General features: G+C 72.5%; 57 protein-coding genes (2 of these 57 cut by a window edge). 38 read left to right on the top strand and 19 right to left on the bottom strand.

The window, feature by feature from the left end; all coding sequences use genetic code 11:
* From ACIRG9_RS18460 to ACIRG9_RS18435, 6 genes are all read left to right on the top strand, one after another.
* Window positions 1-769, top strand: partial view of a hypothetical protein gene (locus ACIRG9_RS18460; RefSeq protein ID WP_402856989.1) — the 3' portion only. It extends 284 nt beyond the left edge of the window; only the last 769 of its 1053 coding nucleotides appear in the window; its start codon lies off the left edge, out of view; its stop codon occupies window positions 767-769.
* An 83-nt stretch (window positions 770-852) separates the two neighbouring features.
* On the top strand, window positions 853-1638 hold the full coding sequence (locus tag ACIRG9_RS18455; protein WP_402856987.1) for a DUF2993 domain-containing protein: 786 nt from the start codon (window positions 853-855) through the stop codon (window positions 1636-1638).
* Window positions 1639-1776: 138 nt separating this feature from the next.
* On the top strand, window positions 1777-1854 hold the full coding sequence (locus tag ACIRG9_RS18450; protein WP_311202345.1) for an Ms5788A family Cys-rich leader peptide: 78 nt from the start codon (window positions 1777-1779) through the stop codon (window positions 1852-1854).
* A 206-nt stretch (window positions 1855-2060) separates the two neighbouring features.
* On the top strand, window positions 2061-2936 hold the full coding sequence (locus ACIRG9_RS18445; protein ID WP_402856985.1) for a sulfurtransferase: 876 nt from the start codon (window positions 2061-2063) through the stop codon (window positions 2934-2936).
* A 5-nt stretch (window positions 2937-2941) separates the two neighbouring features.
* Window positions 2942-3265 (top strand): DUF1416 domain-containing protein, encoded by a 324-nt coding sequence (locus ACIRG9_RS18440; protein WP_402856983.1) that lies wholly within the window; start codon window positions 2942-2944, stop codon window positions 3263-3265.
* A 232-nt stretch (window positions 3266-3497) separates the two neighbouring features.
* On the top strand, window positions 3498-4286 hold the full coding sequence (locus ACIRG9_RS18435; protein ID WP_402857129.1) for a hypothetical protein: 789 nt from the start codon (window positions 3498-3500) through the stop codon (window positions 4284-4286).
* Window positions 4287-4353: 67 nt separating this feature from the next.
* Here the strand turns inward: ACIRG9_RS18435 and ACIRG9_RS18430 are convergent, their stop codons facing one another.
* On the bottom strand, window positions 4354-4716 hold the full coding sequence (locus ACIRG9_RS18430; RefSeq protein WP_402856981.1) for a DsrE family protein: 363 nt from the start codon (window positions 4714-4716) through the stop codon (window positions 4354-4356).
* Between the two features lie 23 nt (window positions 4717-4739).
* On the opposite strand from ACIRG9_RS18430, the gene mtfM reads away from it, so the two are divergent.
* Together mtfM and ACIRG9_RS18420 are read left to right on the top strand one after the other, a co-directional pair.
* A complete protein-coding gene (gene mtfM, locus ACIRG9_RS18425; RefSeq protein ID WP_402856979.1) occupies window positions 4740-4844 on the top strand; it encodes a small membrane protein MtfM in 105 nt (34 codons plus the stop codon).
* Window positions 4838-5428, top strand: a complete 591-nt coding sequence (locus ACIRG9_RS18420) for an FABP family protein (protein WP_402856977.1) — start codon at window positions 4838-4840, stop codon at window positions 5426-5428. Before mtfM ends, ACIRG9_RS18420 begins: the two co-directional genes overlap by 7 nt.
* A gap of 97 nt (window positions 5429-5525) precedes the next feature.
* Here the strand turns inward: ACIRG9_RS18420 and ACIRG9_RS18415 are convergent, their stop codons facing one another.
* Entirely contained in the window at window positions 5526-6380 is an 855-nt protein-coding gene (locus tag ACIRG9_RS18415) for an aminotransferase class IV (RefSeq protein ID WP_402856975.1), read from the bottom strand.
* A gap of 69 nt (window positions 6381-6449) precedes the next feature.
* Here ACIRG9_RS18415 and ACIRG9_RS18410 point away from each other — a divergent pair, with 69 nt between their 5' ends.
* From ACIRG9_RS18410 to ACIRG9_RS18390, 5 genes are all read left to right on the top strand, one after another.
* Window positions 6450-6878: a Fur family transcriptional regulator gene (locus ACIRG9_RS18410; RefSeq protein WP_402856973.1), complete on the top strand. Its 429-nt coding sequence runs from the start codon at window positions 6450-6452 to the stop codon at window positions 6876-6878.
* Complete coding sequence (locus tag ACIRG9_RS18405) at window positions 6875-7987, top strand: YgfZ/GcvT domain-containing protein (RefSeq protein ID WP_402856971.1); 1113 nt, start codon at window positions 6875-6877, stop codon at window positions 7985-7987. The genes ACIRG9_RS18410 and ACIRG9_RS18405 overlap by 4 nt, the downstream gene beginning before the upstream one ends.
* A 137-nt stretch (window positions 7988-8124) precedes the next feature.
* Entirely contained in the window at window positions 8125-8505 is a 381-nt protein-coding gene (locus ACIRG9_RS18400) for a GtrA family protein (RefSeq protein WP_402856969.1), read from the top strand.
* Window positions 8506-8549: 44 nt separating this feature from the next.
* The gene (locus ACIRG9_RS18395) at window positions 8550-9377 is read left to right on the top strand and encodes a 3-keto-5-aminohexanoate cleavage protein (protein ID WP_402856967.1); all 828 of its coding nucleotides are present in this window, start codon (window positions 8550-8552) and stop codon (window positions 9375-9377) included.
* 93 nt (window positions 9378-9470) lie between these two features.
* Complete coding sequence (locus ACIRG9_RS18390; protein ID WP_402856965.1) at window positions 9471-10430, top strand: asparaginase; 960 nt, start codon at window positions 9471-9473, stop codon at window positions 10428-10430.
* Window positions 10431-10500: 70 nt separating this feature from the next.
* Here ACIRG9_RS18390 and ACIRG9_RS18385 read toward each other — a convergent pair whose 3' ends face one another.
* On the bottom strand, window positions 10501-11298 hold the full coding sequence (locus tag ACIRG9_RS18385) for an alpha/beta fold hydrolase (protein WP_402856963.1): 798 nt from the start codon (window positions 11296-11298) through the stop codon (window positions 10501-10503).
* Window positions 11299-11409: 111 nt separating this feature from the next.
* Between ACIRG9_RS18385 and ACIRG9_RS18380 the strand changes: the two genes are divergently transcribed.
* From ACIRG9_RS18380 to ACIRG9_RS18360, 5 genes are all read left to right on the top strand, one after another.
* Window positions 11410-12084 (top strand): helix-turn-helix domain-containing protein, encoded by a 675-nt coding sequence (locus tag ACIRG9_RS18380; RefSeq protein ID WP_402856962.1) that lies wholly within the window; start codon window positions 11410-11412, stop codon window positions 12082-12084.
* Complete coding sequence (locus ACIRG9_RS18375) at window positions 12081-12884, top strand: hypothetical protein (protein ID WP_402856960.1); 804 nt, start codon at window positions 12081-12083, stop codon at window positions 12882-12884. The genes ACIRG9_RS18380 and ACIRG9_RS18375 overlap by 4 nt, the downstream gene beginning before the upstream one ends.
* A 72-nt stretch (window positions 12885-12956) precedes the next feature.
* Complete coding sequence (locus tag ACIRG9_RS18370) at window positions 12957-13277, top strand: DUF2516 family protein (RefSeq protein ID WP_402856958.1); 321 nt, start codon at window positions 12957-12959, stop codon at window positions 13275-13277.
* Window positions 13274-14161 carry an alpha/beta fold hydrolase gene (locus tag ACIRG9_RS18365; RefSeq protein WP_402856956.1) on the top strand — a complete coding sequence of 296 codons (888 nt, stop codon included), beginning with the start codon at window positions 13274-13276 and terminating at the stop codon, window positions 14159-14161. Before ACIRG9_RS18370 ends, ACIRG9_RS18365 begins: the two co-directional genes overlap by 4 nt.
* Before the next feature lie 11 nt (window positions 14162-14172).
* The gene (locus ACIRG9_RS18360; RefSeq protein ID WP_402856954.1) at window positions 14173-14910 is read left to right on the top strand and encodes an alanyl-tRNA editing protein; all 738 of its coding nucleotides are present in this window, start codon (window positions 14173-14175) and stop codon (window positions 14908-14910) included.
* A gap of 55 nt (window positions 14911-14965) precedes the next feature.
* On the opposite strand, the gene ACIRG9_RS18355 is transcribed toward ACIRG9_RS18360, so the two are convergent.
* Entirely contained in the window at window positions 14966-15652 is a 687-nt protein-coding gene (locus ACIRG9_RS18355; protein WP_402856952.1) for a DNA polymerase beta superfamily protein, read from the bottom strand.
* Window positions 15653-15728: 76 nt separating this feature from the next.
* On the opposite strand from ACIRG9_RS18355, the gene ACIRG9_RS18350 reads away from it, so the two are divergent.
* Window positions 15729-16643, top strand: coding sequence for an SDR family oxidoreductase (locus ACIRG9_RS18350; RefSeq protein ID WP_402856950.1), 915 nt, complete (start codon window positions 15729-15731; stop codon window positions 16641-16643).
* On the opposite strand, the gene ACIRG9_RS18345 is transcribed toward ACIRG9_RS18350, so the two are convergent.
* The 5 genes from ACIRG9_RS18345 to ACIRG9_RS18325 are packed head-to-tail and all read right to left on the bottom strand — an operon-like array spanning window position 16634 to window position 21218.
* Window positions 16634-17623, bottom strand: a complete 990-nt coding sequence (locus ACIRG9_RS18345; protein WP_402856948.1) for a helix-turn-helix transcriptional regulator — start codon at window positions 17621-17623, stop codon at window positions 16634-16636. The genes ACIRG9_RS18350 and ACIRG9_RS18345 overlap by 10 nt on opposite strands.
* Window positions 17624-17647: 24 nt before the next feature.
* On the bottom strand, window positions 17648-18289 hold the full coding sequence (locus tag ACIRG9_RS18340) for a response regulator (protein ID WP_402856946.1): 642 nt from the start codon (window positions 18287-18289) through the stop codon (window positions 17648-17650).
* Entirely contained in the window at window positions 18286-19551 is a 1266-nt protein-coding gene (locus ACIRG9_RS18335; protein ID WP_402856944.1) for a sensor histidine kinase, read from the bottom strand. The genes ACIRG9_RS18340 and ACIRG9_RS18335 overlap by 4 nt, the downstream gene beginning before the upstream one ends.
* Before the next feature lie 10 nt (window positions 19552-19561).
* Window positions 19562-20296 carry an ABC transporter permease gene (locus ACIRG9_RS18330; protein WP_402856942.1) on the bottom strand — a complete coding sequence of 245 codons (735 nt, stop codon included), beginning with the start codon at window positions 20294-20296 and terminating at the stop codon, window positions 19562-19564.
* A 13-nt stretch (window positions 20297-20309) separates the two neighbouring features.
* A complete protein-coding gene (locus tag ACIRG9_RS18325) occupies window positions 20310-21218 on the bottom strand; it encodes an ABC transporter ATP-binding protein (RefSeq protein WP_402856940.1) in 909 nt (302 codons plus the stop codon).
* Window positions 21219-21400: 182 nt separating this feature from the next.
* On the opposite strand from ACIRG9_RS18325, the gene ACIRG9_RS18320 reads away from it, so the two are divergent.
* The 3 genes from ACIRG9_RS18320 to ACIRG9_RS18310 all read left to right on the top strand — a co-directional run bounded on the left by ACIRG9_RS18320 (window position 21401) and on the right by ACIRG9_RS18310 (window position 28510).
* Window positions 21401-22165, top strand: coding sequence for an EI24 domain-containing protein (locus ACIRG9_RS18320; protein WP_402857128.1), 765 nt, complete (start codon window positions 21401-21403; stop codon window positions 22163-22165).
* 1 nt (window position 22166) lies between these two features.
* Window positions 22167-22685: an O-acetyl-ADP-ribose deacetylase gene (locus ACIRG9_RS18315; RefSeq protein WP_402856938.1), complete on the top strand. Its 519-nt coding sequence runs from the start codon at window positions 22167-22169 to the stop codon at window positions 22683-22685.
* Between the two features lie 173 nt (window positions 22686-22858).
* A complete protein-coding gene (locus tag ACIRG9_RS18310; RefSeq protein WP_402856936.1) occupies window positions 22859-28510 on the top strand; it encodes a ThuA domain-containing protein in 5652 nt (1883 codons plus the stop codon).
* Between the two features lie 73 nt (window positions 28511-28583).
* Here the strand turns inward: ACIRG9_RS18310 and ACIRG9_RS18305 are convergent, their stop codons facing one another.
* A complete protein-coding gene (locus tag ACIRG9_RS18305; RefSeq protein WP_402856934.1) occupies window positions 28584-29591 on the bottom strand; it encodes a LacI family DNA-binding transcriptional regulator in 1008 nt (335 codons plus the stop codon).
* 114 nt (window positions 29592-29705) lie between these two features.
* Window positions 29706-30461: a maleylpyruvate isomerase family mycothiol-dependent enzyme gene (locus ACIRG9_RS18300; RefSeq protein WP_402856932.1), complete on the bottom strand. Its 756-nt coding sequence runs from the start codon at window positions 30459-30461 to the stop codon at window positions 29706-29708.
* A gap of 70 nt (window positions 30462-30531) precedes the next feature.
* Here ACIRG9_RS18300 and ACIRG9_RS18295 point away from each other — a divergent pair, with 70 nt between their 5' ends.
* Window positions 30532-31623, top strand: coding sequence for a UDP-N-acetylmuramate dehydrogenase (locus ACIRG9_RS18295; RefSeq protein ID WP_402856930.1), 1092 nt, complete (start codon window positions 30532-30534; stop codon window positions 31621-31623).
* Between the two features lie 94 nt (window positions 31624-31717).
* Here ACIRG9_RS18295 and ACIRG9_RS18290 read toward each other — a convergent pair whose 3' ends face one another.
* Together ACIRG9_RS18290 and ACIRG9_RS18285 are read right to left on the bottom strand one after the other, a co-directional pair.
* Window positions 31718-32503 (bottom strand): class I SAM-dependent methyltransferase, encoded by a 786-nt coding sequence (locus tag ACIRG9_RS18290; protein WP_402856928.1) that lies wholly within the window; start codon window positions 32501-32503, stop codon window positions 31718-31720.
* Between the two features lie 62 nt (window positions 32504-32565).
* Window positions 32566-33327 (bottom strand): SDR family oxidoreductase, encoded by a 762-nt coding sequence (locus tag ACIRG9_RS18285; protein ID WP_402856926.1) that lies wholly within the window; start codon window positions 33325-33327, stop codon window positions 32566-32568.
* A 94-nt stretch (window positions 33328-33421) separates the two neighbouring features.
* Between ACIRG9_RS18285 and mshA the strand changes: the two genes are divergently transcribed.
* The 3 genes from mshA to ACIRG9_RS18270 all read left to right on the top strand — a co-directional run bounded on the left by mshA (window position 33422) and on the right by ACIRG9_RS18270 (window position 36650).
* Entirely contained in the window at window positions 33422-34861 is a 1440-nt protein-coding gene (gene mshA / locus ACIRG9_RS18280) for a D-inositol-3-phosphate glycosyltransferase (protein ID WP_402856924.1), read from the top strand.
* Between the two features lie 48 nt (window positions 34862-34909).
* The gene (locus ACIRG9_RS18275; protein WP_402856922.1) at window positions 34910-35443 is read left to right on the top strand and encodes a YbjN domain-containing protein; all 534 of its coding nucleotides are present in this window, start codon (window positions 34910-34912) and stop codon (window positions 35441-35443) included.
* Window positions 35444-35966: 523 nt separating this feature from the next.
* The gene (locus ACIRG9_RS18270) at window positions 35967-36650 is read left to right on the top strand and encodes a hypothetical protein (protein ID WP_402857126.1); all 684 of its coding nucleotides are present in this window, start codon (window positions 35967-35969) and stop codon (window positions 36648-36650) included.
* 368 nt (window positions 36651-37018) lie between these two features.
* On the opposite strand, the gene ACIRG9_RS18265 is transcribed toward ACIRG9_RS18270, so the two are convergent.
* Together ACIRG9_RS18265 and ACIRG9_RS18260 are read right to left on the bottom strand one after the other, a co-directional pair.
* Complete coding sequence (locus ACIRG9_RS18265; RefSeq protein WP_402856920.1) at window positions 37019-38290, bottom strand: MFS transporter; 1272 nt, start codon at window positions 38288-38290, stop codon at window positions 37019-37021.
* A 114-nt stretch (window positions 38291-38404) separates the two neighbouring features.
* Entirely contained in the window at window positions 38405-39709 is a 1305-nt protein-coding gene (locus ACIRG9_RS18260; RefSeq protein ID WP_402856918.1) for an MDR family MFS transporter, read from the bottom strand.
* Between the two features lie 151 nt (window positions 39710-39860).
* On the opposite strand from ACIRG9_RS18260, the gene ACIRG9_RS18255 reads away from it, so the two are divergent.
* Complete coding sequence (locus ACIRG9_RS18255) at window positions 39861-40628, top strand: phosphoglyceromutase (protein ID WP_402856916.1); 768 nt, start codon at window positions 39861-39863, stop codon at window positions 40626-40628.
* 44 nt (window positions 40629-40672) lie between these two features.
* Here ACIRG9_RS18255 and phoU read toward each other — a convergent pair whose 3' ends face one another.
* The gene (gene phoU / locus ACIRG9_RS18250) at window positions 40673-41320 is read right to left on the bottom strand and encodes a phosphate signaling complex protein PhoU (RefSeq protein ID WP_402856914.1); all 648 of its coding nucleotides are present in this window, start codon (window positions 41318-41320) and stop codon (window positions 40673-40675) included.
* A 209-nt stretch (window positions 41321-41529) separates the two neighbouring features.
* Between phoU and ACIRG9_RS18245 the strand changes: the two genes are divergently transcribed.
* The 3 genes from ACIRG9_RS18245 to ACIRG9_RS18235 all read left to right on the top strand — a co-directional run bounded on the left by ACIRG9_RS18245 (window position 41530) and on the right by ACIRG9_RS18235 (window position 44912).
* The gene (locus ACIRG9_RS18245; protein ID WP_402856912.1) at window positions 41530-42813 is read left to right on the top strand and encodes a sensor histidine kinase; all 1284 of its coding nucleotides are present in this window, start codon (window positions 41530-41532) and stop codon (window positions 42811-42813) included.
* A 29-nt stretch (window positions 42814-42842) separates the two neighbouring features.
* Window positions 42843-43526: a response regulator transcription factor gene (locus ACIRG9_RS18240; RefSeq protein ID WP_091125548.1), complete on the top strand. Its 684-nt coding sequence runs from the start codon at window positions 42843-42845 to the stop codon at window positions 43524-43526.
* Window positions 43527-44318: 792 nt separating this feature from the next.
* The gene (locus ACIRG9_RS18235) at window positions 44319-44912 is read left to right on the top strand and encodes a hypothetical protein (protein ID WP_402856909.1); all 594 of its coding nucleotides are present in this window, start codon (window positions 44319-44321) and stop codon (window positions 44910-44912) included.
* A gap of 61 nt (window positions 44913-44973) precedes the next feature.
* Here ACIRG9_RS18235 and ACIRG9_RS18230 read toward each other — a convergent pair whose 3' ends face one another.
* A complete protein-coding gene (locus tag ACIRG9_RS18230; protein ID WP_402856907.1) occupies window positions 44974-45648 on the bottom strand; it encodes a response regulator in 675 nt (224 codons plus the stop codon).
* Entirely contained in the window at window positions 45645-47291 is a 1647-nt protein-coding gene (locus ACIRG9_RS18225; RefSeq protein ID WP_402856905.1) for an ATP-binding protein, read from the bottom strand. The genes ACIRG9_RS18230 and ACIRG9_RS18225 overlap by 4 nt, the downstream gene beginning before the upstream one ends.
* 99 nt (window positions 47292-47390) lie before the next feature.
* Between ACIRG9_RS18225 and ACIRG9_RS18220 the strand changes: the two genes are divergently transcribed.
* Genes ACIRG9_RS18220 through rraA form a run of 6 tightly spaced genes read left to right on the top strand, consistent with a single transcriptional unit; the run spans window position 47391 to window position 52697 of the window.
* Window positions 47391-48398, top strand: a complete 1008-nt coding sequence (locus tag ACIRG9_RS18220) for a Bug family tripartite tricarboxylate transporter substrate binding protein (protein ID WP_402856903.1) — start codon at window positions 47391-47393, stop codon at window positions 48396-48398.
* Window positions 48395-49120 carry a tripartite tricarboxylate transporter TctB family protein gene (locus tag ACIRG9_RS18215; RefSeq protein ID WP_402856901.1) on the top strand — a complete coding sequence of 242 codons (726 nt, stop codon included), beginning with the start codon at window positions 48395-48397 and terminating at the stop codon, window positions 49118-49120. Before ACIRG9_RS18220 ends, ACIRG9_RS18215 begins: the two co-directional genes overlap by 4 nt.
* Window positions 49120-50622, top strand: coding sequence for a tripartite tricarboxylate transporter permease (locus ACIRG9_RS18210; RefSeq protein WP_402856899.1), 1503 nt, complete (start codon window positions 49120-49122; stop codon window positions 50620-50622). The genes ACIRG9_RS18215 and ACIRG9_RS18210 overlap by 1 nt, the downstream gene beginning before the upstream one ends.
* Window positions 50619-51011: a universal stress protein gene (locus ACIRG9_RS18205; RefSeq protein ID WP_402856897.1), complete on the top strand. Its 393-nt coding sequence runs from the start codon at window positions 50619-50621 to the stop codon at window positions 51009-51011. The genes ACIRG9_RS18210 and ACIRG9_RS18205 overlap by 4 nt, the downstream gene beginning before the upstream one ends.
* Window positions 51012-52196 (top strand): MFS transporter, encoded by a 1185-nt coding sequence (locus ACIRG9_RS18200; protein ID WP_402856895.1) that lies wholly within the window; start codon window positions 51012-51014, stop codon window positions 52194-52196.
* A 15-nt stretch (window positions 52197-52211) separates the two neighbouring features.
* Window positions 52212-52697, top strand: coding sequence for a ribonuclease E activity regulator RraA (gene rraA, locus ACIRG9_RS18195; protein WP_402856893.1), 486 nt, complete (start codon window positions 52212-52214; stop codon window positions 52695-52697).
* A gap of 2 nt (window positions 52698-52699) precedes the next feature.
* Here the strand turns inward: rraA and ACIRG9_RS18190 are convergent, their stop codons facing one another.
* On the bottom strand, window positions 52700-53509 hold the full coding sequence (locus ACIRG9_RS18190) for a hypothetical protein (protein ID WP_402856891.1): 810 nt from the start codon (window positions 53507-53509) through the stop codon (window positions 52700-52702).
* 73 nt (window positions 53510-53582) lie between these two features.
* Between ACIRG9_RS18190 and ACIRG9_RS18185 the strand changes: the two genes are divergently transcribed.
* Window positions 53583-54527, top strand: a complete 945-nt coding sequence (locus tag ACIRG9_RS18185) for a Ppx/GppA phosphatase family protein (protein ID WP_402856889.1) — start codon at window positions 53583-53585, stop codon at window positions 54525-54527.
* A gap of 76 nt (window positions 54528-54603) precedes the next feature.
* On the top strand, window positions 54604-55234 hold the 5' portion of the coding sequence (locus ACIRG9_RS18180) for a sugar phosphate isomerase/epimerase family protein (RefSeq protein WP_402856887.1). Its footprint extends 176 nt past the window's final position; only the first 631 of its 807 coding nucleotides appear in the window; its start codon is at window positions 54604-54606; its stop codon lies beyond the right edge, outside the window.

The following is a 55234-nucleotide window of genomic DNA, read 5'->3' as shown; positions in this document are numbered from 1 at the left end:
CGGCGTCGGCCTGGTGCTCGGCGCGCAGACCACCGGCCCGGGGCACCGGCTGCCGTTCGCGTTCATCGTCTTCGGCGTGCAACTGCTCTTCGTGCTCGCCTGGACGATGGCCATGCGCCCGCCGGCGCTGCTGGTGGTCGCGCTGGTCAGCACCGGGGCGGCCGCCATCGCCGACATCGCGGCGGTGCAGTCCGAGATCGCCGGTCTGGCCCCGCTCGGGTACGCCGCGGCCGCTGGCTTCGTGCTCGGCGTACTCGGCCAACTCGTCCGCCGGGTGGACCGGGTCCGGGTGACCGATTCGCTCGGCAGCACCCTGCTGATCGTGGTGGGGGTGGTCGCGTTCGCCAGCCTGATCGTGCTCGGCCGGATCCCGAAGGGCACCCAGGCGATCACCGTCTGCCTCGCCGCCACCGGCGTCGCGCTGCTCGTGGCCCGGGTCACCGACGCGATCGCGCCCTGGCCCCGGCTCGCCCCGCAGGTGCCCCGCGGCGCCGCCGGCGTGGTTGCGGGCGCCATGCTCGGCACCCTGACCAGCGCGGTGCTCGGCAGCTACCTGGTCGGCTTCACCCCGACCAGCGCCGCCCTGGTCGGGCTGGTCACCGCGGCCACCGCGGTGCTGGCCGATCTCGCCGTCGGGTACGCCGAGGCGGGCCGGCTGATGGCCGGCGAGCCCCCGACCATGTGGATCGCCCGGCACATGCAGGGGCCGCTGGGCGGCTTCGCGCTCGCCGCGCCGGCCGCGTACGCCATGTGCGTGCTCTTCCTCTGAGCGGACGGTTGGGGATTTCGCGCCTCGGGTAAGTACCGTTGCGCCGCGAGACGGACGGCAACGGACGGCGAGGAGGAGGCGGCGTGGCGGAGGCGCACGGGGCGTACGGGGACCGGCCGCGGCGACGTGGCCGAAAGGTCCTGATCGGGTTCGTCGTCCTGCTGCTGGTGCTCGGCGGGCTGCTGGTGGTCGCCGACCGGGTCGCGGCCGGGGTGGCCGAGCGGGCCATCGCCGACCAGGTGCGGCAGGAGGTCGCCCGGCAGGACGTGCGGTCCGCGTCACCCAAGGTCGACGTGGCCGGCTTCCCGTTCCTCACCCAGGTGCTCGCCGGGCGGTACGAGCGCATCTCGATCGTGCTGACCGACGTGCAGGGCAAGGTGCAGGGCGACGCGGTCAGCATCCCGCGGCTCGACGTGGACGCCCACAACGTGCGAGCGTCGCTGGACACCCTCCGTACCCGCCGTGGCGAGGTGGTGGCCGAAAGCATCGACGGCCGCGCCACCGTCTCCTACGACAGCCTGGCCAAGCTCCTCGGCCGGCCGGGGCTCACCCTCGGCGAGCGGGACGGGAAGCTCACCGTCACCGCGCCGGCGGACATCCTCGGCAGGAAGCTCACCGTCACCGGCACCGCCGACCTGACCGTGGCCGACGGCAAGGTGGGGCTGCGGTTCAACGACCTCACCGCCGAGGGCCTGCCCAACCTGCCGCTGGCCAAGCGGCTGCTGACCAACTACGCCAACAGCATCTCGGTCAACCTGTCCCTGCCCGAGCTGCCGTTCCAGCTCACCGTCCGTAAGGCGGAACCGAGGCCGGACGGCCTGCTGGTCACCGCCGACGCGCGGAACGTGCCGATCAACGCCGGCGGCTGACCGGCCGGGACACCACTGTCCCGGCCGGCGGCAGCCCGGTTGGCGGCCCGACCATCGACGTTCTCCGGTTCCATTCCGTGTCCCGGATGCTGGTCGGGCCGGTGGCATTGGCCGGACGGGCTGGTAGTCTCCGTGACCATGGGGACGCTCCTCACCAAACGGCGCGCGGTCGACCTGTGCCGCGTGGCCACCTGCCTGTGTCGCCCCGTCATCTGACGGCGGGGCTGTCCTCGGCCGCCTAGCGGCCACCGGCACGCAGGGTTCGCGTACCCTCCGGTGTTCTCCTGATCGCCCGGCAGCGGCGCCGTCGCACGTACCCGTGATCCGTTCCTACCTCTGGGTCCCGCGCGTGGTGCGACAAACTACCGGCTTCGACATCCACGCGCTGGCTCACCATCCAATCCTCACCAGGGAGTGATCTGATGAGTCGCGACACCGCACTCGTCTCGGCCGAGTGGGCCGAGAAGAACATCGACGCCCCGGGCGTCGTCTTCGTCGAGGTCGACGAGGACACCTCGGCCTACGACACCGGCCACATCGCCGGTGCGATCAAGCTGGACTGGCGGACCGACCTGCAGGACCCGGTACGCCGGGACTTCGTCAACAAGGCCCAGTTCGAGGCGCTGCTCTCCGAGCGTGGCATCGCCAACGAGGATGCCGTGATCCTCTACGGCGGCAACAACAACTGGTTCGCCGCGTACGCGTACTGGTACTTCAAGCTCTACGGCCACCGCGACGTCAAGCTGCTCGACGGCGGCCGCAAGAAGTGGGAGCTGGACGCTCGTCCGCTGGTCACCGACGCGGTGACCCGCCCGGCGACCGAGTACGTCGCGCAGGAGCCGGACAGCTCGATCCGGGCCTTCCGCGACGAGGTGGTCGACGCGATCGGCACCAAGAACCTGGTCGACGTGCGCAGCCCCGACGAGTACGCGGGCCGCCTCCTCGCCCCCGCCCACCTGCCGCAGGAGCAGGCCCAGCGGGCCGGCCACATCCCCACCGCGATCAGCGTCCCGTGGTCGAAGGCGGCCAACGAGGACGGCACCTTCAAGTCCGACGACGAACTGCGCAAGCTCTACGCCGCCGCCGGGCTGGACGACAGCAAGGAGACCATCGCGTACTGCCGGATCGGCGAGCGCTCCTCGCACAGCTGGTTCGTGCTCCAGGAACTGCTCGGCCACCGCAACGTGAAGAACTACGACGGCTCCTGGACCGAGTACGGCTCGCTGATCGGCGTGCCGATCACGCTCGGCGACGCGCCCGGCGGAGCCGGGCCGGACAACACTGTCGGGGAGGCGTGATTCCGATGACTGCTCCCACCGCTGCCGGTTGCGCCGCACCGGACCAGGCCGCCCCGCTGCCGGCCAGCCTGGACCTGGAGAAGGAAACCGTCATCACCGGCCTGGTCAGGGCCGAGTCCGGCGAGGCCGTGCCGGGTGCCTACGTCCGGCTGCTCGACTCGACCGGCGAGTTCACCGCCGAGGTGGTGACCTCCCCGGTCGGCCAGTTCCGGTTCTTCGCCGCACCGGGTGACTGGACGCTCCGCGCGCTCTCCCGGCACGGCAACGGCGACACCGCCGTGACCGCCGCCCGCGGAATCAACGAGGTGAGCGTCACGGTCGCCGCCTGACCCGCACCCCACCGCATGGCCCGCCGTCCCACCCGGGGCGGCGGGTCCTTTTCGTCGCTCTTCGTCGATCATGGACTGGTGGCGCCTGATCCGCCCTGTTCATGGCATGCGTTCGGTGCCGCAACTCCATGATCGGGGGAGAGCGCGGGGGGTAGGGGGCGCGTGACACGATGGGTTGGTGAGTGGTGCTGTTCAGGCGGGGTACGCTCCGCCGACCCGTCCCGACCAGCCGGTGGCCGGGAGGCGCCGGCTGCGCTGGCTGGTGGCTGCGACGGTGGCGTGGGGGGTGCTGCTCGCCGGGCTGGCCTGGTGGTCGGTGCGGCACGACCCGCCGACGGTGCGGGAGCAGCGCAGCCTGAGCCAGGCGGGCCCGGTGGTGGACGGCGCGGTCGGACGCCTGGTGGCCGCCGTGGACGGCGAGGCATGGGAGCTGACCCCCGCCCAGGTGCGGCGAGGTTGCCGGCTCACCCCGCTGGCCGACGGGGCGGCGCTGACCCAGGGCCTGGACGTGCTGGTTGCCGAGGGAAGCGAGCAGGCCCTGCTGGAGCGGGTGGCGCAACGACTGCCGGCCGACTGGCGCGCCGGGGTCCGCACCGGTTCGGAAGGCCCCCGACTGCGCGCCGACGCGGGGGATTTCATCACGATCGACGGGCGGACGGTGGCCGACGGGCGGGTGCGGCTCTCCGCGATGACCGGCTGCCGTCCCGCCGATGTCGAGTACGCCGACCTGCTGCCTGAACACCCGCTCGGCGATGAGTTGGCGGCGGCGCTGCGGGCACTGGGCCGGCCGGCCCCGACAGGCGCCGACGCGGTCGTGGTGGCGCGCTGCCCGACCGGCGGGAAGGCCAGGACGATCCGCGTCGCGGCCGGCGTCGGGCCGCTGGCACCGCTGCGTCCGCTCGGCGCCGCCCTGGTCGACCGTCCCGAGGTGTACGCCTACTGGAGCGGGCCGGTGGTCGTGCTGGCCGTCGCCGGCGGTGACCAGCTCCAACTGGCCGCCTCGACCGGCTGCGCTGGCTGACCCCGTTGGACACGCCGCGGGTCAGCGTCCACGCAGGGTCGCCACCTGCCGGCCGCGCCGGGTGGCGTCAGTAGACCAGGGCCTGGGCGCCCTCGGCCATCGCCTCCTCGACGAAGACCGCCGCACCGGCGATGCGTACGCCGGGGATGACGTCGCCCTGGTCGATGTCCCGGCGGGCCGCGCACTGCGTGCAGGCGGTGACCTTGCCGGTGGCCAGGATCACGTGCAGCAACTCGGGCAGCGGCGCGGAGTGCGGCAGTTCGAAGTCCTGCGCGCGCCCGGGCAGCGCGAACCAGGTCGACTCCCCGGTCAGCCAGAGCGAGACGTCGACCCCGGCGGCTGCCGCCGTGGCGGCTACGGTGAAGGCCTGTGCGCAGCGCTCGGGGGCGTCCGCGCCGGCGGTGGCCTTGACGACGAGAGAGCGGGCCATGGGGCCAGCATAGGATGGCCGGGATGGTTACCGAGATCGGGTTCGTCAGCCTGCTGGTCGCCGGCCTGGGCGCGCTCGCCGGTGGCCTGGTCTATGTGGCCGTGAAGATCTCGAGAGGAAAATGGTGAGCGAGAACCCGTTGCAGCCGCCGTGGCTGAACGCGCCGCCCGTCGATCCGTACCCGTACGAGGAGAGCCACGACCTGCGGGTCGGGCCGAAGCTGCACCCGAGCCTGGACGGCCTGCTGCCGTACGTCGGGGTGTGGCGCGGGCGCGGCCGGGGCGGGTTCCCGACCATCGAGGACTTCGACTACGCGCAGGAGATCCGGATCAGCCACGACGGCCGGCCCTTCCTGTTCTACGAGTCCCGCGCCTGGATCCTCGACGAGGAGAGCCGCCCGGTCCGTCCGGCCGGTCGTGAGGTCGGCTGGTGGCGTCCGGTGCTGGCCGGCGACCGGGTCACCGACGAGCTGGAAGCCTTGATGACCACGCCCACCGGCGTGATGGAGCTGCACATCGGCAAGCGCCGGGGCACCCAGATCGAGTTCGCCACCGACGCGGTGGTCCGTACGGCCACGGCCAAGGAGGTCACCGCCGGTGCTCGCCTCTTCGGCATCGTCGAGGGCGCCCTGCTGTACGCCCAGGAGATGGCCGCCATGGGCCACGCGCTGAGCCCCCACCTCTCCGCCCGCCTGACCCGCGTCGCCGGCTGACCCACCCCCACCGCCACCCGCCCCGCCCCCACCCCGCCCCGGGCCGTTGATCATGAAGTTGCCGCCCGCCGTATCGGCGTGTCGGCGCACCTCATGATCAACGCTGCGGGACGGGGAAGGCGAGGAAGGCCAGGAGGGCGGGGGTTCGGGGGGAGGCGGGTCGGGGAGTTCCGTCGAGGGAGCTGACCTCCGCCAGGCCGCGGAGGGACGAGGTGAGCCAGACGCCGTCCGCGCCCGTCAGCTCGGCGGGGGTGACCAGGCGTTCCTCGGCGGTCAGGCCCAGGTCGGCGGCGTGGTCGAGCAGCCAGCGGGCGGTCACCCCGGGCAGCACGCCGGTGACCGGCGCCGGCACCGTGCACAGCGTCCTGCCGGCCAGCCAGACCACGTTCGCGCTCGGGCCCTCCAGCACGTACCCGTCGGTGGAGACCCAGAGCACGTCGTCGAATCCGGCGCGCGCCGCCCAGCGGCGGGCGGCGGTGCTCACCGCGTACGAGGTGGACTTCACGCCGACCGGCAACCAGCCCAGTTCCGGGCGCGACCGGGCGGTCACCCCGAGCGGCAGGGTGGCCACGGTCAGGCCGTCCCGCCGGGCCCGCTTCACGGCCGCCGGCACCTCGCCCAGCGTGGCGTAGACGGTCGGCGGGCCGCCGCCCTCCGGCCCCCGGGTGCAGACCAGCCGCAGCGCTCCCTCCACCTCCGGCGGCCACCCGGCGCGTACCGTGTCGAGCAGGTGGACCAGCGCGTCGGTCGGCGGCAGGTCCAGCGCGACCGCCGCCGCACCGGCCCGCAGCCGGGCCAGGTGGGCGTCGCGCAACCAGGGCTCCCCGCCGCGCAGGTGCATGGTCTCGAAGAGGCCGTCTCCGTGGAGTGCGCCCCGGTCGTCGCCGCGCAGCACCGCCTCCCCGGCCGGTACCACACCCCCGCCGAGCACGGCCACCCGCGACGTCTCCACGAGCGCCGAGGGTAGTCGCGTACGACGGCGGCGGCCGGACCGGCGCGGCGGCCGAACTATGATCGGAAGGTGTCCGAATCCTCCCTCGCCGAACTGCTCCGCTCCCGTGGGCTGCGGCTGACGGCGCAGCGGCAGCTTGTCCTGCAAGCGGTCATGGACCTGGGGCACGCGACACCGGAGCAGGTGCACACGGCGGTCCGTGAGGTGGCCGCCGGGGTCAACATCACCACGATCTACCGGACGTTGGAGCTGTTGGAACGGCTCGGCCTGGTGACGCACACCCACCTGTCGCACGGCTCGCCGACCTATCACGCGGCCGGCGAGGACCAGCACGTCCACCTGGTGTGCCGGGAGTGTGGCGCGATCGACGAGATCGAGCCCGAGCTGCTCCGGCCGCTCGCCGACCAGTTGGCCGTACAACGGGGATTTCGGGTCGACATCGGGCACGTGGCGCTCTTCGGCGTCTGCGGGCGGTGCGAGGACAGGGGAGAGAGATGATCGACATCGCGGGGGCCGTGGCCGCCGAGGCGATCGACGAGGAGACCCGGGACCAGCCCGAGCCGGCCCACCGGGCGGCCGGGGTCGGCCCGGTCGCCGCCCACTACGGCGACCCGATGCGCGAGCAGCGCACCCTGGCCACCGGAGTGGGCCTGGTGGACCGCTCGCACCGGGGCGTGGTGGCGGTGCCGGGCGAGGAGCGGATCGCCTGGCTGCACACGCTGACCAGCCAGCATCTCGCCGGGCTGCGCCCGTGGCAGGGTACGGAACTGTTGGTTCTCTCGCCGCACGGGCACGTCGAGCAGCACGCCATGGTCGTCGACGACGGCGAGACCACCTGGCTGGACACCGAGCCGGGGATGACCGACGGACTGTTGTCGTACCTGGAGCGGATGCGGTTCTTCAGCAAGGTCGAGCCGCGCGACGCCACCGCCGACCACGCCCTGCTCTCGCTGGTCGGGCCGGAGGCCACCGGCGCGCTCGATACCCTCGGGGTCACCGGTCTGGCCGCGCCCGACCTGATCGCGGTGCCGGGTCCGAAGTTCCGCGCCGGCGACGTGCCGGCCCGGCCCAGCGTGCTGTACGACGTGAAGCCGCTACCGGTCGGCGGGTGGGCCCGCCGGGTGGCGCTCGGCGTGGACCTGCTGGTGCCTCGCCCGGCCATGGCCGGGGTGGTGGCCGAGCTGCGCGGCGCCGGGGTGCCGGTGGCCGGGCTGTGGGCGTACGAGGCGGTGCGGGTGGCCGCCCGGCAGGCCCGGGTCGGGGTGGACACCGACCACCGGACCATCCCCGCCGACGTGGACCTGATCGGGTCGGCCGTGCACCTCGACAAGGGCTGCTACCGGGGACAGGAGACGGTGGCCCGGGTGCACAACATGGGCCGGCCGCCGCGTCGCCTTGTCCTGCTGCACCTGGACGGGGTGGCCACCGACCAGCCGCCGGTCGCCGGCACCCCGGTGATCCTGGACGGCCGGGCGGTCGGGTTCGTCGGCACCGCGGTGCACCACCACGAGCTGGGCCAGGTCGCCCTCGCGGTGGTCAAGCGCAACGTCCCCGACGACGCCCGGCTGACGGTGGGCGAGAGCACCGCAGCCATCGACCCGTCCTGATCGGCCGGGCCCGGACCGCGCTCGATGGTCGTAGCGATCAGCTTCTCTTCGTTGTGGGCGGGCACCGCGACGCATACTCTTTGACCGTTGTCCATGGAGAGGGCGGTCCAGCCATCAGTTCGAGCGTGGTGCTTGCGGTGCGGGACCTGTTGTCCCACAGCGCGAGCAGATTCTTGCTGGTCGGTGGCCTGAGTTATCTCTTCGACCTTGGTCTGCTGGTGGTTCTGCACGGCTTTGTGGGGATTTCCCTGCCGGTGGCGACCACTCTCGCGTTCGGTGTGACGCTTCTGCTGAACTTCGGCCTCAACCGGGCGTTCGCCTTCCGCAGCACCTCGCTGGCGGGCCCCGCCTTCCTTCGCTACCTGCTGCTGGTCGGGTTCAACTACCTGCTGACGCTGCTGATGGTGACCGGACTCGCCGGGCTGGGCGTCTCCTACGTGGTGGCCAAGACGGGCGCCACCGCCGTCATCTCGGTGCTCAACTACGTCGCCTACCGCTGGTGGGTATTTCGGGCCTGAGCTGGGGTGCCTTGCCGGTGGAGCCGGCGTCTAGGATCGCCGGCATGACGACAGGGACGTTGATCACGGTTGCCCCGACCGGCGCGGAGTCGGCCAAGGCTGAGGTTCCGGCGCTGCCGGTGACCCTTGACGAGCTGCTGCTGACCGCCAAGGAGTGCGAGGCGCTCGGCGCTTCCGTGATCCACGTCCATATCCGCGACGACGAGGCGAAGCCCACCCTTGACCAGGGCCGGCTGCGGGAGACGGTGGCGGCGCTGCGGGCGGATACCGGCCTGATCGTGCAGCTCTCCTCCGGCGGCGCGGTGACCGACCCGGAGGCCGACCGGCTGGCCGTGCTGGACGCCGGCCCGGACATGGCCTCCTGCACCATGGGCACGGTCAACTTCGGCGACGACGTCTTCATGAACCGCTGGGAGTTCATCGTCGACCTGCACACCCGGATGCAGGAGAAGGGCGTCGTCCCCGAGTACGAGATCTTCGACCTCGGCCATCTCACCGCCCTCCAGCGCCTGCTCGGCAGGTACGGGCTGCCGCACGGCGGGCACGTGCACGTCGACTTCGTGATGGGCGTGCCGGGTGGCATGCCGGGCGCCGCCGCGACCCTGGTCGCCGCCCAGCAGATGCTGCGTGACCTGCCCGAGGACACCACCTTCTCGGCGACCGGGATCGGCCGCAGCGCCATCCCGGTGATGCTGGCGTCCCTCTCGACCGGCGGTCATCTCCGGGTCGGCATGGAGGACACCGTCACCTACGCCAAGGGGCAGCCGGTCGAGTCCAACATGCAACTCGTCGCCCGCGCGGTCGGTTTCGCCCAGCTCGCCCAGCGCCCGCCGCTGACCACCGCCGAGGCCAGGCGGCTGCTCGGCCTGTAAGCGACGACCTGCCCGGCACCCCTGGCCCTGCCGGCCGCCGCCGCAGGTCACCCGGGTGTCGGGCCCGCTGGACCCGTCGGTACCGTCCACTTCGTGGGAAAGACGTACGAGGGCGGCGTGCCGCTCGCCGAGGTGGTCCGGTCCGGGTTCGTGGAGGGCGTCCACCGCGGTTCCGTGGTGGTGCTCGACGCCACCGGGGCTCCCGTCGCCGAGGCGGGGGACGCGACCGGGCCGGTCTTCCCCCGGTCGTCGAACAAGCCGATGCAGGCGGTCGGGATGCTGCGGGCCGGGTTGCCGCTGACCGACCGGGCCGACGTGGCGCTGGTCTCGGCCAGCCACGCCGGCGAGGAATTCCATGTGGAGCGGGTCACCGCCCTGCTGCGCCGCGCCGACCTGACCGAGGAGGCGCTGCACTGCCCGCCGGACCTGCCGGCCGGTGACGCGGCCCGGGAGGCGGTGCTGCGGGCCGGCGGCGGCCCGCGACGGATCCAGATGAACTGTTCCGGCAAGCACACCGGGATGCTGCTGACCTGCCTGGCCGCCGGCTGGCCGGTGAACGGCTACTGGCAGCCCGAGCATCCGCTCCAGCAGCGGCTGACCGCCGCGGTCGAGGAGCTCACCGGGGAGTCGGTGGCGGCGGTCGGGGTGGACGGCTGCGGCGCGCCCGTGCTCGCCGTCTCGCTGACCGGGCTGGCGCGGGCGTACCTGCGGCTGGTCTCCGCCGAACCCGGCACCGTCGAGCGGACCGTGGCCGACGCGATGCGGGCATATCCGGAGCTGGTCGGCGGCACCCAGGCGGACGACACCCGGCTGATGCTCGGCGTACCCGGGCTGCTGGCCAAGGTCGGCGCGGAGGGCGTGATCGCGGCGGCGGTCCCCGGGGTCGGCGCGGTCGCCCTCAAGATCGACGATGGCGCGGCGCGGGCCCGGATGCCGGTGCTGGTGTCAGCGCTGCGCCGGCTCGGGGTCGAGGCCCCGGTACTGACCGAGTACGCCGAGACGCCCCTGCTCGGCGGCGGCCTTCCGGTCGGCGCGCTCCGCCCAACCTGGTAGCCCGCCCCCGCCCCCTGCCAGCGGCAAGGGAGTCGGAGGAGGGTGAGCCCGGCAAGGGGTCGGGTGTGGGTCAGGGGAGGAAGTCGAGCAGGGCGGCGTTGACCGGTTCGGGGCGTTCCAGCGGCAGCAGATGGGCGGCATCCGGAACGTCGGGCAGGCGTACACCCTGCGGCACCTCGGCGGCGATCCGGTCGGCGAGGCGACGGAGGTCCGCGAGGTCGTCCGCGCCGGCGCCGACCAGCACCGGCATCCGCAGCTCGGCCAGCCGGTCGATCGCCGGCGGGTCGAGTTCCTCCACCTCGACCGCGCTGAGCGCCAGCTCGGCGGCGAGCGCCCGCTGGTCCATCTCCTCGGCGAACCGGATCAGCTCGGGGTCGACGTCCTCCGGCCGGCGGGTCGGGCCGACCACCCAGAACCGCACCTCGCCGGCCGCGGTCGCCACGAAGTCCTCCGGGTCCACCTCGCCGACCAGCTCGTCCCAGAGCTGTTCGGTCTCCTCGGACCATTCGTTCCCGGAGACCGGGGCGTCCAGCAGCGCCAGCGCGGAGACCCGCCCCGGGTACGCCAGCGCGGTGTCCACCGCGACCTTGCCGCCGAACGAGCAGCCCACCAGGGCGGCCTGCGTGATACCGAGGGCGTCCAGCAGTCCGACCACGTCGTCGTGGTGCGCGAACGGCGCGGGCGGCAGTTCGGAGTCGCCGTATCCGCGCAGGTCGACGTTGATCACCCGGTGTCGGGTGGCGAGCGCGGGCACCTGGGCCCGCCACATCCGCCGGTCGGCGATCCCGGCGTGCACCAGCACCACCGGGCTGCCGCTGCCGGCCTCGTCGTACGCGAGCTGGGCGCCATTGATTTCGATCTTGGCCACGTGGGCACCGTACGGACCGGACACCGGGTACGCAACCGGCCAGCCAGGGCTCCGCTAACTATGGCAAGCATTTTGCTTGCAGGAGCTAGCGGGGCGCGCTAGCGTGGAGTCATGGCCACCAGCAAGGACCTTCCCGACGTCGGCGGGTTCATTCGCGACCTGCGCCGGAACGCGAAGATCTCGTTGCGGCAGCTCGCCGAGCAGGCCGGCGTCAGCAATCCGTACCTCAGCCAGATCGAGCGCGGCCTGCGAAAACCGAGCGCGGAGGTGCTCCAGCAGCTCGCCAGCGCCCTGCGGGTCTCCACCCCGGCGATGTACCTGCGGGCCGGGCTGCTCGATGCCAAGGAGGGGCAGGGCGTGCTCGCGGCGATCGCCGTCGACCCCGAGCTGACCATGGCCCAGAAGCAGTCACTCACCCAGATCTACGAGACGTTCCGCCGGGAGAACGCCCGGCTCGCCGAGGCGACCGCCGCCGCGCAGGCCGCCACCGAGCCGGCCGAGAGTTCCGTCGAGCAGGCGGCCACCGGGCCGGTCGAGAATCCCGCCGGGCCGACCACGACGCCGGCCGTGCCGGGCGAGGCGCCACAGGCTCCGGCCACCGTCACGCCGGCCGCGACCGGCCCCACGACGCCGGGCGGCAGCCCGACCGAGGCCGTCCTCGAGTCGGTCGCCGTCACCGAGGCGGGGCCGGCCCCCGCCCCGACCGCCACTGCCGTTACCGAGGAGAAGACCGCCCGCGGGGCGGTCCGGAAGGCCGCCGGTGCGGCCGAGGAGGAAAAGTCATGACCGAGCCGAAGACCAACCGCATCCCGGCCCCGCTCTACGCCGCCGCCGGTGCCGGCGAACTCGCCCTCGAACAGTTGCGCAAGCTTCCCGCTGTGGTGGGCGAACTGGGCACCCGGGTCGTCGCCGACCTCGGCGGCAAGGCCGTCGTCACCGGCGTCGAGCTGCGCCAGAAGGCGACCGAGACGCTGAAGACGGCCAACCTCACCGCGACCGGCCTCCGGGAGCGGGCCGCCAACCTGAGCACGAGTGGTCTGCGGGAGCGGGCCGCCAACCTGAGCACGACCGGTCTGCGGGAGCGGGCCGCCGCCGAGTTCGACCTGCCCAGGCTCCGCGAGACGGCCGCCCGTAACGCCGCCGCCGTGCTGTCCGGTGCGCAGTCCGCTCAGGAGCGTGCGCGGGCCGGCGCCCAGGCCGCGCAGGCCCGGGCCGAGCGCGCCATGGCCGACGCCCAGGAGCGCGCTGTGGCGGCGTACGCCGACCTGGTCGCCCGGGGCGAGCGGGTCGTCGGCGCCGGCGTACTGGAGGCCGCCGACACGGTGAACGCCGACATCGAGGCGACCGAGGCCGACCGCACGCCGACCGCCGAGGCGGTACAGCCGGTCGCCGAGGCGGAGGCGCCGAGCCCGGCCGAGGTACCGAGCCCGGCCGAGTTGGCCGAGGTGGCCGAGGCCAAGCCCGCCACGGTGAAGCGGACCCGGGCCACCCGGTCCACCGCCGCCAAGGCCGCCAAGGCCAAGCCGGACACCCCGTCGGCGAAGTTGCCGAAGACCACCAAGCGGACCCGCCCGGCTGCCGAGTAGCTCAATCCTGGACCGAGACCCCGGACAGCGTCCTCTCGGACGTTTCCGGGGTCTCGGCATAAGCTTGCCGACATGGCCTACGCCGCGCCGATCTTCGTGTACGAAGTCCGCTATGTGATCGAGCTGATTCTGCTCGTCTTCGCCCTGGTGATCGAGGGAGTGGCGCTGGTGCACGCGATCACCCAGCGCTCCGACGCGTTCGCCGCGATCGGCACGCTGCCCAAGGGCGCCTGGATCGCGATCCTGGGGCTCTGCCTGGTCCTGACGTTGCCGGCGTTCGGCTTCGGCCCGCTGAGCATCTTCGGCCTGATCGGCATCGCGGCGGCGTTGATCTACCTGCTGGACGTCCGGGTCGGACTGCGCGACCTGCACGACGGCCGAGGCTTCTGGTGAGAGGTTTCCGCTGGCCCCCGCCGCCGGACGGCGGCCCGCGCACCTGGGGCCCCGGTCCCGGCGCGCCCCGCACCGGCCGGCCGGCACTGCCCGAGCCGGAAACCGACCTGGTCACCACCCCGCACGGCGTCCGGCTGGAGCGGTTGGTCACCGGCACCGGTGACCCGGTGACGGTGTTCGCGCACGGGCTCGGCAACGGCATCGCCACCACGCGGCCGTTCGGCAGCGCGGTCACCGGCCGCAAGATCTTCTTTCAGTTCCGCGGCCACGGCCGCTCCGACTCGCCGGCCGGGCCGTGGAGCTATCTGGACCTGGCCCGCGACCTGCGGGCGATGGCCGATCTCGGCGGTGCCACCCGGGCCTTCGGGGCGAGCCTCGGCGCGGGTGCGCTGTGCCGGCTCCTCGCCGAGAGCCCGGAACGCTTCGAGCGGCTCGTCTTCTTCCTCCCCGCCGTGCTGGACACCCCGCGCGGCGAGGTGGCCCGGGCCAGGCTGACCGACCTGCTCGACGCCGTGGCGGACGGGGATGCCTCCGCGCTCGCCGACGCGGTGTCGCTGGAGCTGCCACCGGCCGTGCGCAACACCCCAGCCGGGTGGGCGTACCTGCGGCAGCGGCTCGACCAACTGCTGCGGGACGGGCTCGCGCCGGGCCTGGCCAGCCTGCCGGAGCAGGCCCCGCTGCGGGACGCCACCACGCTCGCCGGGGTCACCGCGCCGGCGCTGGTGATCGCCTGCGCCGGCGACGACCTGCACCCGGTGGCGGTCGCCGAGCAGCTCGCCGCCGCGCTTCCGCAGGCCACCCTGCACGTGTACGACCGGCCGGGCGTGCTCTGGACGGAACGCGCCGACCTGCGGGAACGGATCTCGAGCTTCCTCAACGGGTAGCGTCCCCTGCCATGGGTGTCACACATCACGGCCGTACGCACCGTCTCGACCTCGCCGACCCCACGCTGCGCGAGTGGGCGTCCACGGTGCTGGCGGCCGATCCCGAGCAGGGCATCGTGCTGGACCGGTCGGCCTTCTACCCGGGCGGCGGCGGCCAGCCGCCGGACCACGGGGTGTTGCTCTGGCAGGGGGCGCAGACCCGGATCGTGGGCACCCGGAAGGGCGACGACCTCTGGCTGATTCCCGCCGAGGGTGACCCGGTGCCGCCGGTCGGCACCGCCGTCACCGGAGCGGTCGAGGACGCCCGGCGGACCATGCTGATGCGGACCCACTCCGGCCTGCACGTGCTCTGCGGGGTGGTGTTCCGGGACTTCGGCGCGCTGGTCACCGGCGGCAACATGGAACCCGGCGAGGCCCGGATGGACTTCAACCTCCCCGAGGTGCCGCCGGACTTCAAGTCCCGGATCGAGGAGCTGGTCAACGCCGAGGTGGCCGCCGACCGGTCGGTCGCCGTGCGGGTCCTGCCCCGGGCGGAGGCACTGGCCCTGCCGGACATCATCCGTACCCAGTCCAACCTGATCCCGCCCGACGAGCAGGAGGTCCGGATCGTCGACATCGTCGGGCTGGACGTGCAGGCCGACGGGGGCACCCACGTCGCCTCGACCGCCCAGGTCGGCAAGGTCCAGGTGGTCAAGGTGGAGAGCAAGGGCCGGGCCAACCGCCGGGTCCGCGTCCGCCTGGCGGACTAGGGTCCACCCGGCTCTGCTCCGGCGCCCACCAGCGTCCGAGCCAACCGACCCGGGTTCAGTCCCGGTACCGGGTGGGCGGCAGGTGGGCGGCTCGGACATCGAGAAGCCAGCGCTCCACGGTCTCCTCGTCGGGCCGGTCCGGCAGCGGCGTGCGGATCTGGCCGAAGTCCCGTTCGGCCGCCGCCACCAGTGCCTCCGCCTCGTCCAGCGCGCCGCCCGCGACCCGCTCGCCGAACGCCCGGAACCGTTCCGGGTCGGCCAGCCGGATCTCCAGTACCCCGGTCGCGTAGAGCACCCGCCCCTGGTGCAGGAGCCGGGCCAGGTGCCGAGCGTGCTTGGCCGAGCGGTGCCGCCCACCGACGCTGGAGTCCCGGCCGGTCAGCTTCCGGAACTGCTGGCTGGCATACCCGAGGTAGGCGTCCCGGACCCGGGGCGCGCTGAGGAACGCCGAACGGATCGCGATCAGCCGCTCGCCGAACTCCGTCCGGGTCTCGTAGCAGTCCTCCGGCAGCCACATCAGTTCGGTCGCCGTCGGGTTGCCGCTCAACGCGAGCCGGCAGTATTTCCCCGCCTCGTGCAAGGTCACGTCCGGCTCGGTCGTGACCATCGACTCCCGGGGCGGGTGCAGGCCGTGGAAGGCGACCGTCGAGGCGGCGAAGACCCCGATCCGGTCCACGTCCGAGTCGGGTCCGGCCAGCCCGTACGCGACCGAGCCGACGATCCCGGAGAGCAGCAGGCGCATGCGGCCATGATGGCGGATCGGGATCCGCCGGAAAACCGGACTTCCGCTGTCAGGTATCGCTGCCATCGTCTTTCGCATGACGAAACCGTTGACAGGGAAGATCGCGCTCGTCGCCGGGGCGACCCGGGGCGCCGGCCGGCAGATCGCCGTCCAGCTCGGCGCCGCCGGGGCCACCGTCTACGCCACCGGCCGCAGCACCCGGGAGCGCCGCTCCGAGATGGACCGGCCGGAGACCATCGAGGAGACTGCCGAGCTGGTCACCGCCGCCGGCGGCACCGGCATCGGCGTCCCGGTCGACCACCTCGACCGGGACCAGGTGCGCCGCCTGGTCGAGCGGATCGACGCCGAACAGGGCCGGTTGGACGTGCTGGTCAACGACATCTGGGGTGCCGACCCGCTGATCACCTGGGAGAAGCCGGTCTGGGAGCAACCCCTCGACGACGGCTTCCGTATGCTCCGGCTGGCCGTGGACACCCACATCATCACCAGCCACTTCGCCCTGCCGCTGCTGATCCGAAACCCGGGCGGACTGGTCGTCGAGATCGGTGACGGCACCAGGGAGTACAACGACCGCACGTACCGGCTCTCGGTCTTCTACGACCTGGCCAAGATGTCGGTGAACCGGCTCGCCTTCACCCAGGCGCACGAGCTGGCGCCGCACGGCTGCACGGCGGTGGCGCTCACCCCCGGCTGGCTGCGCTCCGAGGCGATGCTGGAGCACTTCGGCGTCACCGCGGCCAACTGGCGTGACGGCGCGGCGAAGGAGCCACACTTCGTCATGTCGGAGACGCCGGCCTTCGTCGGGCGTGCGGTGGCCGCCCTGGCCGCCGACCCGGACCGGGCCCGCTGGAACGGCCAGTCCGTGGACAGCGGCGGGCTGGCCCAGGTGTACGGCTTCACCGATCTCGACGGCACCCGCCCATACTGGGCGCGCTACCACGACGAGGTCGTGGCGACCGGCAAGCCCGCGGACGACACCGGTTACCGCTGATCCCCCGGGGCAATGCCGTAGAGGGTGGCCGAGCGGCGGGCCGCTTCGGCGAAGCGTGCCCGCAACTCGGGTGGCCCCAGCACCTCCACCTCCGGGCCGAGCGCGAGCAGCACGTCGTACGCCACCGGCACGGACTCGACGGACAGGCGCGTCACGACCCACCCCTCCTCGTCAGGCTCACCGGCTCCGGCGATGGCTTCCGCGTACGCGAAGGGGGTCTCCGCCACGTGCCGGAGCGCGCGCCGGCCGGCGGGGCTGAGCCGGACGGTGACCTCGGCCCGCAGCATCTGCCGCAGGAACGCCTCGGCCTGCTCCCGCCAGTACGTCCCGAGGTCGAAGCCGTCGTCCCGGTCGAAGGCCTCCTCGCCCACCTCGATGCCGACCACCCGGTCCACCCGGTAGGTGCGGTACCCGTCGCCGACCCGGCCGACCAGATACCAGACGCTGCTCTTCAGCACCAGCCCGTACGGCTGGACCGTGCGGCTCACCTCCCATTCCTCCCGGCGGTAGCGCAACTCGACCACCCGGTCCCGCCAGACCGCCCCGGCCAACTCGGTCAGCCACGGCGGCGGGGCGGACTCGCGGAACCAGCCCGGCACGTCGAGGTGGAACCGCTGTCCGGCCCGGGCCGGCGCGTCCCGCAGGCTTGGCGGGAGCGCGGCGAGTACCTTCAGCTCGGCCGCGGCCACCGCGTCGGCGAGCCCCATGTCGCCGGCCGGCCCGGGCAGGCCGGCCAGGAAGAGCGCCTCGGCCTCGTCCCGGGTCAGCCCGGTCAGCCGGGTCCGGTAGCCGCCGAGCAGGCGGTAGCCGCCGGTCCGGCCCCGGTCGGCGTACACCGGCACCCCGGCGGCGGAGAGCGCCAGTACGTCCCGGTAGACGGTCCGCTCCGAGACCTCCAGCTCGCGGGCCAGTTCGGTCGCGGTCATCGTCTCCCGCGCCTGCAGCAGCAGCACCAACGAGATCAACCGGGATGCCCGCACCCGCCCATCCTGCCCTGGGCCCGGTCACCGCCCGCCGGGGGTGAGCAGGCCCCGGTCGTACGCCGTGGCGACCGCCGCCGCCCGGTCGTTCACCCCGAGCTTGGCGTAGACGTGCAGCAGGTGGGTCTTGACCGTGGCCTCGCTGATGAACAGCCGGGCGGCCGCCTCCCGGTTGGACGCTCCCCGCGCCACCATGGTCAGCACCTCCAGCTCCCGCTGGCTCAGCGGTTCCTCGGCGGGGGCCCGCAGCCGCCCCATCAGCCGGCCGGCCACGCTGGGCGAGAGCACCGCCTCACCGCGGGCGGCGGCCCGTACCGCCCGGAACAGTTCCTCCCGGGGCGCGTCCTTGAGCAGGTAGCCGGTGGCGCCGGCCTCGATCGCCGGCAGCACGTCCGCGTCCGTGTCGTACGTCGTCAGCACCAGCACCCGGGAGGTGCCGCCGGAGCGGGTCAGCCGGCCGATCGCGGTCACCCCGTCCATGCCGGGCATCCGTAGGTCCATCAGCACCACATCCGGGTGCAGCGTCGCGGCTCGGGCGAGCGCCTCGGCCCCGTCCGCGGCCTCGCCGACCACCTCGAACCCCGGGTCGCCGGTGAACATGCCGCGCAGCCCGTCCCGTACCACCGGGTGGTCGTCGACGATCAGCAGCCGGATCGGGGTGGTCAAGCGGCACCTCCGTGGAGCGCGGGAACGGACGCCGACAGGGCGGTGCCACCGCCCGGTTCGGACTCCACGGCCAGCTGGCCGCCGACCCGGGCCACCCGCTGCCGCATCGCGGTCAGCCCGTACCCGCCGTCCGGCCGCCGCGGCTCGGCGGACTGCTCGGCGACGTCGAAACCCACCCCGTCGTCGCGTACGTCGAGGGTGACCACGTCCGCCATGTACGACAGGGTCAGTCCGACCCGGGACGCTCCGGCATGCCGGGCCACGTTGGCCAACGCCTCCTGGGCCGCGCGCAGCAGGGTCACCTCGATCTCCGGGTGCAGTGGGCGCGGATCGCCCGTGGTGCTCATCTCACCCCGCACGCCGTTGATCGTCGACCACCCTTCGGTCAGCTCGGCGAGCGCGTCGGGCAGCCGGGCCGTCTCCAGCGGCTCCGGGCGTAGCGCCCGCACCGAGCGCCGGGCCTCGGTGAGGCTTCCCCGGGCCAGGGCGAGCGCGTTGTCGACGTGCCGACGCCAGTCGGCCGACCGATCCCGGGTCTGCTCGGCCGCCTCCAGCTGGGTGATGATGCCGGTCAGCCCCTGGGCCAGCGTGTCGTGGATCTCCCGGGCCATCCGCTGCCGCTCGTCGAGCACGCCGGCCTCCCGGGCCTGGGTGAGCAGCTGGGCGTGCAGGCCCTCGTTCTCCCGCGCCGTCTCGGCCAGCCGGCGGTTGGCCTCGGCGAGTGCCTCGATGAGCTGTCTGCGGTTGACGGTCTGCCGTTCGGTAATCCAGCTGATCCCGCTTGCGAGGCCCATGTTGAACAGCACCAGGACGCACCAGAGCAGCCAGTGCGCCGGCGTGCTGGGCGGCCCCCCGCCCTGGGCGGTGGCGAGCAGCGCGGCGGTGACCGCCACCCCGGCGAACCGCCACCCGCCCCGCAGCACAAGAAACGCGTGCAGGAAACCGACCCAGGCGAAGAAGGCGTACCACGGGCTGGCGAGCACCAGCACGGCGGCGAACGCGAGCAGCCCGACGTAGTAGGCCGCCATCAGCCTTCGCCGCCGTATCCAGTCGGGGTGCAGGGTGACGAACCAGGCGACCCAGCATCCGGCGGCGGCGGTGACGGCCAGGGTGGGCGCGATGGGCCGGGCGCCGGGCACCGGCGCGAACACGGCCAGCAGCGTCCCGACGGCCAGCCCGCCGTACGGCAGTAGCCGGTAGAGGGTCACCTCGCGGGCCTCCCAGGCGGCCAATCGGCCGGTCTGCTCAGAGATGCTGCTCATCGGTGTCGGCTCACTCCCAGCGGAACAGTCTGGCCGCCACGCTACCTGCGACCAGCGCGACCGCCGCCATCGTCAGCAGGTGCAGCGGTCGCGGCGAGGTGCCGGTCCAGGCGTCGAGCAGCGCCTGCACGCCGGGTGGTGTGTAATCCCCGATCCGGACCAGGAAGTCCGGCAGTAGGAACCGGGGCAGGTAGACCCCGCCGAAGAACATGGTCAGCAGGAACAGCGGCACAGCCAGCGCCTGGGCCGCCTTGGTCGTCCGGGCGACCGCCGCCACCAGCAGCCCCAGCGCGAGCAGCGCCGCGGTACCCAGCACGAAGGCCGCCGCGAAACCGAACGGGTGCCGGGGTAGTGGCACCCCGAACGCGAGTCGGGCGACCAGAAGGAGCAGCACCGCGCTCGCCAGGATCGCGCCGAGGGTGATGACGAGCTGGGCGGCGAGCAGCGCCGCTGGACTGGCCGGGGTGGTGGAGAGCCGCCGCAGCACCCCGCGCTCCCGGTATGTGGCCAGCACGTTGGGCAGCACGTTTACCGCCGCCATCGCCAGCGTGACCACCAACAGTGACGGGGCGAAGTAGACGACGAAGGACTGCCCGTCGAAGAGCGGGTCCGGCTTGCGCAGCGCGGGGATCAGCCCGAGCACCACGAGGATCAGGGTCGGCACCCCGACGGTGGAGAGCAGGCTCGGCAGGTCCCGCAGGTACAGCCTCGCCTCGATCTTGAGGATCTGCCCGAAGGCGTGCATCTGTCTTTCCCTCTCAGTTGGCGGATGGGCGCCCGGTCAGTTCGACGAAGGCGTCATCGAGGGTGGACTGCTCGAGTCGGAGGTCGGCGGCGACGATCTGGTTGCGGGCGAGCACCGAGGTGACCGCGTGCAGCAGCTCGCCGGTGCCGGTCACCACCACCTGGTTGCCGGTGCGGTCCACCGAGGTCACCTCGGGCAGGTCGGTGAGGAGCCGGTCGTCCACCGGCGCGGAGGGCCGGAACCGGACCCGCTGCGTGGGTGCCACCCGCGAGACCAGGCCGCCCGGGGTGTCCAGGGCCACGACCCGGCCGCTGTCGATCACCGCCACCCGGTCGCAGAGCCGCTCGGCCTCCTCCATGAAGTGGGTGACCAGCACGATCGTCACCCCGCGGTCCCGGACCCGTTCGATGAGCCCCCAGGTCTCCCGGCGGGCCTGCGGGTCGAGCCCGGTGGTGAGCTCGTCGAGGATGGCGACCTCCGGGTTGCCGACCAGCGCCAGCGCGACCGACAGCCGCTGTTTCTGGCCGCCGGAGAGCTTCTTGTACGGGGCGTTCCGCTTGTCGCCGAGACCCAGCTCGTCGAGCAGCCGGTCCGGGTCGGCCGGCTCGCGGTAGAACGAGGCGTAGAGCTCCAGCGCCTCGGCCACCCGGAGCCGGTCCGGCAGTTGGCTCTCCTGCAACTGCACGCCGAGCCGCTGGCGCAGCCGGGTCGCGTCCCGGCGGGGGTCGAGCCCGAGGACCGACACCCCGCCCCCGTCAGGGACGCGCAGCCCGGCCAGGCACTCCACCGTGGTGGTCTTGCCGGCGCCGTTCGGGCCGAGCACGCCGAAGATCTCACCGGCCGCCACCGTGAACGACACGTCGTCCACGGCCACCAGATCGCCGTACCGCTTGTGCAGGTTCCTTACCTCGATGACCGGCATCACGCCGCCTTTCACCGTCGCGTTCGTACCCGTCCAGCGTCGCGGCGGCGGCCCGGCGGGACATCGACCGGCCGGAGACGATCGGGACCGGCGCGGGCTGACCCCGGCGATCCACCAACCGGTTGATGTGCCCGAGGTGGCTACGCTGACCGGTCGTGGACGTGACCAACATCGCGCGCCCGATGACCGGCGCGGCCCGCCGGTTCCTCTCCGGCGTCGGGCTGCTGCTGCGCGGCATCGGTTTGTACGTGCGCAGCCCTGGCCTGATGCTGCTCGGCGTCGTGCCGGCGCTGATCTCCGGTGCCCTCTTCGCCGCCGCCTTCGCCGCCCTGGTGTACTTCGTGGACGACCTGGCCGCGCTGGTCACCCCGTTCGCCGACGACTGGCCGACGACCTGGCGGGGCCTGGTCCGGGTGGTTGCCGGACTGGCCCTCCTCGGGCTGGGCGGCCTGCTGGGGGTGCTCACCTTCACCGCGGTCACCCTGGTCATCGGCGACCCGTTCTACGAGAAGATCTCCGAGCGGGTCGAGGATCGGCTCGGCGGCACCCCGGGCGCGGTGGAGGTGCCGTTCTGGGCCTCGCTGCGCCGCAGCCTCGCCGACTCACTGCGGCTGGTGGCCGTCTCGGTACTGGTCGGCGTACCCCTCTTCGCGGCCGGTTTCATCCCGGTGGTCGGGCAGACCGTGGTGCCCGTGATCGGGGCGGCGGTGGGCGGCTGGTTCCTGGCCCTGGAGCTGGTCGGCGCGCCCTTCTACCGGCGCGGCATGGGGCTGGCCCAGCGTCGCTCGCTGCTGCGGGCCGACCGGCCGACCACCCTCGGCTTCGGGGTGGCGGTCTTCGTCTGCTTCCTGATCCCGCTCGGCGCGGTGCTCGTCATGCCGGCCGCCGTGGCCGGCGCCACCCTGCTCGCCCGCCGTTCGCTCGGACAATCCATCGAGGAGGGCTGACATGGAGATCACCCTGGTCGCGGGCGACATCACCGCCCAGCGCGTCGACGCGATCGTCAATGCCGCCAACTCCTCGCTGCTCGGCGGCGGGGGAGTGGACGGCGCCATCCACCGCAGGGGCGGACCGGCCATCCTCGCCGAGTGCCGGGCGCTGCGCGCCTCCCGGTACGGCCGGGGCCTGCCGACCGGGCGGGCGGTCGCCACCACCGCCGGCAACCTGCCGGCCCGCTGGGTGATCCACACCGTCGGGCCGGTCCACTCCGCCGGCGAGGACCGCTCGGCGCTGCTGCGCGACTGCTACGCCAACAGCCTGCGGGCCGCCGACGAGTTGGGCGCGGAGACGGTTGCGTTCCCGCTGATCTCCGCCGGCGTCTACGGCTGGCCGGTCGAGGACGCGGTACGCCAGGCACTGACCGTGCTGAACGCGGCCAGCCCGGCGCACGTCACCGAGGCGCGGCTGGTGCTCTTCGGAGCGGAAACGTACGCGGTCGCCGAGCGGGTCGCCGCCGAGGTCAGCTGAGTTCGCGCAGGCAGGACTGCGCGACGGTTATTGCCGGCCGCCCCCGGCACTTTTGCCTGCAAATGAAAAAGTCATGCCGCCGATCTCAGAACTTTCGTCTCCTAGATCTGTCCTTTGCGTTTCGCGGCCGTTAAGGTCCGCGTAGAAGCTGGTCGATCGGTCGAGGAGGCCCCGTGTCCCGTAAGCCGTTACGCCGTCTGCTGTCGGTAGCGCTCGGTGCGCTGCTGGCGCTGCCGATAGCCGCAAGCCTCTCGGCGCCGGCCTCGGCGGCCGAACCGGGCTTCCGGGCCCTGGTCTTCTCGAAGACCGCAGGATTCCGGCACGACTCGATTCCCGCCGGGATCGCGGCGATCCAGAAACTCGGGCAGGAGAACAACTTCACCGTCGACGCGACCGAGGACGCCGGGGCGTTCACCGAAGCCAACCTGGCCCAGTACGACGTGGTGGTCTGGCTCTCGACCACCGGCGACGTGCTCGACGCCGACCAGCAGGCGGCCTTCGAGCGGTACATCCGTTCCGGCGGCGGGTACGCCGGCGTGCACGCCGCCTCGGACACCGAGTACGAGTGGCCGTGGTACGGCAAGCTCGTCGGCGCGTACTTCAACAGCCACCCGGCCATCCAGCAGGCCACCGTCAAGGTGGACGACCACGTGCACCCGTCCACCGAGTCGCTGCCGGACCGATGGGTGCGAACCGACGAGTGGTACAACTACCGCGCCGACCCGCGCGGCGCCGTGCACGTGCTCGCGGCCCTCGACGAGCGGACGTACGGCGCGGGGGCGGGCGCGATGGGCACGAGCCACCCGATCGCCTGGTGCCAGCAGTACGACGGCGGCCGGTCCTGGTACACCGGTGGTGGCCACACCGATGCCTCGTACTCGGAACCGGAGTTCCTGCGGCACCTGCTCGGCGGGATCAAGACGGCCGCCGGGGCCGTGCCGGCGGACTGCGGGGCGACCGTCGACGACAACTTCGCCCAGGTGACCCTAGCCAAGGGCGCGGACACCACGGGCGAGCCCATGAACCTCGCGGTGCTGCCCGACCGGCGGGTGCTGCACACCTCCCGCGACGGACGCGTCTTCCTCACCACGCCGCAGGGAGTGACCAGCCTGGCCGGCCGGCTTCCGGTCTACAACCACGACGAGGACGGGCTGCAGGGCATCGGGGTCGACCCCGGCTTCGCCGGCAACGGCTGGATCTACCTCTACTACGCGCCCCCGCTGGACACACCGGAGGGGGACGCACCGAACGACGGCACCAGCGCGGACTTCGCCCGCTTCGACGGGGTGAACCGGCTGTCCCGGTTCAAGCTCACCGGCGGCACCCTCGACCTGGCCACCGAGCAGAAGATCCTCGAAGTGGCCGCGAACCGGGGCATCTGCTGCCACGCCGGCGGCGACATCGCCTTCGACGCGGCGGGCAACCTCTACCTCTCCACCGGCGACGACTCCAACCCCTTCGCCTCCGACGGCTACAACCCGATCGACGAGCGGGCCACCCGAAACCCGGCGTACGACGCGCAGCGCTCGTCGGCCAACCCGAACGACCTGCGGGGCAAGGTGCTGCGGATCAAGGTGGACGCCGACGGCAACTACCAGTCGCCGACGGGGAACCTCTTCCCGGCCGGCACCGCCGGCACCCGCCCCGAGATCTACGCGATGGGCTTCCGCAACCCGTTCCGGTTCACCGTCGACCCGAAGACCGGCTGGCTCTACCTCGGCGAGTACGGCCCGGACGCCGGTGCCGCCGACCCGAACCGCGGCCCGGCCGGGATGGTGGAGTTCAACCAGATCCGCGGCCCCGGCAACTTCGGGTGGCCGTACTGCGTCGGCCCGAACGTCGCGTACAACGACTTCGACTTCGCCACCGGGACCTCCGGGCCGAAGTTCGACTGCGCTGCTCCGCGCAACACCTCCCCGCGCAACACCGGCAAGCAGGACCTGCCTGCCGCGCAGCCGGCGTGGATCACGTACGACGGCGGCTCGGTGCCGGAGTTCGGTGACGGCAGCGAGTCGCCGATGGGCGGCCCGGTCTACCGGTACGACCCGGACCTGCAGTCGGACACCAAGTTCCCCGAGTACTTCGACGGCACGTTCTTCGCGGCCGACTGGGGACGCGGCTGGATCAAGAACATCGTGCTGGACGACGCCGGCCAGCCGCAGAGCATCAACCCGTTCCCCGAGCAGGTGGTGCGGCCGATGGACATCGAGTTCGGGCCGGACGGCTCGCTCTACGTCCTCGACTACGGCAGCGGCTACTTCGGCGGCGCGCCGGACTCGGCCGTGTACCGGATCGACTACGTCAAGGGCCAGCGCGCCCCGATCCCGGCGGTGAGCGCCAACCCGACCTCCGGTCCGGCCCCGCTCACCGTGACCTTCTCCTCCGCCGGCTCCCGGGACCCGGACCCGGGCGACTCGTTCACCTACGCCTGGGACTTCGACGACGACGGCACGGTCGACTCGACCGAGCCGAACCCCACCTTCACCTACTCCACCATCGGGCAGTTCACCGCTCGGCTCACCCTGACCGACCAGGCCGGCACGACCGGCACGGCGACCGTGCAGATCACGGTCGGCAACACCGCGCCGCGCGTCGAGTTCACCGCCCCGCCGGCCGGTGGCGTGTTCCAGTTCGGTGACCGGGTGCCGTTCACCGCGCGGGTCACCGACCCCGAGGACGGCGAGATCGACTGCGGGGCCGTGCAGATCGACTACGCCCTCGGCCACGACACGCACAGCCACGGGCTGGTCCAGACGCACGCCTGCGAGGGGGTGCTCGACACCGTCGCCGAGGAGGGCCACAGCGCCGACGCCAACCTCTACGGCGTGCTCGCCGCGACCTACACCGACCACGGCGCGGCCGGGGTGCCGCCGCTCACCGGGCAGACGCGGATGATCCTCCAGCCGCGCGTCCGGCAGAGTGAGCACTTCAGCGAGGCCAACGGGATCCAGGTCGTCGACGCGGATGGGGCGCACGGCGGGAAGCGCGTCGGATATATCGACAACGGAGACTGGATCGCGTTCGACACGTACAACCTGACCGGAATCACCGGCGTCCAGGCCCGGCTCTCCTCGGGTGGCGGCGGTGGCACCGTCGAGTTCCGGACGGACCGGCCGGACGGGCCGCTGGTCGCCAGCCTGCCGGTGGCGAACACCGGCGGCTGGGACAACTACGTCGACAGCCCGGTCGTCCCGGTCACCGACCCCGGCGGCACCCACCGGCTCTACCTGGTGTTCAAGGGTTCCGGCGGCGGGCTCTTCGACGTCGACGAGTTCACCTTCCACGGCAAGGGCGTGGCGTCGAGCACCCGGCCCGAGGTGACCGTGTCGGCCGACGTCACGCAGGCGGAGATCCCGGCGACCGTCCACTTCACCGCCACCGGCGCGGACCGGGACGGCGACCCGCTCACTTACGCCTGGGAGTTCGGTGACGGAGGCACGTCGACCGAGCAGAACCCGACGCACGTCTACACCAGGGCCGGCATCCACACGGCGAAGGTCACCGCGCGGGATCCGTCCGGGCTCGCCGCGTCGGCCACCGTCACGGTGAACACTTACCGGGTGGCACCGCCCTGCGCAGACCCGTCCACCGAGGTGAACCCGGACGACGAGTTCACCGGCGAGGTCATCGACCGGTGCCGGTGGACGGTGTTGCGCGAGGACCCCGCACACCACCGGCTCGTCGGCGGGTCGCTGCAGATCGACGCCCTCCCGGGTGACATGTACGGCGGCACCACCGACGCGAAGAACATCCTGCTGCAGGACGCCCCGGACGGGGCATGGCAGGCCGTGACGAAGGTGACCATCGACCACACCGACACGTGGGAGCAGGCGGGCCTCATCGTCCACGGCGACGACCCGAACTTCGTCAAGTTCTCGTTCATCCGGACCGACAGCGGGGTGCGCAACTTCGAGTTCATCCAGCAGCAGGGCGGCTCGCCGGTCGACGGCGGTGCCATCGACCGTTCGCCCAACCTGGCCGTGGACTTCCCGCACACGGTGTGGATGAAGGTCACCAGCGACGGGCGGACCCTGACGGCGGCGTACTCGACCGACGGGGAGCGGTGGACGACCGTGGGTCGGCCGCGGAACCTGGCCGCCGTGCCGAACCCGAAGGTGGGCCTCGCCGCCTTCAACGGCACCGGCAACCCGGCATCGTTTGACTTCTTCCGGCTCGACGACGCGCCGCAGAACGCCTGCACGCCGACCGCCCCGGAGGCCGGCTACACCAGCCTCTTCGACGGCACCTCGGCGAGCCTCGCCAAGTGGAAGCAGGCCGGGCCGGGTGGCTTCGTGCACGCCGCCGACTGCACCCTGCTGTCGTACGGCGGGCTGGGCCTGCACTGGTACGACCAGAGTTTCCGTGACTACCGCCTGAAGCTGGACTGGAAGATGGCCGGGGACGACAACTCCGGGGTCTTCGTCGGGTTCCCGAATCCGGGCAACGACCCGTGGTCGGCCGTCGACCAGGGGCACGAGATCCAGATCGACGCCACCGACGTGCCGGAGAAGACAACTGGGGCGATCTACAACTTCCAGTCGGCGGACCTGGCCGCCCGGGACGCCGCCCTCAAGCCGCCGGGGCAGTGGAACTCGTACGAGATCGTCGTCCGGGGCCAGAGCATCGTGGTCCAGCTGAACGGCACGAAGATCAACGAGTACGTCAACACCGATCCGGCCCGGATGCGGCAGCCCAGTTACGTCGGCATCCAGAACCACGGTGACGGTGACGACGTCTACTTCCGCAACATCCGGATCCAGGAGCTGCCGGCCGACACCGTCGCGCCCACCACCAGTGCGACAACCTCTCCGGGGGAGCCGGACGGGGCGGCCGGCTGGTTCCGCTCCGACGTCACGGTGACCCTGGCGGCCACTGACGACGACAGCGGCGTGGCGCGGACCGAGTACCGGACCGGCGGTGGGTGGACCCCGTACACCGGGCCGATCCCGGTGGCCGGCGAAGGCGAGCACACCGTCGAGTACCGCTCGGTGGACCTCGCGGGCAACGCCGAGGAACCGCGGAAACTGGTGCTCAAGCTGGACGGGACCGCGCCGGTCTCCGCCGCGACGTTCGCCCCGCCGGGCGACACGGGGTGGCACACCGGTGCGGTGCCGGTCACCATCACGGCCAGCGACCAGACCTCCGGGGTGGCGAAGATCGAGTACTCGCTCGACGGCGGCGCCTGGACGCCGTACGCCGACTCGGTGGAGGTACGCGGCGACGGCGACCACACCCTCCGGTACCGCGCGACGGACCGGGCGGGCAACGTCGAGGACGTGAAGTCGGCCGTACTCAAGATCGACGGTACGGCCCCGGTGGTCCTGCTCTCCGGGGTGGCGGCCGGTGCCACGTACGGCGACAGCCAGGACGTGCGGATCACCTACTCGGCGACAGACGGTACGTCGGGGGTGGCGTCACTGGCCGGCACGCTCGACGGGAAGCCGATCCTCGACAACACCCTGCTGCCGCTCCATGGGCTGTCCCTTGGCGAGCACACGCTGGCCGTGGTGGCGACCGACGAGGCGGGCAATCGGTCGACCCGGTCGATCACGTTCACCGTGACGACCTCGATCGAGGACCTGGGCAACCTGGTGGACCGGTTCCGGGCCACCGGCTGGCTTCCCGCTGGGAGCGCAGCCCAGCTGCACAAGCCGTTGGACCAGGCCGGCAAGTTTGCCGCCCGCGGGCTCGACAAGCAGGCGGTACGGGAGCTCCGGTCGTTCCGGGACCTGGCGGGTGACCCGAAGGTCGTGCCGAACGACGAGGTGCGTGCTGTGCTGCTCCGTGACGTGGACGCGGTGCTCGCCCGGTTGTCCGGGAAGTAGGACGACCACTCGAGGCGGCCGGGGCCGGGGGTGTGACAACACCTCCGGCCCCGGCCCGGTCCGGTGGACCCGCCTACGCCGACTCGCGCACCACCAGCTCGGTCGGCAGCATCAGCGCCGGCTCGACCGGCTCGCCCGCCGCGATCCGCAGCAGTTGGCGGGTCATCGCGCGACCGAGGTCCACTATCGGCTGCCGGATCGTGGTCAACGGCGGCTCGGTGTACGCCGCCGTCTCGATGTCGTCGAACCCGATCACCGCGACGTCGTCCGGCACCCGCCGCCCCGCCTCGCGCAGGGTACGCAGGGCGGCGTGCGCCATCAGGTCGGACGCGGCGAACACCGCGTCCAGGTCCGGGTAGGTGGCGAGCAGTTGCCGCATCGCCGCCGCGCCGGACTCCCGGGTGAAGTCGCCGTACGCCACCAGCTCCGGCAGGCCGGCCGCGGCGACCGCGTCCCGGTACGCGATGAGCCGCTCGATGCCGGCGACCATGTCCTGCGGGCCGGCGATGGTGGCGATCCGCCGCCGGCCGCCCCCGAGCAGGTGCCGCACCGCCCGGTTGACCCCGCCGACGTGGTCGACGTCGACGTAGGGCACCTCGGCGCCGTCCAGCGGTCGGCCGCTGCACACCACCGGGATGCCGAGCCGGGCCAGCCTGCCGGGCAGCGGGTCCTTACCGTGCAGCGAGGCGAACAGCACCCCGTCCACGTGCCGGCCGGTGGTGTACCGCTCGACCCGGTCGTGCCCGGCCGGTGAGCCGGCCAGCATCAGCACGAGCTGCTTGTCCGCGGCCTCCAACTCCTGGGCCGCTCCGCGGATGATGCCCGGGAACACCTGGTCGTCGGAGAAGACCCGGGTCGCCGCCTCGGGCAGCACCAGCGCGACCGAGTCGGTGCGCTGGGTGACCAGGCTGCGGGCGGCCAGGTTCGGGACGTACCCCAGTTCCTCGACCGCCTGCCGGACCGCCTGCTGGATCGACTCGGCGACGGTGGTGGAGCCGTTGACCACCCGGGAGACCGTCGCCCGGGACACGCCTGCCCGCCGGGCCACCGCCTCCAGGGTCGGTCGCTGCGCCGTCGTCATCCCGGTCACCACCACCTCGTCACGGGCCCGCTCCTGGGATCATCTCCCGCTGCCGACCGGCGCTTCCCGCCGGCCCCGGGCGCGACCCGATCGGCACCTCGGACCCGCCGGGGTTCAGCCCACCCGCATCCCGTCGAGCAGCCGGCGGTCGCCGGCCACCCCGAGCGTGTCGAAGCTGATCCGGCCCATCAGCGCCAGCAGCAGGTCGCTGGCCGTGCCGGTGACCTGGGCCCGGGCGTGGTGGTCGTCGTGGTCGAGGATGGTCGCGGTGTCCAGCAGGGCCACCCCCTCGCCGCGCAGCCGCAGGTACCAGTCCTGCGCGGCGTCGGTCGCGGTGAGCTGCACCACCCCGTGCCACTGGCCGGGCTGGATCCGCCGCCCCGCCGGCAGCCAGGTGTCCAGCACCTCGCTCACCCCGTCGACCGCGAGCTTGGCCTCGATCGGCTCACCCGCGCCGATCGCGAGTTGGGCGTCCCAGCGGTGCACCGCCGTCTCGTGCGCCACCCGGCGCGGCCAGAAGCCCGCCTTCTTGGGCTGGGGTGCGAAGTTCCACGCCGGAGCCTCCGTGTCCAGCCCCTCGAAGAGCGCCATGAGCTGGTCGTACTCCTGGCGGTACCACTGGGCCGGGGTCAGTCCGGCCGGCGGCTCGGGGTCGTGCCGCTCCGGCCGCGTGGTGGTCCCAGCGGTCACCACCGTGCGAGCCCAGACGCATACCCGGGTCAGGTGGTGGGCGAGATCGGTGACGGTCCAGCCGGGACAGGACAGCACCGGGGTCTCGGGCGGCGCCTCGGTGACCGCGGCGGCGAAGGCGGGACCCTCCGTACGCAGCGCACCGATCCAGAAGTCCTTCGTGCCGTGCAGTCTGCTCATCGCAATCCTCCCGGGGGTGACCGGGCCACCAGTGGGTGCCGCGGCTAACCCTCAGCCTAGGGTGAAAGGCGTGTCAGACGTCTACGCCGAACCGACGACCGGAGCGGCCCCGACCGGTCCGGCCACCCTGGCCCGCTACACCACCCTCTGTCTCGGCGGCCCTGCCGGACGGTTGGAGACCGCCAGCAGTGCCGAGGAAATCGTACAAAAGGTGCGGGAAGCGGATGCACGGGACGAGCCGATCCTGGTGCTGGCCGGCGGCAGCAACGTGGTGATCGGCGACCAGGGGTTCCCCGGCACGGTCGTCCTGCTCCGCTCGCAAGGCGTTCAGGCGATCGCCGAGGACGGCGACGCGGTCACCGTACGGGTCGAGGCCGGCGAGACCTGGGACGACCTGGTCGCCACCACGATCGAACGGGGCTGGTCGGGGCTGGAGTGCCTCTCCGGCGTCCCCGGCTCGGCCGGCGCCACGCCGATCCAGAACGTCGGCGCGTACGGCCAGGAGGTGGCCGAGACGATCACCGCCGTCCAGGCGTACGACCGCAGCCACGGCGAGGTCGTACGGATCGCGGCGGCCGACTGCGGGTTCGCGTACCGGGGCAGCATCTTCAAGTACAGCGACCGCTGGGTGGTGCTCTCGGTCGACTTCCGGCTGACCCGCTCCCCACTGTCCGGCCCGGTGCGCTACGCCGAGCTGGCCCGGGCGCTCGGTGTCGAGGTGGGTGACCGGGTGCCGCTGGCCGACGCCCGGGCCACCGTGCTGCGACTGCGCGCCGGCAAGGGCATGGTGCTCGACGCGGACGACCCGGACACCCGGTCGGTGGGTTCGTTCTTCACCAATCCGGTGCTGGAACGCGAGGCGTACGAGCTGCTCCGGGAGCGCGCCGCCGACCTCGGCGAGCCGCCGTCCTGGCCGGGGGCCGGGGACGTGGTCAAGATCAGTGCCGCCTGGCTGATCGACAAGGCCGGTTTCGGCAAGGGACACCTGGGTCCGGAGGGTGTGGCGATCTCCAGCAAGCACACCCTGGCCCTCACCAACCGCAGCGGCACGGCCAGCACGGCCGCGCTGGTGGCGCTCGCCCGGGAGATCCGCGACGGCGTGCACGACCGCTTCGGAGTCACCCTCCACCCCGAACCCGTCCTCATCAACTGCGTCATCTGACCCCCCACCCGTCCTCGTTGATCATGAGGTTATCGGCGACAAAACGGACAGGAAGCGCGGCTAACCTCATGATCAACGCGCAGGGGCGGGTGGGTCAGGTGGGGGAGATGCTGGGCCAGGGGAGGGTGAGCTCGCCTTGGCGCCAGTGGCGGTGGCGGTTCAGGACGGGCCAACCGGCCTGCCTGACCGCCGCGACCGTACGGGTCCAGCGCTCGCGAGGGCCGAACGGGGCGTAGCCGGCAGCGGCCTGCCAGGCGTCCTCGAGGGCCTGGATCAGGTCGTGGATCCGCTCCCCGGGGACATTCCGGTGGATAAGCGCCTTCGGCAGCCGCTCGGCGAGCTGGGCCGGCCGCTCCAGAGTGGTCAGCTTCGCGGCTAGGGTCAGCGTGCGCGGGCCGTCCGCGTCGAGCAGCACCCAGCTTCCGAGCCGGCCCAACTCGTCACAGGTCCCCTCGACCAGCAGCCCGCCCGGGGCCAGCCGCTCGGTGACCGTACGCCAGGCGTCGGCCACCTCACTCTCGTCGTACTGGCGTAGCACGTTGAACGCCCGGACCAGGGCGGGCCGGAGGCCGGCCAGCTCGAAACCACCCCGGGCGAAGGTCAACCAGGGCGGGTCGGCGGCGGGCTGGGCAGCGGCCACGCGTACCGGATCGATCTCCAGCCCGGCCACCCGGACGTCCGGGCGGACCCCGGCCGCGAGGCGGGCCCGAAGTTCGACGGCGGTCACCGGCGTGGCGCCGTAGCCCAGGTCCACGACCAGCGGGTCGGCGGCGGCGCGCAGCGCGTCGCCGCAGGTCTCGACGATCCAGTTGTCCACCCGCCGGAGCCGGTTGGGGTTCGTCGTCCCCCGGGTCACCACGCCCAGCGGCCGGCGTTGCATCAGCAGCGCCTCCGTTCGCGACTGTGGGGCTCGCAGACCCGGCTCACTCCTCGCGCTTCACGCTAAGCCCGGTGCACCTTGTGCTGGGCGGCCTGGGCCAGCGGTCGGATCACCAACTGGTCGACGTTCACGTGCTGGGGCCGAGTGGCGCACCAGGCGATGCAGTCGGCGACGTCGTCGGCGACCAGCGGCTCGGCCACCCCGGTGTAGACCGCTGCGGCCTGCTCGGCGTCGCCGTCGAACCGGACCAGGCCGAATTCCTCCGTCTTCACCATCCCGGGGTCGATCTCGATCACCCGGACCGGACGGCCGCACAGCTCCAGCCGGAGCGTGCCGGCGATCGCGGTCTGCGCGTGCTTGGCGGCGGTGTAGCCGCCCCCGCCCTCGTAGACGACGTGCCCGGCGGTGGAGCTGACGATCACGATGGTGCCGGCACCGGACGCCTCCAGCGCGGGCAGCAGCGCCTTGGTGACCCGGAGCGTGCCGAGCACGTTCACGTCGTACATCCACTGCCAGTCAGCGATGTTCCCGGACTCGACCGGATCCAGGCCGCGTGCCCCGCCGGCGTTGTTGACCAGCAGGGTGACCGGGCCGGGCGCGGCGGCGGCCGCCGTGGCCAGGCCGGTGACCGACTCCTCGGAGGTGACGTCGCACTCCACCGCGGTGGCCGCGCCGCCGGCCGCCTCGATCTCGGCCACCAGGCCGGCGAGCCGGTCGGTACGCCGCGCGGCGGCGAGCACGTGGAAACCCTCGGCGGCCAGCCGGCGGGCGGTGGCCGCGCCGATCCCGCTGGATGCCCCGGTGACGATGGCGACGGAGGTCATCCGGTCATTCTCCCCCGCCGGCACTGACCCATGGCGATGAGGTCCGTCACCCCCGGGACCGGGCGGTACGCATTTCCGAAGCCCGATCGGGAAGATGACATCCGGCGCGGAGGTTGACCGAGAAAGCGCCGGTCGTGCGGGACGGCATCAAACCGTGACAGAGGGAGCGGACGTGGCGGATTTGCACACCGGTGTCGGTCGTCAGCGAGGTGCCCTGCCGTGGCCGCAGCCGCGCCGGATCGCCACCATCTCGGTACACACCTCGCCGCTGCACCAGCCCGGCACGGGCGACGCGGGCGGCATGAACGTCTACATCCTGGAGGTCGCCCGGCGGCTGGCCGAGGCCGACGTGGAGGTGGAGATCTTCACCCGGGCCACCTCCGGCGACCTGCCCCCGGTGGTCGAGATGGCGCCCGGCGTGCAGGTCCGGCACGTCACCGCCGGCCCGCTGGAGGGGCTGACCAAGGAGGAGCTGCCCGGGCAGCTCTGTGCCTTCACCGCCGGCGTGCTGCGCGCCGAGGCGGCCCGTCCGCCGGGCCACTACGACCTGATCCACTCGCACTACTGGCTCTCCGGCCAGATCGGCTGGCTGGCCAAGGAGCGCTGGGGCGTGCCGCTGGTGCACACCGCGCACACCCTCGCGAAGGTCAAGAACGCCCAGCTCGCCGCCGGGGACCGGCCCGAGCCGAAGGCCAGGGTCATCGGCGAGGAGCAGGTGGTGGCCGAGGCCGACCGGCTGGTCGCCAACACCCGGGTCGAGGCCCGCGACCTGGTCGGCCGGTACGACGCCGATCCGGCCCGGGTGACCGTGGTGGAGCCCGGCGTCGACCTGGACCGGTTCCGCCCGGCCCCGGGGGACCGGGACGCCGCCGTCCTCGCCGCCCGCCGCCGTCTCGGCCTCCCCACCACCGGATACGTGGTGGCCTTCGTCGGCCGGATCCAGCCGCTCAAGGCCCCGGACGTGCTGATCCGGGCGGTCGCCGCGCTGCGCGACCGGGAGCCGGCGCTCGTCGACGAGTTGACCGTGGTGATCTGTGGCGGCCCCAGCGGCAGCGGCCTGGACCGCCCCACCGCCCTGATCGAGCTGGCCGGTTCGCTGGGCGTCGCGGACCGGGTGCGCTTCCTGCCGCCGCAGACCGGCGAGGACCTGCCCGCCCTCTACCGGGCCGCCGACCTGGTCGCCGTGCCGTCGTACAACGAGTCGTTCGGGCTGGTCGCGCTGGAGGCGCAGGCGTGCGGCACGCCCGTCCTCGCCGCCGCCGTCGGCGGCCTGATCACCGCCGTACGTGACGGGGTCAGTGGAGTGCTGATCGACGGCCACGACCCGGTCGACTGGGCCCGTGCGCTGGCCCGGCTGCTGCCAGACCGGCTGCGCCGGGCCGCCCTGGGCCGGGGCGCACAGCGGCACGCCCACAACTTCTCCTGGCACCGCACGGTCTCCGGGCTGCTCGCCGTCTACGGGGAGGCGATCGCGGAGCAACGGGCCCGGCTCACCGGCCGGCTCTCCGACCCCGCCCTGACCTGCTCCTGGTGATCCGTCGCCCGAAGGTGGGCCCGGATCGCCGGCCGTAGAGTGGGTGCGATGAGCCGCAGGAGCGAGATCGCCGCGCTGATCGAGTCGTTCTGCGCCGAGCGTGAGCTGGAGTGGGAGTCCACCGGCGAGGCGTCGTACGCGGTCACCCTGCCGGGTACGCACAAGCTCAAGACGACCTGCAACCTGATCGTCGGCGAGCACGCCCTGCGGATCGAGGCGTTCGTGATGCGCCAGCCGGACGAGCGCCGCGAGGAACTCTGGGCCTGGCTGCTCCAGCGCAACGCCCGGATGTACGCGGTGTCCTTCTCCATCGACGCGGTCGGCGACGTCTACCTGACCGGACGGGTCAACCCGGCCGGGGTGGACTCCGATGAACTGGACCGGCTCCTCGGTGCCGTGCTGACCTACGCCGACGAGTCCTTCGACAGCATGCTGGAGATCGGCTTCGGCACCGCCATCCGGCGGGAGTGGGAGTGGCGGGTCAAGCGGGGCGAGTCGACGGCCAACCTGTCTGCCTTCGCCCACCTCTTCGCGCCGTCGACCGGTACCAGCTCGTCCCCTGGTGGTTCGGACCCGTCCTGACGGGTATGCGGCACCGCGCGGTGCGGTATTTGGGACCCACCGCGGGCCGAGGACGGACTGTCGAGGAGCGTGTCCCATGGCTCAGCGCAACAGCTCAGGTCGCGGCACGACTGCGACGAGGACCAGGCGGCAAAGCGGCGGCAACCAGACCCCGGGGACGCCGGGCGTCTCCGAAACCGAGATCTCCCGGATGCGGGTCGACGACATCCGCAACCAGCTTCGCCGGCGCGGGGTCGCCGGCATCTCCACGCTGCGCAAGCCGGAACTGGTGAGGACACTGGTGAAGGCCCTCCGGTCGGAGGGCCGCGGTGGCGCGGCTCGCAAGGCGACCGGGCCGGCCGGGCGTGCCGCCACGAAGAAGGCGGCCGCCAAGAAGGCACCGGCGAAGCGGGTGCCGAGCAAGGCGGCACCCGCCGCGAAGGCCGCCGGGGCGCGGGCGAAGAAGGCGGCTCCCGCGAAACGGGTCACCGCGGCGAAGCGGGCCGCGCCCGCGCGGAAGGCGGCCCCCGCGAAACGGACCACTGTGGCGAAGGCCGCGCCCGCGAAGCGGACCACCGCGGCGCGGGCCGCGCCCGCGCGGAAGGCGGCCCCCGCGAAGCGAGCCCCCGGGGCGAAGGCGGCTCCCGCGAAGCGGACCACCGCGGCGAAGCGGGCCACGTCCGCGCGGCAGGTGGCTCCCGCGAAGAAAACAGCGGCGAGGAAGGCACCCGCTGGGAGGGCGATCCCGGTGGAGACGGTGGCCACCGCGACGGCAGCGGCGGCGACGCGGGCCCGCGGTGCGACGGCAGGGGCCGGTGGGGCGCCAGCGCCTTCCGCCGGTGGCCCGGTTTCGACACCGGTTCGGACCGGCCGGAACGCGGCCCGTTCGGTGCGTTCGTCCCAACAGATCACGTCGCTGGACGATCGTCCGGAGCGGCCCGGTCGGAGCCTGGTGACCGCCAACCACGACGTCATCCGTCGTTGGGCGCGGGCCCGGGGGGCCAAGCCGGCCACCATTGCCGGCACCGAGCGGGAAGGACGGCCCGGGGTGCTGACGTTCAACATCCCAGGCTGGCGGGAGAGTAGCCGGATCCGGGAGATCACCTGGGAGGACTGGTTCCGGACGTTCGACCTGCGGCGGCTGAACCTGATCTACCAGGAGCAGCTCCGGGACGGCCGGCAGAGCAACTTCTTCCGCACCGAGTCACCCGAACGAGAGGACGCCTGAGGTTTGGGGGAATGGCCGGCGGGTAACCGCTGTTGGCCATCAGAGAGACCGGAGCGGAGCGGCCGGATCTCCGACCCGTTGTGACGGGGGAGACAGCGATCCGAGTTGAATCCAGAATCCGGGCGAACTAACTTTGTTGCACCGTGCCACGCTTGTAAACGTTCGGGGGAGCGGCGGATCGATCAGATCCGCGCAGGCGAGGCGCGATGAATCGGGTGGAGCACACCGTTGGGGGACGGTGCCATCCGAGGTACCGGCGGCGCGAGCGGGCGACGCTTACGGGGGTGAGTGTCGCCCGCCGCCGCCGGGTGTACGGTGCGAACGCCCATCACGACGGGGGTCGGGGTGGGCGTTCGGCGTATCCCGGCTCAGCCGCGGACCAGTTCCGCTTCCCGCTGCGACGCCCGCAGGGCGGCGACCCGGCGTTCCCGGGCCGGCCCGGCGAGCAGGTGACCGACCGCCGCGACGACGCCGAGCACGCCGACCACGAGCCAGTGCCGTTCGCCCAGGTACTGAAGGCTCAGTCCGCCCAGCGCCGGTGCCACGCAGGACGCCGCCGGGAAGGTCAGATAGAAGACCGACTGGTAGCGCGCCCGTAGCTGTGGCGGCGCCAGGTCCGCGTTGATCTGCGCGTTCGGCGGCGCGGCAAGCATCTGGCCGATCGTCCAGACCACCGCGGCGCCCAGGTAGACCGGCAGGTCGTCGGCGACGGCCAGCGCGCCGAAGCCCAGCGCCATCAGCCCGGTCGAGGCCGCAAGCACGCTCGACTTCCGGTACGGCTCGATCAGCCGCGGCACGAAGAGTTGCCCGGCCACGATCAGCGCGCCGCCGAGCGCCACCACCAGCCCGTACGCCGAGGGGCGCAGGCCGTCGGCCCGCATCGCCAGCGGCATGATCGTCGAGGTCTGCATGGTCAGCACGGCCAGCAGGAAGGTCAGCCCGACGAAGACGAGGAAGGTGCGGTCGGTCAGCGCGGTGTGCAGGCCGGGCCGCCGGGTCCGGCCGGGGCGACCCGGGCGGGACGGGACGCCGGCGGCCGCCCGGTCCGGTCGGGTGAGTGTCTCCGGGACCTTCAGCGCGATGACGGCCGCGGCGGCCAGGGTCGCCGCCGCGTCGACCAGGAAGAGCGCGACGAAGCTCGCCTCGGCGAGCACACCGGCCAGCAGCGACGCGATGGCCATGCCGAGGTTGAATGCCCAGAACTGGAGGTTGAAGGCGCGCGAGCGGCGTTCCTCGGGCACCACGTCCACGATCGCCGCGACGAATGCGGGGCTGGGCATCGAGTGGGCCACCCCGACCAGGGCGGCGAGTACGGCGATCACCGCCAGGTGCCGGCTGAACGCCAGCCCCGCCATCAGCCCGGCCGCGCCGAGGTGCGCGGCGAGCAGGGTGGACCGCCGGCCCCACCGGTCGGCCAGCACTCCGCCGAGCAGCGTCCCGAGCGCCCCGCCTGCCCCGTACGCCCCGACCACCACCCCGGCGAGGGACGCGGAGGCGCCGCGCGCGGCGGTCAGGTAGAGCGAGAGGAACAGCAACGCGAAGGCGCCGGCCCGGTTGATCAGCAGTCCGGACCAGAGATACCAGAAGGTGGCGGGCAGGCCGCCGGCCGTGTCGTCCCACCAGCGCCGCAGGCCGTGCACCCGTCCTCCAGGAAGGTTTGTTAACAGCTGTCCGTCGCACGACCCTAGGGAGCCAGGCCGGCCCGCACCAACATGGCCCTGCCTACCAGCGTGGGCGGCACGCCGGGGCGTACCTCAGGAAGCGGCGTGGACCGGCTCGGCGGGTGGGGGAGCGGCGGCCTCGGCCACGTCCGGCGCCGGCGTGCCCGTTCCCTTGACCGCCCGGAGCTGCGCGGCACGCCGTTCGCGGGCCGGGCCGGAGATCAGGTGGGCCACCGCCATCACGCCGCCGATCGCGGCGCAGCCGAACCAGAGAGTGCTGTTGCCCGCGTGTTCCCGGACCAGGCCGCCGAGGATCGGGGCTGCGGCGCCGGCGATCTGCCAGGAGAGGGAGAAGACGCCCTGGTAGCGGCCGCGGAGCGCACCGGGGGAGAGCTCGGCGATGAGGGTGGCGTTGGACGGCGAGTTGAGCATCTCGCCGAGGGTCCAGATCAGCACGGTCAGGCCGTAGAACCAGGCCGCGTGGGCGAACGCGGTGAGCCCGAAGCCGACGCCCATCACCAGCGCCGCGAGCGCCAGCACGTGCGACCGGCTCCGGCCCTTGATCAGCCTGGGTACGAAGAGCTGGCCGACCACGATCAGCACGCCGTTGAGCGCGATCACCGAGCCGTACGTGGCGGGGCCCAGGCCGGCGTCGCCCATCGCGATCGGCAGCATCGAGATGTGCTGGAGGAAGACCAGCGCGGCGAACAGGTTGAGCGCCACGAAGCCCAGGTAGACACGGTCGGTGAGGATGGTCCGCAGGGCGCTGGCGGGAGCGGTCGCGCTTCTGACCACCGGGCCGGTCGGGACCGAGCGGGTCTCCCCGACGCGGGCGAAGATGATCAGCGCGGTGACCAGGGTGGTGGCCGCGTCGACCAGGAAGAGCAGCAGGTATCCGGCCTGGGCGGCGACGCCGGCGAGCACCGCCGCGCAGGCGAAACCGAGGTTGATCGCCCAGTAGTTCAGCGAGAAGGCGCGTAGCCGGTCCTTCTCCGGCACCACGTCGATCATCATCGCCCCGAACGCCGGGCGGGCGGCCTCGGCGAACGCGCCGAGCAGCAGGGCGCCCAGCGCGACCGCCCACAGCGGCCGGGCCAGGCCGAGCGCGACCATCATGGTGGCCGCGCCGAGGTGTGCGGTGAGCAGGGTGGGCCGCCGTCCCCACCGGTCGGCCAGGGCCCCGCCGACGGTGGTGCCGACCGCGCCGCCGACACCCCACATGCCGATCACCAGGCCGGCCTGCGAGGCCGAGAAGTGCCGTGCCTGGGTGAGGTAGATGGCCAGGAAGACCAGGACGAACGAGCCGAGCCGGTTGATCAGGGTGCCGGTCCAGAGGTACCAGAAGGACCTCGGCAGCCCTCCGGTGGTCTCCCGGAACCAGCCGCGCACCGTCCGCATCCCGACGCCCCCGTTTTGGTAATGACCGATGTCTACCTAGCGCCTTACAACCTAGTCTTGTGCCGGAACGCCGGTCATCAGGTTTTCCACGTGGTGGTCGTCACCACCGGTCCCCGCGTGTCCGCCTGACGGGTGCGGCAGGATGATCGGCATGACTGCGAGCGAAGGGCCCACCATCGGGACGCTGGTCCTGCTGCGGCACGGCGAGAGCGACTGGAACGCCAAGAACCTCTTCACCGGATGGGTCGACGTGGACCTGACCGCCAAGGGCGAGAGCGAGGCGCGGCGCGGCGGTGAGCTGCTCCGCGAGCACAGCCTGCTGCCCGACGTGGTGCACACGAGCGTGCTGCGCCGCGCGATCCGCACCGCCGAGCTGGCGCTCAGCGCCGCCGACCGGCACTGGATCGCGGTGCGCCGGTCGTGGCGGCTCAACGAGCGGCACTACGGCGCGCTGCAGGGCAAGAACAAGAAGCAGACCCTGGACGAGTACGGCGAGGACCAGTTCATGCTCTGGCGCCGGTCGTACGACACGCCGCCGCCGCCCATCGACGACAACGACGAGTGGTCCCAGGTCGGCGACCCCCGGTACGCGCTGCTGCCGACCGAGCTGATGCCGCGGACCGAGTGCCTCAAGGACGTCGTCGAGCGGATGCTGCCGTACTGGTACGACTCGATCGTGCCGGACATCCTGGCCGGCCGGACGGTGCTGGTGGCCGCGCACGGCAACTCGCTGCGCGCCCTGGTCAAGCACCTGGACCAGATCTCCGACGAGGCGATCGCCAAGCTGAACATCCCGACCGGTATCCCGCTGCGCTACGACCTCGACCGGGACCTGCGCCCGCAGACCCTCGGCGGGACGTACCTCGACCCGGCGGCCGCCAAGGAGGCCGCCGCCGCGGTCGCCAACCAGGGCCGCTGAGCACGAACGAGGGGCCCTCGAACGAGGGCCCCTCGTTCGTCGGGTCAGGACTGCGCGGCCTCGCCCGTGATCAGGTAGACCACGTGCTCGCCGACGTTCACCGCGTGGTCGGCGAACCGCTCGTAGAAGCGGCCCAGCAGGGTCGCGTCGATCGCCGTCTCCACCCCGTACGGCCAGTCGTCGCCGATCAGCACGGTGAAGAGGCTCTTGTGCAGGTCGTCCATCGGGTCGTCGTCGCTGTCCAGCTCGGCTGCGATGGTCGCGTCGGGCCGGGCCAGCACGATGCCGATCTTCTCGGCCATCCGGTCGGCGACGGCGGCCATGTCGGTGAAGACCGGCCGCAGCTCGGCCGGCACCGCCGGCGAGGGGTGCCGGCGCAGCGCGGTCTTGGCGACGTGCTGGGCCAGGTCACCCATCCGCTCCAGGTCGGCCGCCACGTGCAGGGCGGTGATCATGGCGCGCAGGTCGGAGGCGACCGGCGCCTGCAGGGCCAGCAGCTCGCAGACCCGCTCCTCCACAACCCGGAAGAGGGCGTCGAACTCGGCGTCTCCCGCGACCACGTTCTCCGCCGCCACCCGGTCGGCGGTGAGCAGGGCCGAGGTGGCCTGTCGCATGGCGGCACGCACCCCCTCCGCCATGTCCACCAGCAGCTGGCTGACAATCTGCAGGTCGGCCCGGAACTCTTCGCGCATCGTCACTTCCTGGGGTCGGTGGCCGCCGGCGGCCCGGCGGACCGCGTACGTCGTGAGCAGGTGCGCGACCCACCGTAGGTGGGGGTGGCCGGATCCATGGTGAACCCGGGTGAACGACGCGGGGTCTATGAGTGAACTTTCTCGGAAGTGAGAGTGTTTCATCCCATTCCGACCGATCGCCAGGTGAACAATGACCCTACGATCGCCGGGTGGAATGGGCGGTGGCGGTCGCGGTGGCCGTGGCTCTGGTGGCCGGACTGGTCGCCGGGCTGCTGCTGTCCCGACCCGTCCGAGAATGGCGCCGGTCGGCGTCGTCGGGGAGCGACCGCTCCCGTCGTAGCGCAGGGAGGCCGGCGATTCCCGACGAGCAGCAGGGCGGGCTGTCCGGGCTCGGCCGCAAGACGATCGACTCACTCCGCGCCGGCGTGGTGGTGCTCGACCCGAACGACGTGCCGGTGCTGGTGAACCCGGCCGCGCGGGCGTTGGGCCTGCTCCGTACCGGGGCGACGCCCGGATCCATCGCGGCGCACCCGCTGATCCGTACCCTCGCCGGGCAGGTCCGCCGGACGGGCGTGCGGCGCGAGATCGAGCTGGACCTGCCGCGTGGCCGCGACAGCGCGGGGGACAACCCGCTCGGCGTGCACCTGCGCGCGATGGGCCTGGGCGCCGGATACATCTCGGTCGAGGCGGCCGACGTCACCGAGTCGCACCGGCTGGCCCGGGTCCGGCGGGACTTCGTGGCCAACGTGAGCCACGAGCTGAAGACCCCGATCGGCGCGCTCCAACTCCTCGCCGAGGCGTTGGTGGACGCCACCGAGCCGACCGGCGAGGGCGCGTCGGACCTGTCCGAGGACATGATCGCGGCCCGGAGGTTCGCCGAGCGGATCCAGCACGAGTCGACCCGGTTGGGCCGGCTGGTGCAGGAGCTGTTGGAGCTGACCCGGCTGCAGGGCGCCGAGCCGCAGCCCGCCCCGGAGCCGGTCTCCGTGGACTGGGTGATCGCCGAGGTCGTCGACCGGACCCGGACCGCGGCCACCGCCCGCCGGGTGGAGATCGTCGTCGACGGGCAGCGCGGTCTCACCGCGTACGGCAGCGACAGCCAGCTCGCCACCGCCGTCTCGAACCTGGTGGAGAACGCGATCAACTACTCGGGCGAGGACACCATGGTCCGGGTCACCGCGCGGGCCACCGACGAGTACGTCGAGGTCGCCGTGGCCGACCAGGGCATCGGCATCGCCCCGAACGAGGTCGATCGGATCTTCGAGCGCTTCTACCGGGCCGACCAGGCCCGCTCCCGAGCCACCGGAGGCACCGGCCTCGGGCTGGCCATCGTCAAACACATCGCCAGCAACCATGGCGGCCGGGTGGATGTGTCGAGCACTCTTGGTGGGGGGTCGACGTTCACCCTCCGGCTGCCCGCCCGCCCCCCGGACGACCTGGAGGCGACACTCTCCTCCGCTGGGATCGAGGCCGGCCCGGCCGAACTTCGGTAGGTCTGACCGACAGGAAAGGAAACACCCCGTTGAGCCGCGTACTGGTGGTCGAGGACGAGGAATCGTTCTCCGACGCCCTGTCCTACATGCTCCGCAAGGAGGGTTTCGAGGTGTCCGTCGCAGCGACGGGCACGTCCGCCCTCACCGAGTTCGACCGGACCGGCGCCGACATCGTGCTGCTCGACCTGATGTTGCCGGAAATGTCGGGTACCGAGGTGTGCCGCCAGCTCCGCCAGCGGTCCCACGTGCCGATCATCATGGTCACCGCCCGGGACAGTGAGATCGACAAGGTGGTCGGCCTGGAGATCGGGGCCGACGACTACGTCACCAAGCCGTACTCGCCGCGTGAGCTGGTCGCCCGGATCCGGGCGGTGCTGCGCCGGCAGAGCGCGGAGGCGACCGAGTCGGGCGCCCCGACGCTGGCCGCCGGCCCGGTCCGGATGGACATCGAGCGGCACGTGGTGACCGTGGACGGGGCCGTCGTGCAGCTGCCGCTCAAGGAGTTCGAGCTGCTGGAGCTGCTGCTGCGCAACGCGGGCCGGGTGCTCACCCGGGGGCAGCTCATCGACCGGGTCTGGGGCGCCGACTACGTCGGCGACACCAAGACGCTGGACGTGCACGTCAAGCGACTGCGCTCCAAGATCGAGCCGGAGCCCTCGGCGCCGCGCTACATCGTCACCGTCCGCGGCCTGGGCTACAAGTTCGAGCCGTGATCGGCCCAGGGCCGGCCGTGACGGGCTCGCGGCCGGCTCGGTTTGCGGCATGTCATGGTGTCCGGCCTGCCGGACACCACTCTTCGCGGTAGCTCATGTCGAGTGCGACGCTAGCCACTGCAGGCGGCTGGGCGTCATGTGGCGTAATGTCCGGTTACTGGCATGCGCCGCAGCCCTCGGGCGGTAGGCGCTGCATGTCTCCAGCTCCCGCGACGCCCACGGCGTCTTCGGGCTGCCCTGGCGCCCTTCTGGGCCTCCCCGCCTCGACTCGACCTTGATCGACTCCGTGTGCGGCAGGTGGTGGTCACGGCGGCTGCCGGATACCGCCGTTTACGTGACATGGAGTGGCTCACCGGATTTCCGTGACCACCTAGACAGGCCCGGGCCCGCGGGGATGGCCGCCCGCTTGCGAGGGTTGTTCGCGAGCCTGCCCGGGTGCCCGGGTGCCCGGGTGCGAGCACGCCCGATTCGGCGGGTGGGCCGGGCCCGGAATGATGGTGGGCCGCCGGTCGTTGTAGATGGGTGCACGGCCGAGGAAGGCCCCGCCCCGGGGGCCGCCCCCGAAAGGCCCGACCCTGTGGGCTGCTCGCTTCGGCGGGTGCCGGGTCCCGGGAATGTTGGCGGGTCGTCGGTGGTTGTGTATGGTCCCGGCGCTGCGAAGAGGCGATCCTCCTTGCCCCGCGAGCGAGCCGGTCGGAAGTCTTTCCCCCTTTGTTTTGGGCGCCTGACGGTGCTTGCGTGCCCTGCTCACCCCCGTGGGCTGGTGCGCCAACCCCCGAATGGAGCTTTGTGATGAACACGATGCTGCGTAAGAGCGTTCTGGGTATTGCTGGTCTGGCGTTCGCCGGTGGTCTGGCGGCTGGTCCGCTGAACCACCACGACACCACGCCCAGCACCGCGATGACCCCGGTCGCGGCCGTGCAGGCCGACAAGCCGGCCGTGGACATGGCCAAGCTGGTTCCGCATGGTGTGCAGGGCGCCCAGTCGAAGATCGACCTGAACGACGAGCAGACCGGCAACGCGAAGGCGATCATCGCCGCGACGAAGAAGGCCGGCATGCCGGAGCGGGCCGCGGTCATCTCGATCGGCACCAGCTTGCAGGAGTCGAAGCTGGAGAACCTGGGTCACCTCGGCGACGCCAACGACCACGACTCGCTGGGCCTGTTCCAGCAGCGTCCGTCCAGTGGTTGGGGTAGCCCGGAGCAGATCACCGACCCCGAGTACTCGACGACCGCGTTCCTGAAGGGTCTGAAGCAGGTTGACGGGTGGCAGGACATGCCGTTGACCAAGGCCGCGCAGACGGTGCAGGTGTCGGCGTACCCGGATGCCTACGCCCAGTGGGAGCAGCAGGCCGCTGATCTGGTCGCCCAGTACTGGAACAGCTGACAACCGAACAAGCACAACGCCGCTGGCCGGCACCCCGAACACGGGGTGCCGGCCAGCGGCGTCAGGTCACCCAGGAGTAGCGACGTTCGGGGCGGCCCGCCGCGCCGTAGCGGAGGCTCACCTCGGCACGTCCCGTACCCGAGAAGTGCTCCAGGTAGCGGCGGGCGCTGACCCGGGAGATGCCGACCCGGTCGGCGCACTCGCTGGCCGACAGCGTGCCGTCGTTCGTACGCAGGGCGCGCTCCACCAACTCCGCGGTCTCCGGGCTGAGCCCACGCGGCAGGGCCGGGGCGGTGGCCAGCGAACCGCTGCGGGAGAGCACCCGGTCGACGTCGGCCTGGTCGGCGACCACCGCCGCGCGCAGCGTGGTGCGGCGTGCCGCGTACTGCTCCAGTCGGTTGCGCAGTTCATCGAAGCCGAACGGCTTGAGCAGGTAGTTGACCGCGCCGTAGCGGACCGCCCGGCGAACCGCCTCGGCCTCGCGGGCGGCGCTGATCACCAGGACGTCGCAGTCGTGCCGGGCGGCCCGGATCCGGGTCACCACGTCCAGGCCGAACATGTCGGGCAGGTAGAGGTCGAGCAGGACCAGGTCGGGGCGGTACTCGTCGACGGCGGCGATCGCCTGCTCGCCGGTGCTGGCGGTGCCGACCACGCGGAAGCCGTCGAGCCGCTCGACGAAGCCCCGGTGGATCCGGGCCACCATGAAGTCGTCGTCGACCACGAGCACGTCGATCATCGCACCTCCTCGAACGCGGGCAGGACGGACATCCGGGCGGTGAACATCGCGCCCTCGTCGGTGTTCGTCACCGCGATCTCGCCGCCGCGGCGGTGGCAGACCAGCCGGGTGAGCGCCAGGCCGATGCCGCGTTCGCCGCCCTGGGCCGCCTTGGTGGTGAAGCCATGGGTGAAGACCTCCTGTGCCAGCTCCGGCGCGACGCCCGGCCCGGAGTCGCGGACGACGATCTCCACCGACGTGGCGTCCTGGCGCAGTTCGACCTCCACCCAGGCGGGACTGTCGTCCACCGGGTCCCGGCCACCGGCGACCGCCTCGACCGCGTTGTCCACCAGGTTGCCGAGTACGGTGGCCACGTCCGCCGACAGCTCCGGCGGCAGCCGGTCCAGCCCGGTACGTTCGGAGAGCCGCAGCTCCACCCGGCGCTCCGCGGCCAGCGCCGACTTCGCCATCAGCAGCGCGGCCAGCGCGGTGTCGTGGATGCGGCTGGTGACCGTGAGGTCGAGCGAGGCGCGGTGCTGGCTCAGCGCGTCCACGTACCGGACCACCTCGTCGTGCTCGCCGATCTGGATCAGCCCGGAGATGGTGTGCAACTGGTTGGCGAACTCGTGGGTCTGCGCCCGGAGCAGCTCGGCGGTGCTGCGGAACGAGCCGAGCTCCTGCTCCAGCCGGGCCAGCTCGGTACGGTCCCGCAACGTGGTGACCGACCCGAGCCGCCGGCCGTCCTTGCTGACCGTCATCCGGTTCATCACCAGCACCCGGCCGCGCCGGACCACCACCTGGTCCCGGGCCTCCGGGCCGCCGCCGGCCAGCACGTCCCGCAGCCGCCCGTTGATCCGCAACTCGCGGAGGCTGCGGCCGAGGCAGTTCTCGGGCAGGTCGAGCAGCCGCCGGCCCACCGCGTTGACCAGGGTGACCCGGTGCTGCGGGTCCAGCGCGATGACTCCCTCGGCGATGCCGTGCAGCAGCGCCTCCCGGTGCTCGGCCAGCCCGGCGATCTCCCGCGGCTCCAGGCCGAGGGTCTGCCGCTTGATCCGCCGGGCCAGCAGCCACGACCCGACCACCCCGAGGCCGCAGGCGATGCCCAGGTAGGTGAAAAGGTACGAGGAGGCCCCGACCAGCCGTTCCGACCAGGCCGGCGACTTCTCGCCGACGACCACCACGCCCAGGTACCGGCCGAGGTTCTTCTTCGTCACCGGGTCGGCGCCCAGTACGGGCACCTGCGCCACCAGTTCCTGCGAACCGTCGACCGTCAGCTCCCCGAACCAGCTCCGACCCTGCGCCACCTCGGGGTCGCCGAGCACCACGGGGCTGCCGACCAGCGTCGGGTCGGTCGAGCTGACCACCCGGCCCCGGTCGTTGGCCACGGTCACGGTCGTCACCCCGGACCGGATCAGCGTGCTCTGCAGCAGCGGCGCGATCGCCTCGCCGGGGGCCGGCTGGGTGAGCTGGTCGCGGAGCAGCGGGTTGCCGGCGAGTTCCTCGCCGAGGGCGGCGACCCGGCGTCCCTCGACGCGGTTGAAGGTGGCCGCGGACTGGGCCAGCGAGACAGCCGCCACCGCCACCAGCACCACGACGATGATCGCGAGCTGGAGGACGAGCAGCTGCCCGGCGAGCGTACGCCGCCGGGACGTGACCGCGACCACAAAGACCTCAACTTCCGCTGGTGACACAACAGAGACGGGCGACCCGCCCGGAGGCCATCATCTTGCCGCCGGACTCATTCGAAACGGAAGAGAAACATGATGGCAACTAGGAGAAACCTGCTGGTCATGGGCGCGGCTGCCGCGACGGCGCTCGCCTTGGGTGCCTGCGGTGCCACCGCCGAGAAGGACGGGGCCGGCTCCGGCGACGACGGTAAGCCGGTCGCCGGGCTGCGGATCATGGTGCCGAACAGCCCCGGCGGCGGGTACGACACCACGGCCCGCACCGCCGCGAAGGTGATGGAGGACGCCAAGATCGCCACCGGCGTGCAGGTGTTCAACCTGCCCGGCGCGGGCGGCACGGTCGGCCTCCAGCGGACCGTGAACGAGAAGGGCAACGGCAAGCTCGCCATGCAGATGGGGCTGGGCGTGGTCGGTGCCTCGTACACCTCGAAGTCGGCGGCGACACTGACCCAGACCACCCCGCTGGCCAAGATGATCGAGGAGGCCGGCGCCATCGTGGTGCCGAAGGACTCCCCGTACAAGACCATCAACGACCTGGTCGCGGCCTGGAAGGCCGACCCCAAGAAGGTCGCGGTCGGCGGCGGCTCGTCCCCCGGCGGCCCGGACCACCTGCTGCCCATGCAGCTCGCCAAGACCGTGGGCATCGACCCCAAGCAGGTCAACTTCGTCTCGTACGACGGCGGCGGCGAGCTGCTGCCGGCCGTGCTCGGCGGCAAGGTGGCCTTCGGCGCCAGCGGCTTCGGCGAGTTCCTCGACCAGGTGGAGGCCGGCCAGATCCGGGTCCTCGCGGTGACCAGCGAGGCGCCGATCGAGGCGCTGAAGGACGTGCCGACGCTGAAGTCGTCCGGCATCGACCTGGTCTTCACCAACTGGCGGGGCATCGTCGCGCCGCCCGGGATCAGCGACGCCGACAAGAAGGTGTGGATCGACGTGCTGACGAAGATGCACGACTCGGAGGAGTGGAAGGCCGAGCTGAAGAAGCGTGGCTGGACCGACGCCTTCGTCACCGGTGACGAGTTCGGCACCTTCCTGACCGAACAGGACAAGGCGGTTGCCGACATCCTCAAGCAGCTCGGGTTGGCATGACCGACAGGACGACCCGACCGGACCGGGGCGGCGACCAGCCGCCCCGGCCGGCCGCATCAATCGTGCCCGACCAGGCGGCGCCACCGGACCGGGAGACGGGCGGATCGCCCCCCGCGCCCGCCCCGGTCGCGGACCCGCCGGCCGTCGACCCGGCGGGGCAGCCCGCCGGATCGGCGGCACCCCCCGCGGACGACCTGCCGGACGGTGACGGGCCGGCGGCCGACGGCTCAGCGCCCAAGCGGGACCGGGCGCAGTACGGGGTCTGTGCCTTCCTGGCCCTGGTCGGTGGGCTGGTCATCTTCGACGCGACGACGCGCATCGGGCAGGCGATCAACAGCGCGGACCCGATCGGCCCGAAGCCGGTGCCGATCCTGCTCGGCGTGCTGCTGTTGATCGTCGCCGCCATCTACGCGGTGGACGTGGCCCGCGGCGGCGCCGGTGAGCCGGAGGCCGGCGAGGACGTCGATCTGGACAGCCCGATCGACTGGCGCACTGTGCTGCTGCTGATCGGGGCGTTCCTGGTCAACGCGGTGCTCATCGACCGACTCGGCTGGGTGATCAGCGGGACGATCCTCTTCTGGGGTTCGGCGTACGCGCTCGGCAACCGCCACTACGTCCGGAACCTGCTGATCTCCGTCGCGCTGTCGCTGATCACGTTCTACGCCTTCGCCATCGGGCTCGGTGTCGACCTGCCCGCCGGCGTACTGCAAGGGATCCTGTAATGGAAAACCTGGGCAATCTGCTTGAGGGGTTCGGCCATGTGCTGACCCCGATGAACCTGCTGATCTCGCTGCTCGGCGTGACCATCGGCACCGCGGTCGGCGTCCTACCCGGCATCGGCCCGGCGATGACGGTGGCGCTGCTGCTGCCGGTCACCTACAGCCTGGGGCCGACCCAGTCGCTCATCATGTTCGCCGGCATCTTCTACGGCGGCATGTACGGCGGCTCGACCACCTCGATCCTGCTCAACACCCCCGGCGAGTCGTCCTCGGTGGTGACCGCGATCGAGGGCAACAAGATGGCGAAGGCGGGTCGCGCGGCACAGGCGCTGGCCACCGCCGCGATCGGCTCGTTCGTCGCCGGCACCATCGCCACCGTCCTGCTGGTGGTGGTCACCCCACCGGTGGTGTCGTTCGCGATCAGCCTCGGCGCACCCGACTACTTCGCGGTGATGCTGCTCGCGTTCGTGGCGGTCACCGCGGTGCTCGGCGCGTCCCGGGTACGCGGCTTCGCCGCGCTGCTGATCGGCCTGGTCATCGGCGTGATCGGGGTCGATCAGACCGGCCAGCAGCGGCTCACCTTCGGGGTTCCGCAGCTCATCGACGGCATCGACGTCGTCGTGGTGGCGGTCGGCATCTTTGCCGTCGGCGAGGCGCTCTGGATCGCCGCCCACCTGCGTCGCGCATCTGGTGAGGTGATCCCGGTCGGCCAGCCCTGGATGGGCCGGTCGGACTGGAAACGATCCTGGAAGCCCTGGCTGCGCGGCACCGCGCTCGGGTTCCCGTTCGGCGCGGTGCCGGCGGGCGGCGCGGAGATCCCGACCTTCCTGTCGTACATCACGGAGAAGAAGCTCTCCAAGCACAAGGAGGAGTTCGGCAAGGGCGCGATCGAGGGCGTCGCGGGCCCGGAGGCGGCCAACAACGCCTCGGCCGCCGGCACCCTGGTGCCGATGCTGGCGATCGGCCTGCCCACCAACGCCACCGCCGCGGTGATGCTGGCCGCCTTCGAGCAGTTCGGCATCCAGCCGGGCCCGCTGCTCTTCACGAGGGAGTCCGCGCTGGTCTGGACGCTGATCGCCAGCCTCTTCATCGGCAACCTGCTGCTGCTGGTGCTCAACCTGCCGCTCGCCCCGGCCTGGGCGCGCCTGCTGCGGATCCCGCGTCCGTACCTCTACGCCGGGATCATCTTCTTCGCCTCGATGGGGGCGTACGCGGTCAACGCCCAGCCGTTCGACCTGTTCCTGTTGCTCGCCCTGGGCCTGCTCGGCTTCGGCATGCGCCGCTTCGGGCTGCCGATCCTGCCGCTGATCGTCGGCATCATCCTCGGCCCGCGCGCCGAACTGCAGGGCCGGCGGGCACTGCAGCTCTCCGGCGGCGAGCTGCACGGCCTGATCGGCGGCTGGGTGTCCTGGATGATCTACGCCGCTGTCGCGGTGGTACTGCTCTGGCCGCTGATCGGTCGGTTCGTGGTCCGGCCGCTGCGGGGAAGGTTGGTGACCGGATGACCGTACTGGTGGGCTACGTGCCCTCGCCGCTGGGCGAGGCGGCCCTGCACGCGGCGATCGAGCAGGCCCGGTTCCGAGACGAGCCGGTGCTGGTGGTGAACACCTCGCGCGGCGACGCGTACGTGGACCCGCGCCTCGCCCAGGAGCCCGACCTGGATCGGGTGGTCCGCGAGCTGACCGCGGCCGGGGTGCCGCACACCGTACGGCAGCTCGTGCGGGGACGGGACGCCGCCGAGGAGATCGTCGAGATCGTCGAGGCGGAGAGGGTGTCGCTGGTGGTGATCGGCATCCGCCACCGCACCCCGGTCGGCAAGCTGATCATGGGGTCGACCGCGCAGGAGATCCTGCTCCGGGTGCCCTGCCCGGTCCTCGCGGTGAAGGCCGGCTGAGTGGCGCCCGGGGACTCGCCGGTCCCCGGGCGCGCCCAGACCGCCCTACTGCTCACGCACACGATCGTGGTGCAGGCGGTCACGTTCATGCTCCGGCCGGCGTCCGCGTACCGGGCGCTGGAGCTGGACGTGCCGGGTGCCTGGCTGGGCGTGCTCGGGGCCAGCTTTGCCGTCGTACCGCTGGTGCTGGCGGTGCCCTCCGGACACGCGGTGGACCGGTTCGGTGAGCGCCGGGTCGCGCTCGCCGGGTCGGTCCTGCTCGCCGCCGCCGGCCTCGGTTTCGTGCTGCTCGCCGGCTCGGTGGCCGGCCTGGTGCTGGCCAGCATGCTGCTCGGCACCGCGCACCTCTGTGCGGTGGTGGCCCAGCAGGCGCTGGTCGCCAACCGCACCCCGGCCGACCGGTACGACGCGGCGTTCGGCTACTACACCTTCGCCGCCTCGCTGGGCCAGGCGCTCGGCCCCGGCCTGATCGTGGTCTTCGGCGGGGACCGCCCGATCCCGGACACCCGGGCCATCTTCCTCGGCGCCGCCGCGCTGTCTGTACCCCTGCTGGTCGCCGCCGCGTTCCTCCGCCCCTCCGCGCACCATCGCGGCGTGACCGGGCCGGGCGCCGGCGGGATGCGTGACCTGCTCCGCCAGCCCGGGCTGGTGCGTGCCCTCACGGTCAGTTGCGTGGTCCTGGCGGCGGTCGACATCACCCTGGTCTACCTGCCCGCCCTCGGTGCCGAGCGCCACATCGCGGCCGGGGAGATCGGCCTGCTGCTCGGGCTGCGCGCGGTCGCATCGATGGTCTCCCGGCTGGGGCTCGGCCGGCTGGTCGCGGCGGTCGGCCGGCGGGCACTGCTCATCGGCACCGTCGCCCTCTCCGCCGTCGGGCTCGGCCTGCTGCTGCCGCCGCTGCCGTTCTGGGTGATGGCCGTGGTGGTGACCGTCGCCGGCCTCGGGCTCGGCGCGGGTCAGCCGCTGACCATGTCGTTCCTGGCCGAGGTGGCCCCACCCGGGCTGCGTGGCCGCGCCATGTCGCTACGGCTCACCGGCAACCGCCTCGGGCAGGTACTGATCCCCAGCGCCGCCGGCGTGCTGGCGGCGGGAGCCGGTGCGGCCGGCGTCCTCGCCTGCACCGCCGCGGGCCTCGCCGGCGCGGCGGTCGCCGCCACCGGCCTGCACCGCACCAACCCGCACTGAGAGAAGAGGACAACCATGGAGACACCCAGCACCGCCGACCTGTACGACCGCTTCGGCGAGGCCCTCGGCTCGTGCGACACCCAGTTGCGCCAGTTCGGCGGTGTCCGGGCCTTCGCCGGGCCGGCCGTGACGGTGCGCTGCTTCGAGGACAACGCGCTGGTGAAGTCGATCGTGTCCGAACCGGGGGAAGGCCGGGTGCTGGTGGTGGACGGCGGCGGCTCGCTGCACACCGCGCTGATGGGCGACCTCATCGCCGGCACGGCGGCGGAGAACGGCTGGGCCGGCGTGGTGATCAACGGTGCGGTCCGCGACGTCGCCGCCCTGCGGGCCCTCCCGATCGGCATCAAGGCGCTCGGGACGAATCCGCGTAAGAGCGCCAAGACCGGCGCGGGAGAGCGGGACGTGCCGGTGTTCTTCGGCAACTGCGTCTTCGCGCCAGGGGTTCAGGTGTACAGCGACGACGACGGTGTGGTCGCCCTCCCCGTCGCCGAGCCGGTGTAGGGTCAGCCCTCGCTGGCCGGGTGGGGGGCGACCTGGCCCTGGCTGAGGCGGGTGGCGCACAGCTCGGCCAGCTTCGCGTACGCGGACGCGCCGACCAGCGCGGCCAGCTCCGGGGCGTACGAGACGTACATCGGCTCGGCGCCGACGTGCGCGTCGGTCGAGGAGGTGCACCACCAGTCGAGGTCGTGCCCGCCCGCGCCCCAGCCCCGCCGGTCGAACTCGGCGAGCGTGGAGATCAGCACCTTCGTGTTGTCCGGCCGCTTGTGCCAGTCCTGGTCCCGGCGGATCGGCAGTTGCCAGCAGACGTCCGGCTTGTACTCCAGCGGGTGCACCCCGTCGCGCAGCGCCTGGGCGTGCAGGGCGCAGCCACCCCCGCCCGGAAAGTCGGCGTCGTTGAGGAAGACGCACGGCGAGTCGGCGTCCCGGGTGGCCGTACGCCGGGCCGGGTTCTTGCCGTCGATGGTGTCGTTCTCGGTCCAGTTCTTGAAGCCCTTGCGGAAGTGCTGCCAGGTCTCCGGCGTGAGCCGCTTGACCGCGGCGCGGACCCGCTTCTCGTCGTCGGAGTCGGTGAAGAACGCCCCGTGCGAGCAGCAGCCGTCCGCGGCCCGGCCGGCGATGATGCCGTGGCAGCCCTTGCCGAAGACGCAGGTCCACCGGGAGAGCAGCCAGGTCAGGTCGGCCCGGATCACGTGCTTCTCGTCCGCCGGGTCGACGAACTCGATCCACTCGCGGGGGAAGTCCAGTTCAACCTCCCGGCTGCGCGGGTCGTCCGGGTCGTCCACCAGCACCTGCAGCTCGATCTGGCCTGTCACCCGGACCAGCGTACGCGTGGTGAGCCGGGCCGGCGGGCGAGCCGGCGAAACATGTTGGCCCTAGAGTCGCTGCATGCGACTGGGTGTCCTCGATGTCGGTTCCAACACGGTGCATCTGCTGGTGGTCGACGGCCACCACGGGGCGCACCCCTGGCCGGCGCACTCCGAGAAGGTGGTGCTCCGGCTGGCCGAGCAGATAGGTCCCGACGGGGCGCTCACCGAGGCGGGCGCGGACAGCCTGGTCAAGGCGGTCAGCATGGCCCGCACGGCGGCGGACGGGCTGGACGTCGACGACCTGCTCGCGTTCGCCACCAGCGCGGTCCGCGAAGCCACCAACGCCGGCGAGGTGCTGGCCCGGGTCCGCGACGAGACCGGCGTACGCCTGGCGGTGCTCTCCGGCGCGGACGAGGCGCGGATGACCTTCCTCGCGGTGCGGCGGTGGTTCGGTTGGTCCGCCGGCCGGCTGCTGGTCGCGGACATCGGTGGCGGCTCGCTGGAGCTGGCCGCCGGCATCGACGAGGACCCGGGCGTGGCGGCCTCGCTGCCGCTGGGCGCCGGGCGGCTGAGCCGCGAGCGGCTGCGGATCGACCCGGCCGGCACCGTGCCGCCCTCCGCCGGGACCGTCGACGAGCTGCGGGAGTACGTCGACTCGCTGCTCGATCCGGTGGCGAAGCAGCTCACCGAGGTGGGCTGGGATCGCGCGGTGGCGACCTCGAAGACGTTCCGGATGCTGGCCCGGCTGGCCGGCGCGGCGCCCTCCGGGGCGGGGCTGTGGGCCCGGCGCCGGCTGACCCGGACCGGGCTGCGCCAGGTGCTCGGCTTCATCCGGCACATCCCGCCCGGCCAGTTGCACGAGCTGGAGGGGGTGAGCACCGGGCGGGCCCATCAGCTCCTCGCCGGTGCCGTGGTAGCCGAGGCGGTGATGCGCCGGCTCGACGTGGACCACCTGCACATCTGTCCGTGGGCGCTGCGGGAGGGGGTCATCCTCCGCCGGCTCGACCAGCTCACGGCGAACTGATCGCGGCCGGTCGGTCTGCGCCTTTTGCGGATGCTCGTCCTGATGTTGCGCGACGGAGGCGGCTACCCTGAGAGGTGTGACCTCCCGAGTCCCGGTGCTCCTGTCCAGTTCCTCGGTCTTCCCTGAGCGGACCGCGGCGGCGTTCCAGCTGGCCTCGACGCTCGGCTACGACGGTGTCGAGGTGATGGTCTGGACCGATGTGGTGAGCCAGGACCCGGGCGCGCTGCGCGGGCTGGCCAGCCACTACGACGTCCCGGTCCTCTCGGTGCACGCGCCCTGCCTGCTGGTCACCCAGCGGGTGTGGAGCCCCGACCCGTGGGAGCGCCTGCGCCGGGCCGCCGAGCTGGCCGAGACGTTGGAGGCGCCGACGGTGGTGGTGCACCCGCCGTTCACCTGGCAGCGGGACTACGCCCGCAACTTCGCCGACGGCCTCGACCGGATCGCCGGCCAGTTCGACGGGCTGCGCTTCGCGGTGGAGAACATGTACCCGGTGCGGATGGCCGGCCGGAAGTTCGTCCCGTACGTCCCCGGCTGGGATCCGACCGACACCGGCTACGCCTCGTACACGCTGGACCTGTCGCACTGCGCGGCCTCGCACAGCGACGCCCTGGCGATGGCTGACCGGATGGGGTCCGGCCTGGCGCACGTGCACCTGGGCGACGGCACCGGCGAGGGACGTGACGAGCACCTGGTGCCCGGCCGCGGTG

The organism is Micromonospora sp. NPDC093277 (assembly GCF_044765245.1).
Classification (GTDB): domain Bacteria; phylum Actinomycetota; class Actinomycetes; order Mycobacteriales; family Micromonosporaceae; genus Micromonospora.
This window is presented reverse-complemented; position numbering and strand designations above follow the sequence as displayed.

Bases quoted from the DNA above. Each gene is read 5' to 3' on its own strand.
- ACIRG9_RS18450 (WP_311202345.1), top strand. From the start codon at position 1,777: ATGGGGACGCTCCTCACCAAACGGCGCGCGGTCGACCTGTGCCGCGTG.
- ACIRG9_RS18445 (WP_402856985.1), top strand. From the start codon at position 2,061: ATGAGTCGCGACACCGCACTCGTCTCGGCCGAGTGGGCCGAGAAGAAC.
- ACIRG9_RS18440 (WP_402856983.1), top strand. From the start codon at position 2,942: ATGACTGCTCCCACCGCTGCCGGTTGCGCCGCACCGGACCAGGCCGCC.
- ACIRG9_RS18430 (WP_402856981.1), bottom strand. From the start codon at position 4,716: ATGGCCCGCTCTCTCGTCGTCAAGGCCACCGCCGGCGCGGACGCCCCC.
- mtfM (WP_402856979.1), top strand. From the start codon at position 4,740: ATGGTTACCGAGATCGGGTTCGTCAGCCTGCTGGTCGCCGGCCTGGGC.
- ACIRG9_RS18420 (WP_402856977.1), top strand. From the start codon at position 4,838: ATGGTGAGCGAGAACCCGTTGCAGCCGCCGTGGCTGAACGCGCCGCCC.
- ACIRG9_RS18405 (WP_402856971.1), top strand. From the start codon at position 6,875: ATGATCGACATCGCGGGGGCCGTGGCCGCCGAGGCGATCGACGAGGAG.
- ACIRG9_RS18395 (WP_402856967.1), top strand. From the start codon at position 8,550: ATGACGACAGGGACGTTGATCACGGTTGCCCCGACCGGCGCGGAGTCG.
- ACIRG9_RS18380 (WP_402856962.1), top strand. From the start codon at position 11,410: ATGGCCACCAGCAAGGACCTTCCCGACGTCGGCGGGTTCATTCGCGAC.
- ACIRG9_RS18375 (WP_402856960.1), top strand. From the start codon at position 12,081: ATGACCGAGCCGAAGACCAACCGCATCCCGGCCCCGCTCTACGCCGCC.
- ACIRG9_RS18370 (WP_402856958.1), top strand. From the start codon at position 12,957: ATGGCCTACGCCGCGCCGATCTTCGTGTACGAAGTCCGCTATGTGATC.
- ACIRG9_RS18360 (WP_402856954.1), top strand. From the start codon at position 14,173: ATGGGTGTCACACATCACGGCCGTACGCACCGTCTCGACCTCGCCGAC.
- ACIRG9_RS18355 (WP_402856952.1), bottom strand. From the start codon at position 15,652: ATGCGCCTGCTGCTCTCCGGGATCGTCGGCTCGGTCGCGTACGGGCTG.
- ACIRG9_RS18350 (WP_402856950.1), top strand. From the start codon at position 15,729: ATGACGAAACCGTTGACAGGGAAGATCGCGCTCGTCGCCGGGGCGACC.
- ACIRG9_RS18335 (WP_402856944.1), bottom strand. From the start codon at position 19,551: ATGAGCAGCATCTCTGAGCAGACCGGCCGATTGGCCGCCTGGGAGGCC.
- ACIRG9_RS18330 (WP_402856942.1), bottom strand. From the start codon at position 20,296: ATGCACGCCTTCGGGCAGATCCTCAAGATCGAGGCGAGGCTGTACCTG.
- ACIRG9_RS18325 (WP_402856940.1), bottom strand. From the start codon at position 21,218: ATGCCGGTCATCGAGGTAAGGAACCTGCACAAGCGGTACGGCGATCTG.
- ACIRG9_RS18320 (WP_402857128.1), top strand. From the start codon at position 21,401: ATGACCGGCGCGGCCCGCCGGTTCCTCTCCGGCGTCGGGCTGCTGCTG.
- ACIRG9_RS18315 (WP_402856938.1), top strand. From the start codon at position 22,167: ATGGAGATCACCCTGGTCGCGGGCGACATCACCGCCCAGCGCGTCGAC.
- ACIRG9_RS18305 (WP_402856934.1), bottom strand. From the start codon at position 29,591: ATGACGACGGCGCAGCGACCGACCCTGGAGGCGGTGGCCCGGCGGGCA.
- ACIRG9_RS18300 (WP_402856932.1), bottom strand. From the start codon at position 30,461: ATGAGCAGACTGCACGGCACGAAGGACTTCTGGATCGGTGCGCTGCGT.
- ACIRG9_RS18290 (WP_402856928.1), bottom strand. From the start codon at position 32,503: ATGCAACGCCGGCCGCTGGGCGTGGTGACCCGGGGGACGACGAACCCC.
- ACIRG9_RS18285 (WP_402856926.1), bottom strand. From the start codon at position 33,327: ATGACCTCCGTCGCCATCGTCACCGGGGCATCCAGCGGGATCGGCGCG.
- mshA (WP_402856924.1), top strand. From the start codon at position 33,422: ATGACATCCGGCGCGGAGGTTGACCGAGAAAGCGCCGGTCGTGCGGGA.
- ACIRG9_RS18275 (WP_402856922.1), top strand. From the start codon at position 34,910: ATGAGCCGCAGGAGCGAGATCGCCGCGCTGATCGAGTCGTTCTGCGCC.
- ACIRG9_RS18260 (WP_402856918.1), bottom strand. From the start codon at position 39,709: ATGCGGACGGTGCGCGGCTGGTTCCGGGAGACCACCGGAGGGCTGCCG.
- ACIRG9_RS18255 (WP_402856916.1), top strand. From the start codon at position 39,861: ATGACTGCGAGCGAAGGGCCCACCATCGGGACGCTGGTCCTGCTGCGG.
- phoU (WP_402856914.1), bottom strand. From the start codon at position 41,320: ATGCGCGAAGAGTTCCGGGCCGACCTGCAGATTGTCAGCCAGCTGCTG.
- ACIRG9_RS18235 (WP_402856909.1), top strand. From the start codon at position 44,319: ATGAACACGATGCTGCGTAAGAGCGTTCTGGGTATTGCTGGTCTGGCG.
- ACIRG9_RS18230 (WP_402856907.1), bottom strand. From the start codon at position 45,648: ATGATCGACGTGCTCGTGGTCGACGACGACTTCATGGTGGCCCGGATC.
- ACIRG9_RS18220 (WP_402856903.1), top strand. From the start codon at position 47,391: ATGGCAACTAGGAGAAACCTGCTGGTCATGGGCGCGGCTGCCGCGACG.
- ACIRG9_RS18215 (WP_402856901.1), top strand. From the start codon at position 48,395: ATGACCGACAGGACGACCCGACCGGACCGGGGCGGCGACCAGCCGCCC.
- ACIRG9_RS18210 (WP_402856899.1), top strand. From the start codon at position 49,120: ATGGAAAACCTGGGCAATCTGCTTGAGGGGTTCGGCCATGTGCTGACC.
- ACIRG9_RS18205 (WP_402856897.1), top strand. From the start codon at position 50,619: ATGACCGTACTGGTGGGCTACGTGCCCTCGCCGCTGGGCGAGGCGGCC.
- rraA (WP_402856893.1), top strand. From the start codon at position 52,212: ATGGAGACACCCAGCACCGCCGACCTGTACGACCGCTTCGGCGAGGCC.
- ACIRG9_RS18185 (WP_402856889.1), top strand. From the start codon at position 53,583: ATGCGACTGGGTGTCCTCGATGTCGGTTCCAACACGGTGCATCTGCTG.